A 55872-nucleotide genomic window follows, 5' to 3' on the forward strand; every position below is an offset into this window, starting at 1 on the left:
TGTCGCGGGTCTACGAGGCGATCCTGCGGCCGCTGGGCCCGCTGCTCTGACCCGTGCGGCCAGATGAGAACCCTCTCATCGGGCCCTCACCCGTGCCTCATGCTCGACCGCGAGTCTCGACTCATCAGCATCACCTGACCGAGGAGAGATCATGGACAAGTACGTACGCACCGGCATCGTGGCCCTGGCCGGAACGGTCGCCTTCGGCACCGTCGGCTTCGCCGTGGCCAGCGCCAACGCCGCACCCGCCGTCGACGACACCGTCGCCAAGCGCGAGGACACGTCGACGTCGTGGGTGCAGTCGACCAACCTGGACGACGACGACCGCAACGACGACGACTCGCTGGACGACTCGCGCGACGACTCGCGCGACGACTCGCCGACCGCCAACACGGTGAACACCGTCAACACGGCCAACACGGCGCCGACCAAGAACACGGCGCCGACCAAGAACACGGCGCCGACCAAGAACACGGCCGACACCAACACGAAGAACACGGTCAAGACGGTCAACACGGCGCCGACCAAGAACACCGCGCCGACCGCCAACACGGCGCCCACGGGCGACAGCCGCAGCTGATGTCCGACACCTGGGGCCTGGCCGGGGGCGACCTGATCGCCCCCGGCCTCACGGCCGTGAAGTCCGTCGGCGGCGGTGACGTCTTCGAGGCGTGGCTGGCGTTCGACGAGCGGCTCTACGCACCCGTCGTCGCCAAGGTCATGCGCCCCGGGCACGTCGAGGACGCCGGCTCCAGGGCCGGGCTGCTCCGCGAGGTCGAGATGCTCTCGCGCCTGAACCATCCTGGCATCGCCCGCCTGTTCTCCTACGACGACGAGGCCGCGCGGCCGTACCTCGTGCTGGAGAACGTCGACGGGCCCAACCTGTCGTCGCTGATCTCCACGCACGGCTACCTCCCGCTGCACCAGCTGCTGCCGCTGGGCCTCGAGCTCTGCTCGGCCCTGCACTACCTGCAGCAGCAGGACGTGTGCCACCTCGACCTCAAGCCGAGCAACGTCATCATGGGGGCGCCGGCCAAGCTCATCGACTTCAGCGTGGCGATGGACGTCAAGGAGGCCGCCGACCTCGATCATCCGGTCGGCAGCGACGAGTACATGGCGCCGGAGCAGTGCCGACCCGGCGAGCTGGGGAGGATGGGGCACGCGAGTGACATGTGGGCGTTCGGGGCCACGATGTTCCGCGCGGCGGCGGGATACCGGGCGTTCGAGCGGGAGCCCCGGTGGGCGCAGCTGAAGGAGTCGCCGTACGACCTGCCGCACTTCGTGCCGATCGCACTGGCCGATCTCATCCATGCCTGCCTCGCGCCGGCGGCGGACGATCGTCCTCGGCCGCACGAGGTCGCCGAGGCGCTCGAGCCCCTGCTGGAGCGGCTCCCGCAGGCCCGGCTCTCCGGCTTCAAGATCAGCCTCTGACGGCATCCCCGCGCCGGCCCGTCCGACTGATCTTGAGGCATTCGGGTTGCTGGGACGGTCGAATGTCTCAGGTTCCGTTCCAGCCGGCGCTGCGGAGGAGCCGGTCGAGCTGATCGGCGACCAGGGTCTGTTGGTGGCGGATCGCGTACGAGGTGAAGACCACGAGGCGAGGCCCGGAGATGACGACCTCGTTGGCACGCAGGACGTCGGCGCTCCACTGCTTGACCTCGATGTGCGGGAGGCCGTGCACCTCCGCGGCGACGTCCCACTGCTGCCAGGCGGCGTCGAGGTAGTAGCGACCGGTCGGGCTCCTGACCGGTCGCTGGTGCGTGGGGAGGGGGAGACGGTGGCGCCGGCAGATCTCGGTGAAGTCACGTTCGGGCAGCGAGTGCACGCCGCCCACGGCGTCCAGGACAGACTCGCGGATCAGTGCCCGGCGGCGGATCGGGCCGCGGCGGCTCACGGCACCGTGCATCGCGTCGGCGTTGACGAGCCGCTGCTGGAAGGCGGCGAGGACGATCGCCACGGCGTGCCGCTCGGTCGAGGCCCACGCCGCGGCGTCGACGGCACTGCGTGCAGGCCGGGTGCGGCGCGGCGCACGCAGCGGGTGGACGTCGAGGTCGGTGAGCTCGGTGCTCCAGTGGGGCACCAGGCCCGGGACGTCCGGCTGGGGTCGACGTGCTCCCTCGGGGAGGACGATGTCGGTGTGCTCGGTCGTGAACCCGTCGAGACCGTCGAGCCGGAGGGCCGACAGCCCCGCGAGCGCCGACCCGGGGGCGCAGAAGTGGAGCCGGACCAGGTCGGTCTCGTCCCGGGTGAGCGGTCCGTTGTGGTCGACGACCACTCCTCGCTGGGGACGCTGCCACCGCCCCGACGCGACGGCCTGGCGCACCCTGCCGCGCCCGTGGATCTCGATCGCGCTGGCGGTCCTCATGACGGTCATGCATCGACGGTGCTCCGCCGTTGCCATGGAGGACCACCTCGCGCCGCAGCATGGTGGACGCCGTGACGCCGCCGCCGGCCTGTGGACGGTCACGGATCCTGAGACATCTGGGGCGTCGGAGCGGCCGAATGTCTCAAGATCCGTGTCGGCACCGACGGATCTTGAGACATCTGGGGCGTCAGAGCGGCCGAATGTCTCAAGATCTGTGTCGGCGCGGGCCCCGGTCAGTCGACGCGGTAGCCGAGACCCCGCACGGTCGTGACGAGGTCGGCGCCGAGCTTCTTGCGCAGGTAGCCGACGTAGACGTCGACAACGTTGGACCCCGGGTCGAAGTCATAGCCCCACACCTGCGACAGCAGCTGCTCCCGCGACAGCACGAGCCCCCGGTTGCGGATCAGCACCTCCGCCAGGGTCAGCTCGCGCGCCGAGAGCTCGACCTCGCGCTGTCCGACGTACGCCCGGCGCCGTCGCAGGTCGAGCCTGACCTCGCCGGCCGACAGGTCCTCCTCCGGGGCGGGCTCGCCGGGGGAGCGGAGCCGCAGCCTCACCCGCGCCAGCAGCTCACCGAACCGGAACGGCTTCGACATGTAGTCGGCGGCGCCACCCTCCAGCGCCGAGATCGTGTCGGTGACCGAGTCGCGGGCCGTGAGGACGATGACCGGCAGCGCCGGACGGTCGACCTTGACCCGCTCGAGGATCGCGAACCCGTCCATCCCGGGCAGGCCGATGTCGAGCACCATCAGGTCGAACTCCCCGGTGAGGGCGTAGTCGAGCCCCGTGACGCCGTCGGCCACGACGGTCGGGGTGAACCCCTCGGCCTTGAGGCCTTTGGCGACGAACGAGGAGATCCGTTCCTCGTCCTCCACGATCAGGATCCGGTTCATGCCGGTGCCTTCGTCATCGGTGCTGTCCTTCCAGGGGCAGTCGGATCCGGAACGTGGCGCCCGGGCCCGTCCCGTCGGTCGATGGGTCGAGGACGACGTCGCCGCCGTGGGCCTCGGCGATCGCGCTGACGATCGACAGGCCGAGACCGAAGCCCTCGTGGGCATCCTCTCCCTGCGAGAACCGCTGGAAGATGGCGGGGGCGATCTCGGGGTCGACCCCGCTGCCCGTGTCGCGCACCCAGAGCTCGAGCCGTCCGTCGTGGGTCCGCGAGCCGATGCCGATCTCGTCGCCGACGCCGGTGTGCCGCGCCGCGTTGGACGACAGCTGGAGCAGCGCCTGGGTGATGCGCTGCCCGTCGACGGGGACGGTCGTCCGGGCGACGCCGTCGAGCAACCAGGTGCGATCGGCCAGCGCCCGCGCCCGGTCGACGGCGCCGTGGGTCAGGGACTCGACGTCGACGGGGTGCGGGTCGACGAAGTCGGGACGGCGGGCCTTGGCCAGCATGAGGAGGTCGTTGACCAGGCGCGACATCCGGTCGATCTCGTCGAGCAGCAACGTACGGGTCGCGGCGACGTCGGCCGGGTCGTTCAAGTCGAGCACCTCGAGGTGACCGCGCAGCACGGTCAGGGGGGTGCGGAGCTCGTGGCCGGCGTCGTCGAGCAGCTGGCGCTGGGTCACGAACGCCGCCTCGAGCCGGTCGAGCATGTCGTTGAACGTGCGCTGCAGGTCTGACAGGTCGTCGTGCCCGGTGACCTCGAGGCGTCCACCGAGGTCGCCGTCGGTGATGCCCTGTGCGGTCTCGCGCAGCCGCCGGACCGGGCTCAGCAGCCGCCCGGCGCTCCACGACGCGATGCCTGCGATGACGATGACCGACAGGGCGCCCAGCAGGGCATAGGTGACCATCAGCTCGCGCAGGTCCGACCGGCTGGCCGAGACGTCGTGGGTCACGACGAACGACGAGGTCGTGCTGCCGACCGTGATGGGCTGGACGGCGACCCGGTACGCATGGCCGTCGACGCTCAACGTCTCGGTGCCGCCCCCCTCGCTGAGCCTCTTGACCAGCGCCGGGAACACGGTCGACCGCTGCAGCCGGGCGTCGTACTCACCCTGGTAGGTCGGGCGGCCGGAGGCCGGGAACGCGAAGAGCTCCTCGTTGTCGTCGGGCAGGTTGCGCTCCAGGAACACCTCGAGGAGCCGCTCGGCGGACGTGAACGGCTTGCGCGTCGCCGGGTCGTTCTCGGTCTGCAGGGCGCGGAACTCGCCGATCTCCTGGCTGAGACCGTTCTCGATCGATCGGTCGATGCGGCGCGACTCCAGCGCGTACAGCGTGCCGCCGACCGCCAGCAGCGCGAGCGACGTGAGCAGGGCGATCGTCGCGGTGAGGCGTTGCCGCACCGTCAGGCGCGACCACGCGGGGAGTCGGGTCATCGAGGCTCAGTCGTCGTCAGCGTCGTCGTCAGCGTCGTCGTCACGGTCGTCGCCGCGGTCGTCATCATCGTCATCGTCGTCGTAGTCGCGGGGCTTGGAGTCGGACCTGTCGTAGTCGTCATCGTCGTCATCGTCGTCGGAGGAGGAGGGGGTCGTCGCGGACGGCGTCGGCGTCGGCGAGGGGGTCGTCGCGGAGGAGGGCGAGGGCGTGATCGTGATCGGCGTGGTGTCCTGCGGAGCCGGGTCGGCGCCCGCCGACACGCGGGCGGCGATCACGGTCGTCAGCGCGATCGCGACCACCGCGAGGATCAGGGCGGGGAGCCGGCGGGTCGAGGTCATGCACCAACCCTGCCGCATCGACGGGTGCCGGTCGATGAGGAGGCGATGAGAGAGTTCTTAGGGACGACTCGCCGCCGGCACGCGCGAGGCGTGTGGCAGAGTTTGGACGTGACGATCTGGCGCGACTCTCCCGGGGCATCGACCGCTCCCCGGACCGAACCCGCAGCCGTGACCGTGGGCAACTTCGACGGCGTGCACCGTGGTCACCAGCACGTCATCGCCCGCACTCGCGAGCTCGCCGACGGACTGCCCGTCATCGCGATCACCTTCGAGCCGCACCCGCTGGCTGTCGTGGCGCCCGACCACGCACCGAAGCGGCTGACGACGATGCAGCGCCGGGTCGAGCTGCTGATCGCCGCGGGCGTCGACGAGGTGCGCATCCTCGACTTCACCCGCGAGATGGCTGCCTGGACGCCGCAGGAGTTCGTCGACCGGGTCCTGGTCGACCAGCTGCAGACGTCGCTGGTCGCCGTCGGTGACAACTTCCGCTTCGGCCACAAGGCCAGCGGCGACACGACGTTCCTGCGCGAGGCCGGGGCGCGTGCAGGGTTCGCGGTCGACGGCCTCCACCTCGACGGGGGAGCCGAGCCGTTCTCGTCCACGCTCGTCCGGGGCCTGGTGGCCGAGGGACGTCTCCGTGAGGCCGCCGAGGTGCTGGGTCGTCCGCACGAGATCACCGGCGTCGTCCGCAAGGGTGACCAGCGGGGACGCGAGCTGGGATTCCCCACCGCCAACGTGCCGGTCGACGAGGCCTTCGCGGTGCCGCCCGACGGCGTCTACGCCGGCTGGCTGGTGCGCGCCGGCGGCGAGCGGCTGCCCGCAGCGATCTCCGTCGGCACCAACCCGACGTTCGACGGGGTCGAGCGGCGCGTCGAGTCGTACGTCCTGGACCGCACCGATCTCGACCTCTACGGCGAGGAGATCCGCGTCGAGCTCGTCGAGCGGCTGCGCGGCATGGTCAAGTACGAGGGCATCGACCCGCTGATCGTGCAGATGAACGACGACGTCGCCCGGACGCGCACCGAGCTCGGTCTCTAGCCCTGCCGGTCGGCCGCGACGGCCTTGGCCACTGCCCGCATGCCCGCCGCCCGCGGGTGGAACACGATGCCGTCGCCACCGGTGACCTGTCCGCCGTTGGTCCAGGCGGCGTCGCCCGCACAGGCGTCGTGCCCCAGCGAGGCCCGGCGCAGCGAGACGTAGTCGATGCCTGCCTGCTGCGCCGCCGAGGCCTGCGCGGCGTCGAGGGCCTCCTCGGCGCTGACGACGGACGCGACCTCTGCCGCGGGGATGCCCACGGACTCGCACGTGCCGGTCTGCGGCATGATCCGCAGGTAGCCGACCAGCACGATGCGCGCGTCGGGGGCCTTGGCCCGCACCGCGTCGACCAGCTCGACGATCGCCGGCTGCGTCGTGGCGAGGATCTTCGGGGCGCTGTCCCGGACGAACGACCCGCAGGCCTCGCTGCCGCCCGCGCACGCGCCGAGCAGCGACGAGAACAGCCCGCCGTCGTTGCCGCCCACGCTGATCGTGACGAGACGGGTGGCGGCACCGAGATCGGGGGAGGCGACCGTGCTGAGCAGGTCGGCCGTCGTGGCGCCGGAGCAGCTGAGGTCGCTGACGTCGTCGGTGCCGGTCGCGGCGGCCAGCAGGGTGGGCCAGTTGAGCGCCGACCGCTGGCAGAACCCCGCGCCAGGCTGCTGGTCGGGGAGCCCGGGTCCGGCGGTGAACGAGTCGCCGAGGGCGACGTAGGCCGCCGACGTGTCGGCCGGGGCGGCCGTCGTCCTCTGCGCCGACGTCTCGGACGTGGGCGTCGCGGCGTCCCCCGAGGAGCACGCGGTCAGCGCCAGGGCGCACGACACCGCTGCGACGAGGCGGACCGCCACACCTGCTCCCATGCTCGGAGGCTATCGTCCGGCCCAAGCCGCGATTGGCCCTGCAAGTGCCGCCGCTGATAGTCTGGACGCTGCCGTGTGATCGGCCACGGACTGATAGTGCCCCGGTGGATGTGCCCGGGCGCGCCGTGCAACGAAACCCTTAGAGGAGAAAAGTGTCGAAGAAGACTGCTGCGCCCACTGTTGCGGGCGTCGCCAAGGAAGACATCATCAAGCAGTACGCACTCAGCGACGGCGACACCGGATCCCCCGAGGTCCAGATCGCGCTGCTCACGGGTCGCATCTCGCACCTGACCAGCCACCTGCAGGAGCACAAGCACGACCACCACAGCCGTCGCGGTCTGCTGCTCCTGGTCGGACAGCGTCGTCGTCTGCTCAACTACCTGCAGAAGAACGACATCGAGCGCTACCGCTCGCTCATCGAGCGTCTCGGCCTGCGCCGCTAGTACGTTCGGGGCGGTCACTTCTTCACGAGGTGGCCGCCCCGCCCCGTACGGGGCACCTCCAGGACAACTCCATACCGACAGATCCAGACGAGAGTCCCGGGCACCCCAGCTGAACGACGAAGTGCTCGGTCCTCGGTAGTGGCCCTCGGGATGCGCACAGGCGCAGCCCCGCAGGCCTCGATCGAAGACCGGCACGGTTCCACCGCCCGCTCTCGTCCCAACATGCAGGGTCTTCGAACCCTGCGGAAGGGACTTCCATGTCCGAACTCCACTCCGTCGAGACAGTCATCGACAACGGTGCCTTCGGCACCCGCACCATCCGTTTCGAGACGGGCGTCCTCGCCCAGCAGGCGGCCGGCTCGGTCTCCGCGTTCCTCGACGACGACACGATGCTCCTGTCGGCCACCACGGCCGGCAAGCACCCCAAGGACCACTTCGACTTCTTCCCCCTGACGATCGACGTCGAGGAGCGGATGTACGCCGCCGGTCGCATCCCGGGGTCGTTCTTCCGTCGCGAGGGTCGCCCGTCCGAGGACGCGATCCTCACCTGCCGCCTGATCGACCGCCCGCTGCGCCCGACCTTCAAGAAGGGTCTGCGCAACGAGGTCCAGGTCGTCATCACGGTCCTGGCGCTCAACCCCGACACCCCGTACGACGTGCTCGCGATCAACGCGGCCTCCGCGTCGACGCAGATCTCGGGCCTGCCGTTCACCGGTCCCGTCGGCGCCACCCGCGTCGCCCTGATCGACGGCCAGTGGGTCGGTTTCCCGACGCACAGCCAGCTCGAGAACGCCGTCTTCGACATGGTCGTCGCTGGCCGCATCGCCGGTGACGACGTCGCGATCATGATGGTCGAGGCCGAGTCGACCGAGTCCACGTGGGACCTCGTCCAGAGCGGCGTCCAGGCGCCCACGGAGGAGATCGTCGCCGGTGGCCTCGACGCCGCCAAGGTCTTCATCAAGCAGCTGTGCGAGGCGCAGATCGAGCTCGCCTCGACCGCCGCCAAGCCGGTCCGCGACTTCCCGATCTTCCTCGACTACGAGGACGACGTCTACGCGGCCGTCGAGTCGGCCGCCAAGGCCGACCTCGCCCAGGCGCTGACGATCGTCAGCAAGGCCGACCGCGAGGAGCGCGAGTCAGGCATCAAGGCCGACGTCATCGACAAGCTCGGCGCTGACTTCGAGGGTCGCGAGAAGGAGATCGGTGCGGCTGTCCGCGCGGTCACCAAGGCCGTCGTCCGCGAGCGCGTCCTGCGCGACAAGGTCCGCATCGACGGCCGTGGCCTCGAGGACATCCGTGCCCTCAGCGCCGAGGTCGGCATCGTGCCCCGCGTCCACGGCTCCGCGCTGTTCCAGCGTGGCGAGACCCAGATCATGGGCATCACGACGCTCAACATGCTCGGCCTGGAGCAGAAGCTCGACACGCTCTCGCCCGAGACGTCGCGCCGCTACATGCACAACTACAACTTCCCGCCCTACTCGACCGGTGAGACCGGCCGGGTCGGTTCGCCGAAGCGTCGCGAGATCGGTCACGGCGCCCTCGCGGGCCGTGCGCTGCTGCCCGTGCTGCCGACGCGCGCGGAGTTCCCCTACGCGATCCGCCAGGTCTCCGAGGCGCTGAGCTCCAACGGCTCCACCTCGATGGGCTCGGTCTGCGCCTCGACGCTCGGTCTGCTCAACGCGGGTGTCCCGCTGCGCGCGCCGGTCGCCGGCATCGCGATGGGTCTCATCTCCGGTGAGGTCGACGGCGAGCAGAAGTTCGTCACGCTGACCGACATCCTCGGAGCCGAGGACGCCTTCGGCGACATGGACTTCAAGGTCGCCGGAACGCGTGAGTTCGTCACCGCCCTGCAGCTCGACACCAAGCTCGACGGCATCCCCGCCGACGTGCTGGCCGGAGCCCTGCAGCAGGCGTACGGCGCTCGCGTCGCGATCCTCGACGTCATGGCCGAGGCCATCGACGAGCCTGACGAGATGAGCCCCTACGCGCCGCGGATCATCACGATCAAGATCCCCGTCGACAAGATCGGTGAGGTCATCGGCCCCAAGGGCAAGATCATCAACCAGATCCAGGACGACACGGGCGCCAACATCTCGCTCGAGGACGACGGCACGGTCTACGTCGGTGCGGAGAACGGCGAAGCTGCCGAGGCCGCGCGTGACGCGATCAACGCCATCGCCAACCCGACGATGCCCGAGGTTGGCGAGCGCTACCTCGGCACCGTCGTCAAGACGGTCGACTTCGGCGCGTTCGTGTCGCTGTCCCCGGGTCGCGACGGCCTGCTGCACATCAGCAAGCTGCGTGACCTCAACGGCGGCCAGCGCGTCAACAACGTCGAGGACGTCGTCTCGGTCGGTCAGAAGATCCAGGTCGAGATCGCCGAGCTCGGTGACCGCGGCAAGCTCTCGCTGATCCCGGTCGTCGAGAAGTCGGACGAGCCCGAGGCCGCTGCGGCCGACGACTCGGCCACCGCCGACGCGTGATCCACGTCTGAGAAGGGCCCCGTTGCTGCGGCAGCGGGGCCCTTCTGCGTCTCCGGCGCCCGGGCGCGGTGACTTCTCCACCGTCCCAGCGCCGGACGGGTCTCAGACGGTGGAGGATCCACCGCGCCCGGGGTGTGGGGTCGCCGGAGCGGGGACGACGGGGAACGGGGGCGTCGTCGCGGTGGTGCGTCCGACGTAGGTGATCCGGTACGTCCCGGCGTCGTCGGCGGTCCACGTGACCTCGGCCGTCCAGTGCAGTCGACGGTCGCGGCGCCACGTGATCGTGGTGGTCAGCGAGCTGTCGTCGGCGACGACCTCCCAGCCGGTGGGCGCCTGTCGCTCGACGAGCAGGTAGGTCGGCCGGATCTCGGCGTTCGGGTGGTCGGCGACGAACGAGGCGCTCACGGTGTCGCCCACGGTCGACTGCGACGGAGCGTCCAGCACGTCGATGGTGCGCTGTCGCTCCAGCGCGGGATGACCCAGCGGGGTCGGGATCCGCACCCGGTGGGGAGCCGGCGGCGGTCCCGGGTCGACGGGGCGTCCGGCTGCCATGGCCTCGGCAAGCCCCGCGGCGGCACCGATGAGCGCGTCGAGCTCGTGGCGTCCGAAGATCGTGCTGCCGCCCTCGTAGTTCTGCACGTCGTACTCCTCCGGCGTCGTCACGTAGTGGCCGAACCCGTTGGCATATCCCTGGCAGAGCACGTGGTCGAGGTCGGCCCCGACGATCTCGGCGACCCGGCGACGGATCCGCAGCCCCGACACGATCGTGACCTCGAACGGCAGGCACACCAGGTAGAGGCCCCCGATCCGCACCAGCTGCACCGGGAATCGCTCCTGCGACCAGCGGAGCATCCCGACGGGGATCGCCATGTCCTTGGGCGCCTGGCTCGCCGCGAGGGCGGGGGAGCGCCGGTAGAGCGGTCGGCTGAGGCGCTCGAAGACGGGGTTGTTCCTGCCCTCGTCGAACAGCGGCGATCCGGGACCGTCGGTCAGCTTGCCGGCCGCGAAGCTGGCCCCGAGCACGCCGGGGCTGGTCGCGCCACGCGGCGTGACCTGACGGGCCATGTCGACGTGCACGAGCCGGCTGTCGACGAGGGCCTCGAGCCTCTCGCCGGGCTGCCCAGCGAGCGACTGCGCTGCTGCGAGCTGGCGTTCGCCGATGATGCGGGTGTTCTCGCGCTCGTCGTCGGTGGGACCCGTGCCGGGACGCAGGTCGAGGTTGGGCGAGATGTCTCCGGCGTTGGTCTGCGCGAACGCGGTCACGAGCTCGGCCGCCGCGGTGCGGGGCGCCCGGCCCGCGCTCTCCCAGGCGTACGCCGCCCAGCCCTTGTTGTCGGAGCTGATCAGCCGGTTGCGGTTGGTCATCGAGGTGTTGTGCACCGCGAACCAGCTGATCGCTCCGGCGAGCGCGCCGTCACGCTCGATCCGCAGCAGCGTCGTCATCGGGTCGACGGCCCCCGGGAAGTGCGCACGCTCGTCGTCGGGGTCGCGGTCGAACGCCGCCCGGCTGCGGTTGGCGCTGGCGTCGTGCAGCTCGCCCCGGTTGAGGACGAGCGTCGAGGGGTGCAGGTCGTCGACCGCGCGCGTGATCGCCTCGACGACGCCACCGACGATCCGGTCGTACGTGCGGCGGTGGAACCCGGCGGTCGTGATGTTGTAGAGCACGTGGTGCCCGTGCCCGCCGGGCCCGCAGTGCGTGTGGGTCGCGGTCAGGACGACGTTGTGGGCGCCGAAGCGGTCACCGTGCAGGGCGCGGAGGCGGGCGAGGACGCCGGCCGTCGTGGCCTGGAAGAACATCGCGATGTCGGCGACGACGTAGACGATGCGGCGCTCGCCGTCGTCCATCACGAACGCCCGAGCGTACTGGCGGGTCAGGATGCCGCACGTGCGCTGGTCCGGCATGCCGTAGCCCATCATTCCTGCGCCCCACGGCTCCCCGGTGATGTCCGCGATGCCGCGACCGACCAGCAGCTGCCCGTCCTCAGTGACCATGGCGTCACGCTATCGGCGGATCCGTGAGAGCATCAGCCGATGTCTGTCAGCGACCCCGCCCCCCTCGATGCCGCCGACCCGCTCGGACCCTTCCGCGAACGGTTCGTCATCGACCACGACCTCGTCGCCTACCTCGACGGCAACTCGCTCGGGCGGCTTCCGCGCGCGACCCTGGAGCGTCTCACGGCGTTCGTCCGCGAGGAGTGGGGCGGGCGCCTGATCCGCGGCTGGTCCGAGAGCTGGGTCGAGCTGCCGGTGACCGTCGGCGACGAGCTGGGAGCTGCCCTGCTGGGGGCGGCAGCCGGCCAGACCGTCATCGCCGACTCGACGTCGGTCAACATCTTCAAGCTCCTGCACGCCGCCGCCGGGGTGCGTCCTGACCGCGACGAGATCGTCATCGACGCGACGAACTTCCCGACCGATCGCTACCTCGTCGAGACGGTGGCCCGGGCCCGCGGGATGACGGTGCGCTGGCTCGAGCCCGACCTCGTCGACAACGTCACCACCGAGGTGCTGACCGCGGCGCTGGGGGACCGCACTGCGGTGGTGCTCCTCAGCCAGGTCGACTACCGCTCCGGCACGCTGCTCGACGTCCCGGCGCTGACCGAGGCCGTGCACGCCGCCGGCGCGGTCGTCATCTGGGACTTGTGCCACTCCGCGGGCGTCGTGCCGATCACGCTCGACGCCGACGAGGTCGACTTCGCCGTCGGGTGCACCTACAAGTACGTCAACGCCGGGCCCGGCGCACCGGCGTACGTCTACGTCGCCGCTCGGCACCTCGCCGCGGCGGAGCAGCCCATCACCGGGTGGTGGAGCGCCGCCGACCTGTTCGCGATGTCCGACACCTACGAGGCGTCGCCGACGATCCGCCGGATGCTGAGCGGCACCCCGTCCGTCGCCGGCATCCTCGCGGTGCAGGAGGGGGTGCGCCTGATCGCGGAGGCCGGAGTCGAGGCCATCCGCACCAAGTCGGAGCAGCTCACCGCTTTCACGATCGACCTGCTCGACGAGGCCGGGCTGGAGATCGTCACCCCGCGGGACGCGGCCCTGCGCGGCAGCCACGTCACGGTGCGGCATCCCGACGCGCGGGCGATCACCGAGCGCCTCGTCGCTCGGCGCGTGGTGCCCGACTTCCGCGAGCCCGACCTGATCCGGCTGGGGCTCTCGCCGCTGACGACGTCGTACGCCGAGGTGGTGGCGGCGACACGCATCCTGGTCGAGGAGGCTGCGCCGATAGGCTGAGCGGCATGACACGGGTCGCAGTGCTGGGCGCCAAGGGGCGCATGGGGTCGGAGTCGGTGCGGGCGATCAACGCCGCCGACGGCCTGGAGGTCGTGGCCGAGATCGACCTCGGCGACTCGCTCGACCTGATCACCGCTGCCGGGGCCGACGTCGCGCTCGACTTCACGCAGCCGCACGTGGCCCTCGACAACGTCCTGTGGTGCATCGAGCACGGCGTCGACGTCGTCGTCGGCACCTCGGGCTTCGACGACGACCGCATCGCCGCGGTGCGGTCGGCCCTCGGAGACGCACCGTCGACCGGCGTGCTGATCGTCCCCAACTTCTCGATCGGCGCGATCCTCATGATGCGGTTCGCCGAGACGGCGGCGCCGTTCTTCGAGTCGATCGAGGTCATCGAGATGCACCACCCCGACAAGATCGACGCCCCGTCGGGCACTGCGGTGCGCACGGCTGAGCTCATGGCGGCGGCGCGTGCCGCGGCCGGCTCGGCGCCGATCCCCGACGCGACGACGACCGACCCCGACGGCGCCCGCGGGGCCAGGGTCGGCGACATCCCGGTGCACTCGGTCCGGGCCCGCGGCTTCGTGGCGTCGCAGGAGGTGCTGTTCGGCGGTGCCGGCGAGGCGTTCACGATCCGCCACGACTCCCACGACCGCACGTCGTTCATGCCCGGCGTCGTCGCGGCCGTCCGCGGCGTGGGCGGGCGCTCCGGCGTCACGGTGGGGCTCGACTCCGTCCTCGGCCTCTGACGGTTTACCACGGTCCCTACGACAACTGCAGGGGGCGGACGATCGCCCCGAGGCAGACGTCATCTGCCCGAGGGAGATCTCCCTCGGGAGGATGACGCTTGCCGGGGGAGGACGCGCTCCCGGCGTCAGAGCTGGCGGACGAGCGCCGCGACCAGCGCCGCGGCGAACACCATGGGCAGGAACGGCACCCGCAGCATCAGCAGCACCGCCGCGACGCCGAGCGCCAGCAGCCGCGCGTCGACCTGCACCGTCGTCCCGTCGGCGAAGACCTGCACCGCGATGAGCGCCCCGAGGAGCCCCGCCGGGAGCAGCTCGACGGCGCGCACCGTCATCGGGTGGTGCAGGACGCTCTCGGGCACCGACAGGCCGGCGTACTTCAGCGCGAAGCAGCCCACGACCATGACGGCGATGCCGCCCCAGACGGCCGTCACGTCGTCGCCTTCGGGCGCCAGAGCATGCCGAGCAGGACGGCCGTGCCACCGCCGAGGATGATCGGCAGCCCCGCGCTGGTGACGGGCACGAGCCCGAGCGCCACCGCGGCCCCGACCAGCGCCACGAGCCGCCCGGTCGGGGTGGCCAGCCGCGGCCACAGCAGACCGAGGAAGGCCGCGCCCACGGCGGCGTCGAGGCCGTACGTGCGGGGATCGCCGATCGCGTTGCCGGCCAGGGCGCCGAGGAACGTCGTCAGGTTCCAGAGCACGAAGATCGAGATGCCCGTCCAGTAGAACCCCAGCCGGGCCTGACGGGTGGTCGTGCGGGTGACGCCCATGGCGGTCGACTCGTCGATCACGAAGTGCGCCGAGGCGAGGCGTCTGGCGGGATCGAGGTCGAGCTTGGGCGCCATGCTCACGCCGTAGAACAGGTTGCGGCTGCCCAGCAGCACCGCGGTCAGCGCGCCGGTGAGCGGGTTGCCGCCCGACGCGATGATGCCGACGAACGCGAACTGCGAGGCGCCGGTGAAGACGAGCAGCGAGATGAGGCAGGTCTGCAGCACGCTGAGCCCGGACGCCGTCGAGATCGCTCCGAACGAGACACCGTAGAGCCCGGTCGCGATCCCGACGCCGAGGGAGTCGACGATGATCGAGCGGTCGGTCGTCATGCCAAGGTGGTGTGGAGCCGGATCTGCTTGACCGTGGCCCCGGTGTCGGTCGCGAGCTCACGGTGGGCGCCGTCGGGGGCCCACCCCGACTCGGTCACGAAGGCGCGCAGCACGTCGTCGGTCGTCGCGACCCACCAGCGTCCGCGGGTGAACTTGTCGGCCGCGAGCGTGTCGACCGCGGCCTGCAGGAGTCGTGACCCGTGGCCGGCACGCTGGTGGTCGGGATGCACCACGAGCTCGCTGATCTCGCCGTCGGCGACCTGGTCGCTGTCGGGGTCGTACGACGGGTGCACCAGCGTGAAGCCCCGCACGTCGACGCGGTCGAGGGCCACGAGCACCCGGAGGCGGCCGTCCTTGGGCGAGGTGATCAGGGCCGTCCAGCGCTCGGTGAGCTCGGCCGGGTCGAGGGCGTCGAGCTCCTCGGCCGGGACGACGGCGTCGGCGCGCCACGCGGCCAGCTGCACGCGCACGATCGCGGCGGCGTCGTCGGGCCAGGCGAGCCGCGCGCTGACGTCGGGTCCGGCCTCGGTCATGCGGTCGGCCGCTCGATGATGACCTGGCCGCCGTGGGAGGCGGCGGTCTCCGCGAGCCGGAGCGTCGCGAGCAGCGGGTGGTCCTCGAGCACCTTCGCGCTGTTGGCCATGGCGCGCAGGACGGCGACCTCGCTGCGGGCGCGCTCGAGCGCGACCTGGGCCTGTCGCTGCGCGGTGACGAGCTCCTCGGTCGCGCGGCGGATCTCGGCCGGGACGACGACGTCACGCACCCCGAAGTCGGTGAGGGTGTAGCCGGCGGCGCTCGCGGCGGCGGCGATCGACAGCGGGGTCTCGTCGACCCTGATGCCGGCGACGACCTCGTCGAGGGTCAGGGCGTGGACGGTCTCACGGAGCCACGCCTTCACCGCGTCGTACAAGAACGCATGGGGGTCCGCGGTGTGCTCGAGGTGGGCGACCGGGTCGGCGACCTGCACCTGCGCGGCGGCGCTGACCTTGACCGTGACGCCGTCGGCGGTGGGGATCTCCTGCGGACGGACCTCGAACAGCCTGACGCGCGTGTCGATCGTCCGCAGGGTGTGGCCGCGACCGCGGATGCGGTGGCGTCCCGGCTCGAGGACGCCGACCAGCGCGCCGTGGCGGTAGTGGACCACCCGCTCGTGCCGCATCACCGTGATCGTCATCGTCGTCTTCTCTCTCGCGCTGGGGCCGGTCGCAGGTCGGTCCGTCGTCGGGGCGGGGGACCCGAAGTCCCGCAGAGCCCGTTCCACGGTGCCCCGAGGGGCCACCGACCTGCGACCGGCGTGATGGGGACTCGAACCCCGGCCGCCGAAGCGGCTTACCAGACAGAGCCGCCACAGGGACGGCGTTCCGCGGGTACAACACGTGGAAACCGTCCGGCTACCGCCTCTGGCCCACTGATCCGCGGACGGTCAGTCTGTCACGTGTCGAGGAAGCTCTCCACCAGCTGCGACTCGGCGCCCTGGGAGTCGAGCATCGCCGCTGTCATCGAGGTGTTGCGCAGGCTCGGCCAGACCTGCCACGTGAGGGCCAGCATGCCGGGGAAGCCCGCGATGACGAGGGGCCAGCCGCCGTGGCCGCTGACGAACGTCACCACGACCGCGAGCAGGAGCGGAGCCTCGCAGAAGATCAGCTTGCGGACCGTCTGGCCGGCGAAGATGCCGATCGCGCGGCGGCGCTGCTCGTCGGCGGTGAGGTCGGACGGCAGGGGAGCGGCCGACAGCCAGACGCGTTCGGACAGGAACGCGCCGACGCCGACGAGGACGACGAGGAGCACCGACAGCCACGCCGGCGGGTAGTCGGCGTCGGTGCCGCCCAGCATGAAGAACAGCAAGACCAGGAAGCCACCGGTCAGGACGATCTGCAGGAGAGCGAACCGGCGGACCTCCTCGGGGGTCGCCTCGAACTCTTCACTCGCCATGGACCGAGTTTCGCACACGATCTGTGGGGGGCCGTTGATAGTCTGCCGACATGCGGGCCTACCTCGATCTCGTCCAACGAATCCTCGACGACGGGGTCGCGAAGGGCGACCGCACCGGCACCGGCACACGCAGCGTGTTCGGTCACCAGATGCGCTTCGACCTGTCCGAGGGGTTCCCCCTGGTGACGACCAAGAAGATCCACCTCAAGTCGGTCGTGGCCGAGCTGTTGTGGTTCATCAAGGGCGACACCAACACGCAGTACCTCCGCGACAACGGGGTGTCGATCTGGGACGAGTGGGCCGACGACAACGGCGACCTCGGCCCGGTCTACGGCTACCAGTGGCGGTCGTGGCCCGCGCCCGACGGCCGGCACATCGACCAGCTCGCCCAGGTCATCGAGCAGATCCGGACCAACCCCGACTCGCGCCGTCACGTCGTCAGCGCGTGGAACGTCGCCGACCTCGACGCGATGGCGCTCATGCCGTGCCACGCGTTCTTCCAGTTCTACGTCGCCGACGGCAAGCTCTCCTGCCAGATGTACCAGCGGTCGGCCGACGTGTTCCTCGGCGTGCCGTTCAACATCGCCTCCTACGCGCTGCTGACCCACATGGTCGCGCAGGTGGTGGGCCTCGAGGTCGGCGACTTCGTCCACACGCTCGGCGACGCCCACCTCTACGTCAACCACCTCGACCAGGCCCGCGAGCAGCTCACGCGTGAGCCGCGGGCCCTGCCCGAGCTGTGGCTCGACCCGTCGGTCACCTCGATCGACGACTTCACGCTCGACTCGATTAAGGTCACGGGCTACGACCCCCACCCGCTGATCAAGGCTCCGATCGCGGTATGACCTGCACGATCGTGGTCGCGATCGGGCACAACGGCGTCATCGGGCGCGACGGCGACCTGCCGTGGCCGCCGACCGGTGACCTCGCCCACTTCAAGGCGCTCACGATGGGCCACCCCCTGGTGATGGGCCGCACGACGTTCGAGTCGATCGGACGTCCGTTGCCCGGGCGCACCTCGATCGTGCTGACCCGTGACCCCACGTGGAACGCCGACGGTGTCGAGGTCGCCGGCGATCTCGCGGCGGCCCTGGCCCGGGCCGCGGAGCTCGACGACGACGTCTTCCTGGTCGGCGGCGCCCAGGTCTATGCCGAGGCGCTGGGTGCCGGCTTGGTCGACCGCATGGTCGTCACCCACGTGCACCAGTCGCCCGACGGTGACGCCTGGTTCCCCGACGTCGACTGGAAGGCATGGACCGAGACGTCCCGCGAGGCGCACGACGGCTACGACATCGCCACCTACGACCGCCTTCCCCACGACCCCACCTGACCCAAAACTGTGCGATTCAGCACCGCGTCCCCGCAGAACTGTGCGTGAGTGCACCACCGCGAACGCGAGAACGGGGCAGACTCGCACACTTTGGCCGTGGTCACTCGAACAGGGCGCGCCACTCGTCGTCGAAGCGCGGGACCGGCGCCCACCCCTGACGTGACTCGAGCACCGCCCGCACCCGCAGGACGATGTCGCGCGGCCGGGCCAGCTGAGCGGCGGTGACGACGATGAAGACCCACCCGAGTCGCTCCATCTGCTCGCGCCGGCGCACGTCCCGCTCCCGCTGGGCGAGGCTGAGGCCGTGCTGGCGTCCGTCGTACTCGATCGCGATCTTCCAGCGGCTCCACGACAGGTCGATGCGAGCAATGACCCCGTCCTCGTCGCCGTACGAGACGTTGCACTCCAGCGGCGGCAGTCCCGCGAGCTCGAGCATGAGGCGCACGTACGTCTCGCGGGGTGACTCGGCCCGGTCACTGGCCAGGTGCAGCGCGCGGCGAGCCTTGCGAACGCCGGCGCCGTGGTGGTGGTGCAGGAAGTGGTCGAGGCGACCTGGCGTGACGAGCCTGCGCTGGTATGAGCTGTCGACCGCGATCACGAGATCGACCAGGGAGAGCTGCGTGGCCGCCGTCGAGAGGGCCAGCTCAGGCGACAGCGCACGCCAGCCGTCGACGTCCCTGCTCTTGACGGCGGCGAGCCGATGCGTCGTGACGCCCCGGATGCGCAACGGCTCCTGCCGTGCCGTCGACACGTGGGGCAGCAGGTCGTCGCCGACATCGATGCCGTAGAGCGCGAGGGCGCTCTGGTGGCTCGCGACGCAGTGGTCCGGAGTGGCCAGCAGGGCTGCCTCGATCATGAGCCTGCGCGTCAGCTCGAGGTCTGCCGAGGCATACACGGTGGGCAGCAGCATCTGGAAGCGTCTGCCCTGCAGCATGCGCCGGGTGTAGCCACGGCTCGCGGCCCACGCGAGCGTGAACGGGCGGTCGGACGGCAGCGGAGGTCGGGTCATGGCTCCACGACACGGGAGCAGGGACGCCCCGACCACCGCCGAGCAGCCGTCTGTGGACGACGATCAGTCCGTCAACCGCCTGTGGAGGCCGTCCCCCCAGCACGAAACTGTGCGCGTCTGCACCGATTTGTCACCGGGAGCGGGGCGATCTCGCACACTTTGGGGCAAGGGGCGGGCAGAATCGCACATTTTTGGGGGAGGGGGTCAGAGGAGGATGCCGAGCTGGCGGCTCTGGGCCAGCAGGTTGCCGTCCTCGTCCCACAGCTCGCAGTCCTCCTCGTGGAAGCCGTTGACGACGTGCCGGGTCGTCAGGCGGGTCGCGATCCAGCCGGGGCTGGGCAGGCGGTGCAGGTGCACCGTGAGCTGCACGGTCATGGAGTTGAAGCCGTCGCCGAGCTCGACGACCGGCGGCACGTAGGCGTCGCAGAGGAAGGCGAGCGCCGGGAAGTCGATCGCCCGGCCGTCGCGGAGCCGCTGCCACACCATGAGCGTCGGGTCGCCGCTCGGCGTGCCGAGGAAGAAGCCCGGCACCTGGTCGATGCGGTAGTCGACGCGGTCGAACAGGCCGCCCTCGGGCGTGCCCTTGCCGCGCGGGTCGATGCACTCGCCGGGCGGGCGCAGGTCGGGCGGCGTGCCCAGCTCGCGGCTGACGCCGTCGCCCCGGTCGCCGAAGCTCGCGGTCATCTCGGCGACGTGGCGCTCGCCCTCCCAGAGCGACGCCGTGCCGGTCTGCACCCGACGTCCCCTGCGCAGCGCCCTGGTGCGCAGCTCGGCGGCGCCGGTCTCGGGCGAGGCGAGATAGCTGATCGAGGCGACGAGGGGATCGCCGGCGCCGAGCTCGTCGCCGAGACCGCGCAGCATCGCAGCCAGGATGTAGCCGCCGTTGGGCTTGCCGAGCGGGGTGTTCCAGCGGTCGGTCAGGGTCAGGTCGCGGGTGCCGTCGCCGCGCGACACCGAGGCGGTGTCGATCTCGTAGATGTCCTCGTTCACGGCTCCATCCTGCCGGTCGTCGCCGACAGGTCGAGAAGCGGTAGCCTCGGGGGTATGACGTCGCCCCTCGCCTCCGAGGCTGCGCCCTTCGGGCGTGTGCTGACCGCCATGGTCACGCCGTTCACCCGTGAGGGTGAGCTCGACCTCGATGCTGCCCAGAAGGTCGCCTCCCACCTGGTCGACCAGGGCAACGACGGTCTCGTCGTCAGCGGCACCACGGGCGAGGCGCCCACGACGACCGTCGACGAGGACGGACGCCTGCTCGCCGCCGTGCTCGAGGCCGTCGGCGACCGCGCGTCGATCGTGGCCGGGGTCGGCACCAACGACACGCGTCACTCCGTCGAGCTCGCGCAGCAGGCCAAGAAGGCCGGCGCCCACGGCACGCTGATCGTGACCCCCTACTACAGCAAGCCCCCGCAGTCGGGCCTGCTCGCCCACTTCACCGAGGTCGCGCGGGCCGGAGACGACACCCCGGTCATGCTCTACGACATCCCGGGCCGCAGCGGCATCGCGATCGCCGACGAGACCTACGTCGCGCTGGCCGACACCCCGCAGATCGTCGCGATGAAGGACGCCACCGGCGACCTCGACCGCGGCGTCTGGCTCATGAACGAGACCGGCATCCGCATCTACTCCGGCGACGACACGCTCAACCTGCCGTGGCTCGCGATGGGCGCCAGCGGCATCGTCAGCGTCGTCGCCCACGCGGCGGGCCGTCCGTACGCCGAGATGGTCGCGGCGGTCGACGCCGGCGACCTCGCCACCGCACGAGCCATCAACACCAGACTTCAGCCCGCCGTTCGGGCGATGATGAACCACACGCAAGGCGCGATCACCTCCAAGGCTGCCCTGCAGCTGCTCGGCGTGCTCGACCACCGCACGATGCGTGCCCCTCTGCCTGCTGCGACCGAGGAAGAGGTCGCGATCGTTCGCGACGGCCTCGTCGCATCAGGCCTTCTCGAAAGCTAGGCACTGCCCACATGAGCCACATGCACCTGGAGCTCGACGCTCCTCCCGCCCTTCCCGACGGCGCCCTGCGAGTCATCCCGCTCGGCGGACTCGGCGAGATCGGTCGCAACATGACCTCGTTCGAGTACGGCGGCAAGATCGTCATCGTCGACTGCGGCGTCCTCTTCCCCGAGGAGACCCAGCCCGGCGTCGACCTGATCCTGCCCGACTTCGGACCCATCCGTGACCGCCTCAAGGACGTCGTCGGCATCGTCCTGACGCACGGCCACGAGGACCACATCGGTGGCGTGCCCTACCTGCTGCGCGAGCGTGGCAACATCCCCGTCATCGGGTCCAAGCTGACGCTGGCGTTCCTCGACCCCAAGCTCAAGGAGCACAAGCTCAAGGACGCCCCCAAGTACGAGGTCTCCGAGGGCGACATCATGGACCTCGGGCCGTTCGAGCTCGAGTTCGTGGCGGTCAACCACTCGATCCCCGACGCGCTGGCCGTCGCGATCAAGACCCCCGCGGGCGTCGCGCTGCACACCGGCGACTTCAAGATGGACCAGCTGCCGCTCGACGGCCGCATCACCGACCTGCGGGCGTTCGCCCGGCTCGGCGAGGAGGGGGTCGACCTCTTCCTGACCGACTCGACCAACGCCGAGGTCCCGGGCTTCACGACGTCCGAGCGCAACATCACGCCGGCGATCGACGCGGTCTTCGCCAGCAGCACCAAGCGCATCATCGTCGCCTCGTTCGCCTCGCACATCCACCGCGTGCAGCAGGTCATCGACGCCGCGGTCAAGCACGACCGCAAGGTCGCCTACGTCGGACGCTCGATGGTCCGCAACATGCAGATCGCCCGTGAGCTCGGCTACCTGCACGTCCCCGACGGCGTCGTCGTCGACAAGATCGACGCGGCCCCGCCGCACAAGATGGTGCTGATGTCGACGGGCTCGCAGGGCGAGCCGATGGCAGCCCTCTCGCGCATGGCCAACAACAGCCACCAGCAGGTCAGCCTCGAGCCGGGCGACACGGTGCTCATGGCCTCGTCGCTGATCCCCGGCAACGAGAACGCGATCTACCGCGTCATCGACGGGCTCACCAAGCTCGGCGCCAACGTCGTCCACAAGGGCAACGCCCTGGTGCACGTCTCGGGCCACGCGTCGGCCGGCGAGCTGCTCTACTGCTACAACATCGTCCAGCCCAGCAACGTGCTGCCGGTGCACGGCGAGATCAGGCACCTGCACGCCAACGCCAAGCTGGCCACGGCCACGGGCGTCCCCAACGTGCTGCTGGCCGAGGACGGCTACGTCATCGACCTGGTCGACGGACACGCCTCGATCACCGGTGCGGTCGACGTCGGCTACGTCTACGTCGACGGCTCGTCGGTCGGCGACCTGACCGACTCCGAGCTCAAGGACCGGCGCGTGCTGGCCGAGGAGGGCTTCGTCTCGGTCGTCGTCGTCATCGACTCGGCCACGGGCAAGATCCTCTCCGGCCCCGAGATCCACGCCCGCGGCATCGCCGAGGACGACTCGGCGTTCGACGAGATCGTGCCCAAGATCGTGGCCGCCCTCGAGGACGCCCTGTCCGACGGCACCCGCGACAACCGCCAGCTGCAGCAGGTCATCCGCCGCGTGCTGGGCTCGTTCGTCGGCCGTCGCCTGCGTCGCCGTCCGATGATCCTCCCGGTCGTCATCGAGGCCTGAGGCCCGTCCTGTCCAGCACGCCGGCCCTCCCCGCGCACGATGCGATCGTCCTCGCGGGCGGTCGGTCGCGGCGGATGGGTGGCGTCGACAAGATGACGCTCGTCGTCGACGGACGGCCGATCCTGGCCGCTGCGTGCGACGCCGTCGCATCGGCTCGGCGGCTGGTCGTGGTCGGCCCGGCCGGGGTCGCCGGCACCCCGGAGCGGGCAGTCGCGGTCCGCGAGGACCCGCCCTTCGCCGGACCCGCTGCGGCGATCGGCGCGGGCCTGGCCGCGCTCGGTGACGACGTCGCCGCGATCGTGGTCGTCCTCGCCGCCGACGTGCCCCGTGCCGCCGAGGCGGTGCCCGCCCTGCTGGTGCACGCGGCCGGCAGCGACGCCGACGGCGTCGTCGCGCGCTCGTCCGACGGGCGCCGGCAGCCGCTGCTCGCGGTCTATCGCTCGGCGTCGCTCCGCGCGGCGCTCGAGGAGCACGTGCCGCTGACCGACCTCGGCGTCGGCCAGGTGACCAGGTCGCTGCACCTCGACGAGCTCGACCTGCCCGACGACGTGCTGGCCGACATCGACTCGCCGGCCGACCTGGCACGCCTCACGGAGGAGACCAGCCGTGGATGAACGATCGCTGCCGCGCTGGGCGGCCGGCCTCGCACAGGATCTGGGCATCGAGCAGGTGCTCGACGTCGACGCCGTGCTCGACCTCGCCGCCGACGCGGCGCACGGGGTCATGCGTCCCGCCGCACCGTTGACGACCTATCTGGTCGGCGTCGCGGTCGGTCAGGCCGGTGGCGATCCCGAGCGGGTCGCCGAGGTGCTGGCCCGGGTGCACCGCGCGATCGAGCAGTGGGACGACGACGCGTGACGCTGGTCCGGGGGGAGTGGCACGACGTCCGTACGCTCGCGGCCTCGCTCGCCAAGCCTGTGCCGAGCGAGCTGGTCGCGATCGACCTGGCCGCCGGCCGGGTGCTCGCCGACGACCTGCGGTCGCTGGTCGACCTGCCGTCGGCCGACGTCTCGGCGATGGACGGCTGGGCGGTCTCGGGCGACGGTCCGTGGACGGTGCGCGGCCGGGTCGTCAACGGCCGGCCGCCCGCGACGGTGCTCACGCCGGGGGACGCCGTCGGCATCGGCACCGGCGGAGCGGTGCCTGCAGGGACCACCGCGATCGTCCGCTTCGAGCACGGGACGTCCGACGGCACGCAGCTGCGCTGGACCCCGCCTGACGGCAGGGAGCCCAGCCGGCACGACGTCCGCGCCCAGGGTGAGGAGCTGAGGGTCGGGGAGGTCGTCCTGCCCGGCGGCACCCGCCTCGACCCGGTATCGCTGGCCGTCAGTGCGGCGAGCGGCCACGACACGCTGCAGGTGCTCGGGGCTCCGACGGTCGACCTGATCGTGTCGGGCGACGAGATCGTGCGTCGTGGGCTGCCGGCGCCCGGAGCGGCCCGCGACTCGATCGGCCCGCTCCTGTCGGGGACGACCCGCGCCGCAGGAGGTGTCGCCGGTGAGGTGGGTCTGGTCGGTGACGACCTCGAGGCCCTGACCGGCGCGCTGAGGGCCTCGACCGCCGACGTCGTGGTGACGACCGGCGGCACCGCGGTGGGCGACGCCGACCACGTCCGTGACCTGCTGGGCCTGGTCGGCGCGACGGTCGTGGTCGACACGATCGCCGTCCGTCCGGGCGGGCCGACGCTGCTCGCCGTCCTGCCCGACGGACGCCTGGTGGCCTGCCTGCCCGGCAACCCGTTCGCGGCCCTCGTGGGGTTCATGGCAGTGGTGCACCCGGTGCTGCTCACGATGACGGGTGCCCGCGGCGTCGAGGAGCGCCGTGAGACGTCGGGCGTCGACGTCGAGGCTTTCGACCGCGCCACCCGCATCCTCCCGTTCTCCCGGCAGGACGGCGTGGCCGTGCCAACGGGCTGGACGGCGTCGTCGATGCTGCGAGGCCTCGCGGTGTCCGACGGACTGCTCGTGGTGCCGCGTCCGGGCGTCCGCGCAGGGGAGTCGCTCGAGGTGCTCGAGCCGCTCTGGCGAGCGACAACCTGACACCTCGGCGCTGCCGTCCGCCGATCTCACAGTCGGACCCACCGCACCGTGTAGAGAGTGTTACGCACCGCTGACGCGACGACACACACCGGCGAAACACGCGCTCCCTAGGTTCAGTCGCACGAGATCTGGCACCGTGCCGGGTCGCCGACCTCGGAGCGTCCCATGACCAGCGTCGTCACCAGCCCTCCCGACCACCCGTCGGCCACACCGCCACCCTCCCGTCGCCGCACCGGGCGATGGATCGAGGAGTGGGACCCCGAGAACCCCGCCTTCTGGGAGTCCACCGGCAAGCGGGTCGCCCGGCGCAACCTGATCTGGTCGATCTTCGGCGAGCACCTCGGCTTCTCGGTCTGGCTGCTCTGGAGCGTCAGCGCGGCGCTGCTCACCAAGGTCGGCTTCGCGTTCTCGCCCCAGCAGCTGTTCTGGCTCATCGCGGTGCCCAACCTGGTCGGCTCGCTGCTGCGGCTGCCCTACACGTTCGCGGTGCCCAAGTTCGGTGGGCGCAACTGGGCCGTCTTCAGCGCCTTGATGCTGGTGCTGCCGACCCTGCTGTTCGCCCACTTCGTGCAGCGGCCCGAGACGCCCTACTGGGTCTTCATCGTCATCGCCGCGACGGCCGGCGTGGGCGGCGGCAACTTCGCGTCGTCGATGGCGAGCATCAACTTCTTCTACCCGATGCGCCACAAGGGCACGGCGCTCGGCCTCAACGCCGCGGGCGGCAACCTCGGCGTCTCGGTCATCCAGTTCTTCCTGCCGATCATCGTCGGCGGCGCGGGAGCGTTCGGCCTGGTCAAGGCCAGCCAGAGCGGGATCGTCCTGCAGCGGGCCGGCTACCTCTACGCGGCGCTCGCGGTGGTGGCCGCCGTCGCGGCGTACTTCTTCATGAACAACCTCACCGCCGCCTACTCCAGGCCGCGTGAGCAGCTCGCGGTCGTGAAGTACAAGCACACGTGGGTCATGTCCTTCCTCTACATCGGCACGTTCGGCTCGTTCATCGGCTACTCCGCGGCGATGCCCCTGCTGATCAAGATCAACTTCTACAACCAGCCGCTGCCCGAGGTGCCCGGCATCGGCATCAACTTCGCCTACTACGCCTTCCTCGGCGCCCTGGTCGGCTCGTTCACCCGTCCGCTCGGCGGCTGGCTCGCCGACCGGTTCGGCGGTGCACGGGTCACGTTCGGCACGTTCGTCGCGATGATCCTCGGCACGATCGCGGTCATGGTCTCGCTGGCCCAGCTGGACGCCGTGCCGAAGCCGGCCGCCGGTGCGCCGGCTCCTGACCCGGCGACGTTCCAGTACGCAGACGCCGTCCGGGCCGCCGTCGACCACAACTCCGACATCTTCCCGTGGTTCCTCGCCGCGTTCCTGTTCGTCTTCGCTGCGACCGGCATCGGCAACGGCTCGACGTACCGGATGATCCCGCTGATCCAGAAGAGCTATGCGCTGACGAAGGGAGCCGAGGGCTCCCCGGAGCGCGAGGCGGCCGAGAAGAAGGCCCCCAAGGAGGCCTCCGCCGTCATCGGCATCGCCGGAGCAGTCGGTGCGCTGGGCGGGTTCCTCATCCCGATCACGTTCAGCGCCCCGTGGGTCGCCGACCCGGTCGACGCGGTCAAGGGCGCCTTCCTGGCCTTCACGGTGTTCTACGTCGTGTGCCTCACCGTGACGTGGGCCTTCTACCTGCGGCCGAAGTCGATCATGACCAAGGTCGGGGTCTGACCGGGTGACCGAGACCCACTGCCCGTACTGCGCCCTGCAGTGCGCCCAGACGCTCCGCGGCGAGCCCCTCGCCGCGGAGCCGCGGGCGTTCCCGACCAACGTCGGCGGGATGTGCCAGAAGGGCTGGACGAGCGCCGAGGTGCTGGGGGTCGCCGACCGCATCACCGCGCCGCTGCGCCGGGTCGGCGGAGGGTTCGAGGCGGTCTCGTGGGACGAGGCCCTCGACGACATCGCGTCGCGGGTGACGGCGATCAGCGGCGAGTCCGGCCCTGACGCGATCGCCGTGTTCGGTGGCGGCGGGCTGACCAACGAGAAGGCCTACCAGCTCGGCAAGTTCGCGCGGCTCGCCCTGCGCACCCGCAACATCGACTACAACGGACGCTTCTGCATGTCGTCGGCCGCGGCGGCCGCCAACCGGTCGCTGGGCGTCGACCGCGGGCTGCCGTTCCCGCTGACCGACCTCAACGACGCCGACGTCGTCGTCCTGCTGGGCAGCAACCTCGCCGACACGATGCCGCCGGCGGTGCAGCACCTCGGGCCGGTCCGCGAGCGGGGCGGCCTGATCGTCGTCGACCCGCGGCGCAGTGCCACCGCACGCCTGACCGACGGCGGTGCGGGGGAGCACGTGCAGCTGGTGCCCGGCACCGACCTGGTCCTGCTGCTCGGCCTGCTGCACATCGTCCTGGCCGAGGGGCTGGCCGACGTCGACTACCTCGCAGCCCGTGTCGACGGTGTCGAGGACGTCCGGCGCAGCGTGGCCGAGTGGTGGCCGGAGCGGGTCGCCGCGACGACCGGGGTGCCCGAGACGCAGCTGCGCCGGATCGCGCGCACCCTGGCCCACGCGAGCCCCCACGGCGGTGGTCGCGGAGCGTTCCTGCTCACGGGACGTGGCTCCGAGCAGCACGCCGACGGCACCGACACGGTCACGGCGGTCATCAACCTGGCTCTCGCGCTGGGCCTGGTCGGCGCCGAGCGCGGCGGGTACGGCGCGATCACCGGACAGGGCAACGGGCAGGGGGGACGCGAGCACGGCCAGAAGGCCGACCAGCTGCCGGGCTACCGGATGATCGCCGACCCCGCCGCGCGCGAGCACGTCGCCGCGGTGTGGGGCGTCGACCCGGACGTCATCCCGGGCCCCGGCGTGCCGGCGGTCGAGCTGCTGATGAGCCTGGCGCAGCCGGACGGTCCGCGCGCGCTGTTCGTGCACGGCAGCAACCTGCTCGTCAGCTCGCCCGACGCCCAGGTCGTGCGGCGCAGGGTCGAGGCCCTCGACCTCGTCGTGGTGTGCGACTTCGTCCCGTCGGAGACGGCGATGCTCGCCGACTACGTCCTGCCCGTGACGCAGTGGGCCGAGGAGGAGGGCACCATGACCGGTCTGGAGGGCCGCGTGCTGCGCCGCCGCAAGGCCGTCGACCCGCCGGCGGGAGTGTGGTCCGAGCTCGAGGTCTTCGCCGAGCTGGCTCGCCGGCTCGACGCACCCGGCACGTGGTCGACGAAGCCGCGCGAGGTCTACGACGAGCTTCGCCGGGCCAGCGCCGGGGGACGCGCCGACTACGCGGGCATCTCCTACGAGCGGCTCGACGCGGGGGAGGCGCTCTACTGGCCGTGCCCCGACGAGAGCCACCCCGGGACGCCGCGCCTGTTCGCCGACGCGTTCCCCACCGCCAACGGGCGGGCGCGGATGGTGCCGGTCCGCGAGGTCGGCCCCGACGACGGCCTGCGCGCCGAGGCACCCGTCTGGCTCGTGACCGGTCGCGTGCTGCAGCACTACCAGTCGGGAGCACAGACCCGCCGCGTCGCCAGGCTCAACGACTCGATGCCCCGGGCGTACGTCGAGATCCACCCGGTGCTGGCGGCGCGCATCGGCGTGGAGGGCGTCGACGACATCCGCATCACGTCCAAGCGCGGCTCGATGGTCGCGCAGGCGCGCGTGAGCCCCGACATCCGGCCCGACACCGTGTTCGTGCCGTTCCACTTCGCGGACGAGGGGATGGTCAACGCCGTCACCAACGCGGCGACTGACCCGATCTCGGGCATGCCGGAGTTCAAGGTGTGCGCCGTGCAGATTGCCAAGGAGGACGCATGAAGGTCGTGGTCGTCGGTGCCGGCATGGTCGGCAACCGCTTCGTGGACGAGCTGGGCCGGCTGGCCCCCCAGGTCGAGATCGACCTGCTCGGCGACGAGTCGTACGAGCCCTACAACCGGGTCATGCTGACCGAGCTGATCGCTGGCCGGGTCGACCTGGCCGGCCTGACCCTGCCGACGCCCGACCACGGTCGGGTCCGCGTGCGGGCCGGTGTCCGCGCGCTCGAGATCGATCGTGAGCGACGCACCGTCGTCACCGCTGACGGTGACTTCGCGTACGACGTGCTGGTGCTGGCGACCGGCGCGCAGGCCCGCGTGATCCCGGTGCCGGGTCTGCGGGACGGGCTGCCCCGCGGGGCCCACGTGGTCCGGCGGCTCGATGATGCCCGCGACATCACCGCTGCGACCCTCAACGCGTCCGACGCGGTCGTGATCGGGGCCGGCCCGCTGGGCGTCGAGGCGGCCTGCGCGCTCCGGCACCGGGGGATCGCCGTGACGCTCGTCGCGGCGTCCGACCTGCTCAACCGCGATCTCGACCCCGAGGTCGCCTCGGTCGCCGCCGACCAGGCCGCGTCCCTCGGGATCGAGGTCGTGACGGACGCCCAGGTCGCGTCGGTCGGCGTGCACGCCGGTCGGGTCGACGCGGTGCACCTGGCCGACGGTCGGACCTTCCCGGCCGGCATCGTCGTGCTGGCCTGCGGATCTGCACCCGACACGACCCTCGCAGCCGAGGCGGGGCTCGACACCAACGTGGGCATCGTCGTCGGCCACGACCTGCGGACGCCCGCGGACCTCGCCGTCTGCGCGATCGGTGACTGCGCCGAGACACCGGCCGGCGTGAGCGGCCTCGTCGCCCCGGGCTGGGCCCAGGCGCGGGCGCTCGCGCGCAGCATCGCCCACGCGTCGGAGCTCGAGCTGCCGACCGTCGCCGGATCGGCGATGCGGCTCAAGGCGGTCGGCATGAGCGTCGTGACGATGGGTGCCCGCACGTCCACCGCTCGCCCGGACGACCGCGTCGTCACCTTGTCGGACCGTCGCGAGCGTCGCCACGTCGAGCTCGTGGTCCGCGGCGACACGCTCGTGGGCGTCACCTGCGTCGGCGCGCCCGACCTCGCGGCCCACCTGTCGACCCAGTTCGACCGCCCGGGGATGCTCCCGGCCGATCCGATGCACCTGCTGATGGGCACGTCCGGGATCGGGGCCACCGAGAGCGCCTCGCCGACCGCGATGCCGGCGGCCACCACGGTGTGCCGCTGCAACGGCGTCACCAAGGGTGACCTCGTGCACGCGTGGGACGGGGGAGCGACGACGGTCGAGGCCCTGGCCGACGCGACGCTCGCCACCACCGGGTGCGGTGGCTGCACGCAGCTGGTGTGCGGCATCGTCGACTGGCTGCAGACCACCGATCCGCCGCCCGTGCCCACGACCTCACAGCCCGACGGCTCCGGCCGTGAGACAACTGTTCCCACCAGGTAACACGGAGACCTCTGCGATGACATCTGCCGTTCCTACTGTTCACGACATGACCACCGAACAGGCCTTGCCCGCCGAGCAGCCCGGCCCCGCGAAGAAGAAGCTCGCCGTCGTCGGCGCGGGCATGGTCGCCCACCGCCTCGTCGAGGCGCTCGTCGAGCGGGGCGCCGACCAGTCCTGGGACATCGAGGTGTTCGGTGACGAGACCCGTCCGCCGTACGACCGCGTGGCCCTGACGTCGTTCTTCTCCGACCGCGACCCCGAGGACCTCCTGCTAGGCGACGGCAGCCTCTGGAGGCGTCCCGGCGTCCGCCTCTACCGTGGCTCGGTCGTGAGCCGGATCGACCGCGAGGCCCGCCAGGTCCATGCGCGCAGCACGACGTTCGACTACGACAAGCTGGTCCTGGCCACGGGGTCGTACGCCACCGTGCCCCCGGTCTCCGGCTCCGACCTGCCCGGCTGCTTCGTCTACCGCACGGTCGACGACGTCGCCGAGCTGCGGCAGTGGGTGCTCGACCGCGAGGCGGCCCTCGGGCGCAAGGTCAAGGGCGCCGTCGTCGGCGGTGGCCTGCTGGGCCTCGAGGCCGCCGGAGCGCTGACGGCGCTCGGCGCCGACACGACCGTGGTCGAGTTCGCCGAGTGGCTCATGCCGCTGCAGGTCGACCGCGCCGGGGGCGGGGCGCTGCGCCGGATCATCGAGCAGATGGGCGTCTCGGTCCGCACCTCGACCGCGACCTCCAGGCTCAAGGCCGGCCGCGACGGCAAGGTGTCGCGCCTGCAGTTCGCCGACGGCGAGAAGATCGCCGCCGACGTCGTGGTCTTCGCGACGGGCGTGCGTCCCCGCGACGAGCTCGCCCGCGACAGCGGCCTCGAGGTCGGCGAGCGCGGCGGTGTCGTGGCCGACCCCGGGTGCCTGACGAGCGACGAGTCGATCTATGCGATCGGCGAGGTCGCCCAGATCGCCGGACGGGTCTGGGGCCTGGTCGGACCGGGCTACACGATGGCCGAGGTCGTCGCCGACCGGCTGCTCGGTGGCACGGCGACGTTCGAGGGCGCCGACCTGTCGACCAAGCTCAAGCTCCTGGGCGTCGACGTCGCGAGCTTCGGCGACGCGTTCGCCGCGACCAACGGCAGCCTCGAGGTCGTCTACGCCGACCCGACCGCCGGCGTCTACAAGAAGCTTGTCATGAGCGACGACGCCCAGACCCTGCTCGGCGGCATGCTCGTGGGCGACGCGAGCGCGTACACCAACCTGCGACCCATGGTCGGCCGGGCGCTCGGCAGCGACCCGACCGGCTGGCTCCTGCCGGAGGGCATGGAGCCGCCCAGCGGCAGCGCCCTGCCCGACGACGCCACCGTCTGCTCGTGCAACAACGTCACGGCCGGTCAGGTCCGGTGCGCCGTGACCGACGAGGGGTGCACCGACCTCGCCGGCGTGAAGGCCTGCACCAAGGCGGGCACGAGCTGCGGGTCGTGCGTGTCGCTGGTCAAGAAGCTCGTCGACGTGCAGCTGTCCGAGGCCGGCATCGAGGTCAGCAACGCGCTCTGCGAGCACTTCGCGTTCACCCGCGCCCAGCTGTTCGACATCGTCCGCGTCAGCGAGATCTCGACGTTCAGCGAGCTCGTCGCCCAGCACGGCACGGGTCACGGCTGCGACATCTGCCGTCCCGTCGCGGCCTCGATCCTGTCGTCGCTCGGCAAGGGACACGTCCTCGACGGCGAGAACGCGGCGCTGCAGGACACCAACGACCACGTCATGGCCAACCTGCAGAAGGACGGTACCTACTCCGTCGTCCCGCGCATCCCCGGCGGCGAGGTCACTCCCGAGGGACTCATCGTCATCGGTCAGGTCGCGGCCGACTACGGGCTCTACACCAAGATCACCGGCGGTCAGCGCATCGACCTGTTCGGCGCGCGCATCGAGCAGCTGCCCGGCATCTGGAAGCGGCTCGTCGACGCGGGGTTCGAGTCCGGGCACGCATACGGCAAGTCGCTGCGCACCGTGAAGTCGTGCGTGGGGCAGTCGTGGTGCCGCTACGGCGTGCAGGACTCCACGACGCTCGCGATCGACCTCGAGCTGCGCTACCGCGGCCTGCGGTCGCCCCACAAGCTCAAGCTGGGGGTGTCGGGCTGTGCCCGCGAGTGCGCCGAGGCCCGCGGCAAGGACGTCGGCATCATCGCGACCGACCAGGGCTGGAACATGTACGTCGGCGGCAACGGCGGCTTCACCCCCCGGCACGCCCAGCTGTTCGCCGAGGACCTCACCACCGAGGAGCTGGTCCGCGCGATCGACCGTTTCCTCATGTACTACGTCCGCACCGCCGACCGTCTGCAGCGCACGGCGCCGTGGCTCGAGTCGGTCGAGGGCGGCATCGACGCGGTGCGCGCGGTCGTCCTCGAGGACAGCCTGGGCATCGCCGCCGACCTCGACGCCGCGATGGAGGCGCACGTCGGCGCGTACGAGGACGAGTGGGCTGCCACACTGGCCGATGAGAAGAAGCTGCAACGGTTCGCCTCGTTCGTCAACGCCCCCGAGACACCGGATCCCGACCTCGTCTACGTCGAGGAGCGGGGTCAACGTCGACCGGCCGACGAGGCCGAGCGGGCCGTGCTGATCGCGGGAGCGAGCCTGCCCGTGCGACCGAAGGAGGTGCTGGCATGACGACCTGGACACGCGTGTGCGCGGTCGACGACCTCGTGCCGGACCGTGGGGCCGCAGCCCTGGTCGACGGGCACCAGGTCGCGATCTTCCGGCTCAGCGACTCCGGTGCGATCCACGCGGTCGACCACCTCGACCCGTTCAGCCACGCCAACGTCATGGCCCGCGGGCTCGTGGGCAGCCGGCTCGGCACGCCGACCGTCGCCTCGCCGATGCACAAGCAGTCGTTCGACCTGGTGACCGGCCAGTGCCTCGACGACCCCGCCGTCTCGCTGCAGGTCTGGCCGACCCGGGTCGCCGACGGCTGGGTCGAGGTCGGGAGCGCGGCGGCGTGACGACCCTCGGCCCGGTGCTCGCCGGCGCGCAGATCCTGGTGACCGCCCAGCGGCGGGCCGCCGATCTCGCGCTCGCGCTCGGGCGCCGCGGGGCCGAGGTCACGATCGCGGCGTCGCTCGGCGTCGAGTCGCACATCGACGAGGACACGCTGCTCGCGCAGACCCGCCAGATGATCGCCACCGGTGCCGACGTCGTCGTCGTGACGACCGGCATCGGCTTCCGCGGCTGGCTCGACACCGCCGAGGCGGCCGGCATCGGGGGTGAGCTGGTCGAGGCCCTGCAGTCGATGCGGCTCGTGGCGCGCGGGCCCAAGGCGCGCGGTGCGCTGCAGGCCGCCGGGCTCGTGCCCGACTGGGTGGCCGAGTCCGAGACGTCGGCGGAGATCGCCGACTTCCTGGTCACCGAGGGCGTCGAGGGCCTGTCGATCGCGGTGCAGCACCACGGCGCCGGCGATGACGGCCTCGAGCGACGCCTCGCGGCCGCGGGTGGACGTCCGTTCGGCCTCGTCGTCTACCGCTGGGGCCCGCCGCCCGACCCCGAGGCCGTCGAGCGCTCGGTGCGCGACGCGGCGGCGGGGGCCTACGACTCCGTGGTCTTCACGTCGGCGCCGGGCGCCTCGGCATGGCTCGGGTCGGTCGAGCGGCTCGGCGCGGCCGACGACCTGCGGCGCCTGGAGAAGGAGCGCCGCCTGACGCTCGCCGCCGTCGGCCACGTGACGGCCGACCCGCTCCGCAACGCCGGGTTCGACCCGCTGCTGCCCGATCGTGCGCGGCTCGGCGCGATGGTCCGCTCGCTCGTGATGTATCTCGGCGACGCGTCCGACAGCGTCCCGACCACCGGCGGCGACCTGCGCGTCCGGGCGACGGCCGCGACGCTCGACCACGTCGTCCTGCCGGTCTCGCCCAGCGGCCTCGCGATCCTGCGGGCCCTGGCTCGTGAGCCCGGGACCGTCCGCTCGCGCGAGGAGCTGCTGCAGGTGCTGCCCGGCGACTCCGACGACCCGCACTCCGCCGAGGTGGCCGTCGCCCGTCTGCGCGAGGCCGTCGGGCGCCCGATCGTCCAGACCGTCGTCAAGCGCGGCTACCGCCTCGCGGTGCAGGAGGGGGGGACCGCATGACGATCTCGCTCGTCGCCACCAGCCACGGCACCGACGTCCCGGCGGCCCGCACCGCGATCACCGCCCTGGTGTCGGCCGTCGCCGAGGCGTCCCCGCACCTCGACGTGCGCGAGGCGTTCGTCGACGTGCAGATGCCACGGGTCGACACGGCGGTCGACCTGGTCGACGGCCTCGCTGTCGTCGTGCCCCTGCTGCTAGCGCCGGGATTCCACGTGCGCGTCGACATCAACGACGCAGCCCGGCGCCCGTGGGCCGCGGCCGCCGGGACGCTCGGCGTCGACGACCGTCTGACCGACGTCATGATGCGACGGCTCGCCGAGGCCGGCGCCACACGGGACGACGTGGTCGTGCTCGCTGCGGCCGGGTCGAACGACCCCTGTGCGTGGTGCAGCGTCCGGCGGGCGGCGAGGCTCCTGGGTGAGGCATGGGGCGCACCGGTCCCCGTGGGCTTCGTCGGGGGCACGGGCGCGTCGATCGGCGACGTCGTCCGCGAGGCGACCGCGGCCGGTCGCCGGGTCGTGATCGCGTCCTACCTCATGGCGCCCGGGTTCTTCTTCGACCGGCTCCACGCCGCGGGTGCCGACGTCGTCACGCGGCCGCTGCTCGACGGCACGACGGTCGACCCGGCGATGGTCTCGCTGGTGCTCGACCGTTTCGCCGAGGCCGCGGAGGGCCTCGACTGGGCGGCCGTGACGCCCGTCGCGACACGCTGAGGGCCCATCCGGCGACTTGTAACCAAAACCAGCACCTGAGTTAACCGGTGCGAAACAGCCGTCACCGAGGCTGAAGGTGCTGATGGGGAGACCCTGATCCGACGATCGAAGGGGTGGCGTATGCACGACCGTGGCACCCGTGGATCGTCGGAACACTCCTCCCACGCCGCGTCCGCGGCCACCGTCACCGTTCACGCAACGGCAGCGGAGCCTGCAGGACACGGCGCCTTCGGGGAGGTGCGAGCTGTCGGCGGAGCCAACGGGGGTGTTCCGTCGACAGCTGCGCGCCCACCCCGGCTCACCGCGGACATCTCGGGTTCCTCGGTCGGTCGGTCCCGGAGGTCATCGTGAACCGCACCCTGATCCTGTGCGCCCACGGCTCGGACAGCCCGCGCGGACGTTCCGCGTTCGCCGGGCTGGTCAACGCCGTGCGGCGCGAGGCGCAGGACCTCGACGTCGTCGACGCCTTCGTCGACGTGCAGGTGCCCCGGATCGCCGAGGTCGTGGGGGAGACCGCCGGGCCCCGGGGGGTCGTGCCGCTCATGCTGGCGTACGACCGACCGGTCAGCGTCGACATCGTCCAGGCCTCGCACCTCGACCCCGCCGTGACGGTCACCGCGCCGCTCGGGCCCGACTGGGTGCTCGCGGAGGTCGGCGTACGACGCCTGTTCGAGGCCGGGGCCCGAGCTGGCGACACGATCGTCCTCGCCGCCGACGCCGCGATCGACGACCGGGCCGTCTCCGACGTCGGCAAGGCCGCACGGCTCCTCAGCGCCGTCTGGGGCGGGCGCGTGCACGTCGGCACCCTGGGTGGTCCTGACACGCCGCTGGCCGACGCGGTCGACGTCGCGCGGGCGTACGGCAAGCGGGTCGTGGTCTCGACCTACCTGCTGACGCCGGGGGCGACCCACGACGCGATCGTCGCCGCCGGGGCCGACGTCGTCACCGAGCCGCTGCTCGACGGGGGACCGCCCGACCAGCGGCTCGTCTCCCTGGTGCTTGCCCGGGCCCGGTCGCGCGGAGGCTGGACCTCCGTCGGCGGCGACCCCGGCCCCCACCTCGCCTCGCACTGACCCCCGGGGAGGTGGATCTGCAACCTCACACCCGCGGAGGAGGTGGATCTGCAACCTCACGCCCGTGGAGGAGGTGGATCGACAACCTCATGTGCGCGTATGAGGTTGTGGATCCACCTCCCAAAGTGTGGGGAGTTCGTATGAGGTGGTGAATCCACCTCCCCGGGGTGCGGGGATCGCGTATGAGGTTGAGGATCCACCTCCCCGGGGTGCGGGGATCGCGTATGAGGTTGAGGATCCACCTCCCACCGCCCCGGGACAGGGTGTCGGCTCCGCGGCGTGGTTCCCGGTCAACCTTCGACCTGTGCTTTACCCTTTGACCATGGCGACCCGAACGACTTCCCCGCCGCGCAAGCGGCCGTCCGGCAGCCAGGCCCGCAAGAAGCCCGCCGCGAACAAGCGCAAGCCCCAGGCCCGCAAGCCTGCCGCCCGCCGACCCGCGCCGAGCAAGAAGACCGGACCTGGCCCCCTTGCTGCTGTCCTCGGCGCGATCCTGCGCGCCTCGACGGCCTTCTGGCTCGGCATCGCCGGTGTCGTGGGCGCGATCGCCCGCAGCATCGGTCACAGTGCCCGCGACCTCGATCCCGAGCAGCGCCGTGACGGCGTCGGCTTCGGCATCCTCGCCCTGGGCATCGTCGTGGCCGGGTCGGTCTGGTCCGACATGCCCGGCGCCGTCGGCAACGCCGTCCGCGACGCGACCTCCAGCGCCGTCGGCCTGCTCGCCTGGGCCGTCCCGATCGTGCTGGTCGTCATCGCCTGGCGCACGCTGCGCCACCCCGACCGCAACGGTCCCGCCGGCCGCCAGGTCATCGGCTGGGCCGCGATCTGCGGCGGCATCCTGGGCCTGGTGCACATCGCCCACGACGTGCCGCGCCCCAGCGACCCCGATCCCGACGCGATGCGTGAGGCCGGGGGAGCCGTCGGCTTCCTGTTCTCCGCGATCCCGATGGACCTGCTCAACAGCGCGTACGTCGTCTCGCCGATCCTCGTGCTCGTCGTGGCGTTCGGCCTGCTCGTCGTGACCAACACGCCGGTCTATGCCGTCCCCGACCGCCTCCGCGATATCCGTGACATGGCCCTGGGTCGCAAGCCCGAGGTCGAGGAGCCGGTCGTCGAGGAGCCCAAGAAGCGCCGGCACCCCAAGACGCCGATCGTCGCCGACGACGAGCCCTACGAGAACCCCCTCATCGACGAGCCCGCCGACGCCCGCCCGGCGCCGGCCCGGGTCTTCGAGCCCGCGGCCGAGGCCGTCCCCGAGGACGACGTCGAGGCCGAGCTGCCTCCCATGGAGCCCATCCCGGCCCGTGCCGAGCAGCTCGCCCTCTCGGGCGACGTCGTCTACTCCCTGCCCGACAGCACGATGCTGCGTGAGGGGTCGCCCCACAAGGCACGCTCCAAGGCGTCCGACGAGGTCGTCGAGCGTCTCACCGAGGTGCTGGAGCAGTTCCAGATCGACGCGGCCGTCACCGGCTACACCCGTGGACCGACCGTCACCCGCTACGAGGTCGAGCTCGGCCCCGCGGTCAAGGTCGAGAAGGTCACGGCGCTGTCCAAGAACATCGCCTACGCCGTCGCCTCCAACGAGGTCCGCATCCTGAGCCCGATCCCCGGCAAGTCCGCGATCGGTGTCGAGATCCCCAACGTCGACAAGGAGATGGTGTCGCTCGGCGACGTCCTCCGCTCGGCCAAGGCGCGCAGCGACCACCACCCGATGGTCATCGGCCTCGGCAAGGACGTCGAGGGCGGCTACGTCGTCGCCAACCTCGCCAAGATGCCCCACCTGCTCGTGGCGGGCGCGACCGGCTCCGGCAAGTCCTCGTTCGTCAACTCGATGATCTCCTCGATCCTCATGCGCTCGACGCCCGAGGAGGTCCGCATGATCATGGTCGACCCCAAGCGGGTCGAGCTGACGGCCTACGAGGGCGTCCCGCACCTGATCACGCCGATCATCACCAACCCCAAGAAGGCGGCCGAGGCGCTGCAGTGGGTCGTGCGCGAGATGGACATGCGCTACGACGACCTGGCCAACTTCGGCTACCGCCACATCGACGACTTCAACAAGGCGGTCAAGGCCGGCCAGGTCAAGCTGCCCGCGGGCAGCGAGCGCGTGCTGGCGCCCTACCCCTACCTGCTGGTCGTGGTCGACGAGCTCGCCGACCTGATGATGGTCGCCCCGCGCGACGTCGAGGACTCGATCGTCCGCATCACCCAGCTCGCGCGCGCGGCGGGCATCCACCTGATCCTCGCGACGCAGCGGCCGTCGGTCGACGTCGTGACGGGTCTGATCAAGGCCAACGTGCCGAGCCGTCTGGCGTTCGCGACGTCGTCGCTCGCCGACAGCCGCGTCATCCTCGACCAGCCCGGCGCCGAGAAGCTCGTGGGCCAGGGTGACGGCCTCTTCCTGCCGATGGGCCAGAACAAGGCCATGCGCATGCAGGGGGCCTGGATCACCGAGGCCGAGATCCACACGATCGTCGAGCACTGCAAGACGCAGCTGCAGCCGATCTACCGCGAGGACGTCACCGCCGTGGCGGCCGCCAAGCGCGAGATCGACGACGACATCGGCGACGACATGGACCTGGTGCTGCAGGCCATCGAGCTGTGCGTCACGACCCAGTTCGGGTCGACGTCGATGCTGCAGCGCAAGCTGCGCGTGGGCTTCGCCAAGGCCGGGCGCCTCATGGACATCCTGGAGAGCCGCGGCATCGTCGGGCCGAGCGAGGGGTCGAAGGCTCGCGACGTGCTGGTCAAGCCCGACGAGCTCGAGCAGTGCCTGGCCACGATCCAGGCCGGCTAGCCATGACCGACGCGTTCGAGGTGCGACGGCGCACGGGGCTCTACGTCCTGCTCGCCGTCGTCTGCCTCGGCCTGGCGGGCGGCTTCGGCTGGCTGGCGTACGACCGCGACGACTACGTCTTGGTGGCACCTGCCGTGGTGCTCGCGGTGGTGGGTCTGAGCTACCTTCGCGGCGTGGGCGACCCGCGCACGCCGCTGTTCGTCGCGGACGACCACGGCATCCGGCTGCGCGCCGAGCAGGGCTGGGTCGGCCTGCTCTGGAGCGAGCTGGGCGAGATCAAGGTGGAGCGGCGCGAGGGGCTCGTCCACGACCCGCGCATCAAGGTGGTCAGCACCGACGGGCAGCGGTTCTTCACCTCGCCGCTCGGCGTGGCGACCAACGTCTCACCGGCCGAGGCCGAGGTGCAGTTGGCGCAGCGTCGACCCGCTGCCGCATACTGAGGAGTCGTTTCACCCCACCGAGAGGGACCCATGGACGCGGCAACCACGCCGAGCAACCTCAACATCGCGAACGTCCTCACGGTCGTGCGGATCGTGGGCGTCCCCTTCTTCGGGTGGCTCCTGCTCGCTGACGGCGGCGAGTCCGTCGGGCTCAGGGTCGCGGCCTGGGCCGCGTTCGTGGTGCTGATGATCACCGACCGCATCGACGGCGACCTCGCTCGCAAGTACGACCTGGTCACCAACTTCGGCAAGCTCGCCGACCCGATCGCCGACAAGGCGTTGACGGGCATGGCGTTCGTGGGCCTGGCGATCATCTTCTCCGACGCGGAGCTCGGCTGGCTGTTCTGGACCGTCACGATCGTGGTCCTGGTGCGCGAGTGGGGCATCACCCTCATGCGCTTCGTGGTCAAGAAGTACGGCGTCATGCCGGCCGGACAGGGCGGCAAGATCAAGACGACGCTGCAGGCCGTCGCGCTCGGCGGCTACCTGCTGCCCTTCGAGATCTGGGACAACGTCCCCAGCGACGTCCTGCGGTGGATCGCGCACATCCTGATGGCCGGCGCCGTCGCGATCACGCTGAGCACGGGCGTCCAGTACGTCCGTGACGCGATCGCCCTGCGCCGCGAGTCGAAGGCCGCCGCGTCCTCGTGACCATCGCGGCCGACGCGGCCGACGCGGTCGAGGCGCTCCGGTCGGCCGGGGCCACCGTCGCGACCGCTGAGTCGCTGACCGGCGGGCTGGTGTGCGCCACGCTCGTCGACGTGCCCGGAGCCTCCGACGTCGTGCGCGGCGGCGTGGTGGCGTACGCGCCGGTGCTCAAGACCGAGCTGCTGGGCGTCGACGCCGCCCTGATCGCCCGGGCCGGCACCGTCGACTCCGAGGTGGCCGCGCAGATGGCCGTCGGGGCCCGCGACCGTCTCGGCGCGACCTACGGCATCTCGACGACGGGAGTGGCCGGGCCCGACCCGAGCGAGGGCAAGCCCGCCGGCACCGTCCACGTCGCGATCGCAGGGCCCGACGGGGTCGAGACGACCCTGCTGGCGCTCGCGGGCGACCGTGACGAGATCCGGAGGGGGACGGTCGCCGCGCTGTTGTCGTGGCTGGTCGCTACGCTGGGGGAAGAAACCCGGTCCGATCAGGGTTGAGGTTCTCATGGCAGCAATGGACGGAGGTTCCCGATGACCGCGATGCGTCAGCTCGTCGGCGAGGTGCTCCGCGCGCGCCGGATCTCCCAGGGCCTCACGCTGCGTGACGTCTCGGGCAAGGCCCGGGTCAGCCTGGGCTACATCTCCGAGGTCGAACGAGGCCAGAAGGAGGCCAGCTCCGAGCTGCTCGCCGCCCTGGCCGCAGCCCTCGAGGTGCCCCTGTCCAAGGTGCTGCTCGACGTCAGCGCGATGCTCGAGATCGAAGAGGCCTCGGTCGACCAGATCGCCAGCATCTCCTCGATCGCGCCGGGCGACGTGTCCGCCTCGGCCGCCTGATCCTCCTGTCGATCGGGCGCGACGCATGAGGCACAGCGAGTTCTGGGACCGCATGGACCGGCACCTGGGTCGCGGCTACGCCCGCGTGTGGGCCGACAGCCACGTCATGGCTGTCCTCGGCGGACGCACCGCGACGGAGGCGCTCGAGGCGGGCGAGGACCCCAAGACCGTCTGGCGTGCCGTCCACACCACGCGCGGGCTCCCCGCGTCCGAGCGCTGACGTGGGCGACACGAGCGCTGGCGGACGCGGCTACTGGGCGAGCCAGATGATCGTCTGCCTGCTCTTCGGGATCGGGGGAGTCGTGTACGGGTCGATCGTGCTCGCGACCGACTTCGAGCCCGAGAAGGGCCGCGGCCTGATCGGCTTCCTGATCGGGGTGATGTTCCTGTGGACATTCCGGTGGCTCGTGAAGGCCTACCGCAAGGGCGGTCCGACGGGACGCGCCGTCTACGCCTGGGCGATCACCCAGCACGAGTACGTACCCGTTCGACGCGTCGACGGCGACCTGCACAAGATGGCGATCGCCGCCAGGGCCCGCGACGGGCTGCTCACGATCGACGAGCTGCGCGCGCTCCAGGCGCTGCGGCCGGACCGGCCCTATCCCGGTGAGTGGCCCACCGGCTGAGGCGACACGCCCGTGCGACACGCGGACGAACATGCTTCGCATCGAACATCTGTTCGTATAGGCTCGTGCACAGGTTGGACGTCTGAAGGACGACATCCACAGGCGGGTCGATGAGGCCCACTTATGTCTGAGGGTCCTTCTAACGTCGTCGATGACCGGCCACCCACGAGCAGAAACGGATCCACCATGGCACAGCCCAACAGCTCCATCGCGACGAGCAAGGACAAGGACAAGTCCCTCGAGAACGCGATGGCCCAGATCGACCGCGCCCATGGCAAGGGAGCCGTCATGCGACTGGGTGACCAGGCCCGTGCGCCGATCGAGGTCATCCCCACCGGCGCCACGACGCTCGACATCGCGCTGGGCATCGGCGGTCTGCCGCGCGGGCGCGTCGTCGAGATCTACGGCCCGGAGTCCTCCGGAAAGACCACGGTCGCCCTGCACGCGGTGGCCAACGCCCAGCGTGCCGGCGGCGTCGCGGCGTTCATCGACGCCGAGCACGCGCTCGACCCCGACTACGCTCGCAAGCTCGGCGTCGACACCGACGCGCTGCTGATCTCGCAGCCCGACAGCGGTGAGCAGGCCCTCGAGATCGCCGACATGCTCATCCGGTCCGGTGCGCTCGACATCATCGTCATCGACTCCGTCGCAGCCCTCGTGCCCCGCGCCGAGATCGACGGCGAGATGGGTGACAGCCACGTGGGTCTGCAGGCTCGTCTGATGAGCCAGGCGCTGCGCAAGATGACCGGTGCGATCAACGGCTCGGGCACCACGGCGATCTTCATCAACCAGCTGCGCGAGAAGATCGGCGTCATGTTCGGCTCGCCCGAGACCACGACGGGCGGCAAGGCGCTGAAGTTCTACGCCTCGGTCCGCCTCGACGTGCGCCGCATCGAGACGCTCAAGGACGGCACCGACATGGTCGGCAACCGCACCCGCGTCAAGGTCGTCAAGAACAAGCTCGCCCCGCCGTTCAAGCAGGCCGAGTTCGACATCATGTACGGCCAGGGCATCAGCCGCGAGGGCAGCCTGATCGACGTGGGCGTCGACATCGGCCTCGTCCGCAAGGCCGGCGCCTGGTACACCTACGAGGGCGACCAGCTGGGCCAGGGCAAGGAGAAGTCCCGCCAGTTCCTCAAGGACAACCCCGACCTGGCCGAGGAGCTCGAGAAGCGCATCATGGAGGCCAAGGGCATCGGCCCGCAGGCCGACAAGCCGGCGCTCGAGATCGCCCCGGAGCCCGACCTCCCGGCCACCGAGTTCTGATCGGATGCCACGCACTCCTGTCGAGGAGATGACTCCCGACGAGCTGGCGAGCTTCGCGAAGGAGATCGTGATCCGCAAGCTCAGCGAACGGGCGCACAGCCGCAGCGATCTTGCTTCGGCACTGGCCCGCAAGCAGGTGCCTGAGGGGGTCGTCGAGGCGACGCTCGCCAAGTTCGAGGCGGCGGGGCTGATCGACGACGAGGAGTTCGCGCGGTCGTGGGTGCAGTCGCGCCAGCGCAGCAAGGGGCTGTCCTCCCGGGCCCTGGCCAACGAGCTGCGCACCAAGGGGGTCGACGACGAGATCTCCAAGGAGGTCCTCGGCGAGCTCGACCCCCAGGTCGAGCGGGAGTCGGCGCACCGGCTGGTGCAGACCAAGCTCCGGTCGATGAGCCGGCTCGACGACACGACCAAGATCCGCCGCCTGACCGGCATGCTGGCCCGCAAGGGCTACGCGCCACAGGTTGCCTTCGACGTCGTGCGCACCGAGCTCGGTGCGGAGGCCGCTCCGCTCGAGAGCATGTGAGGGTGGTGCCGCCGGGCCTGTGGCGTCGGCAGGGGGCTGACCGGGCTTAGAGCTTGCGGCGCAGGTCTGCGACGATCGCGTCCTCGGAGTCGTAGTAGGCCAGGCCCCAGTCGGCCACGTGGGCGGGGAAGGCGACGGCGGGGTAGTCGCCGAGCATCTCGCGCACGGCCTCGAGCTCGGCACGCCGGTCGGCGAGCGCTGCCTCGTAGGCGTCGAGCATCGCGCTGACCTCGCCGGGACCCATCAGGCTGCCCATCATGAGGCGCAGCGCGATGGGGTGCTTGAGCACCGGGAAGTCCTGCTCCGACGTGTGGAGCCATGTCGTGAGCGCCGTGCGGCCGTCGTCGGTGATGCGGAAGCGACGGGTTGTCCGCTGCCCGGAGGTGTCATCGATCGCCTCGACGAACGACTCGCGGCGCAGCCGGTCGAGCTCGGTGTAGATCTGGCTCATGGCCGGCGACACCCAGTAGAACCGCAGCGTGCGGTCGGCGCGCTGCTTGAGCTCGTAGCCGGTGAGTCCGTCCTCGGAGGTGGCACGGTCGAACACGAGCAGGCCGAGCAGGGCGTACGACGTCGTTAACAGGGAAGTGGTCACGCACCTAGCGTACTGTTCCAGTTAGGAACATACCCGGAGGCGATGACGATGGCCGAGACGATCCTGCTGGCGGGCACCCGCAAGGGCCTGTTCATCGGCCGCTCCGACGAGGCGCGTGAGCAGTGGTCCTGGGACCCGCCCGCCTTCGCGATGGAGGAGGTCTACGCCGTCGCTGCCTCGTCTCGCGACGCCGGACCCCTCGTGCTGGTCGGGTCGACCCACGTGCACTTCGGCCCGGCGGTCTATCGCTCGGACGACGGCGGGCGGACGTTCGGGCGGTCCGACCCGGCGCCGGTGCGGTTCCCCGAGGGCCTCGGGGCCAGTGTCGAGCGCATCTGGCAGCTGTGTCCGTCGCCCTGCGAGCCCGACGTCGTCTGGGCCGGCACGCAGCCCTCGGCGCTGTTCCGCTCGGTCGACGGTGGACGCTCCTTCGAGCTCGTCCGCAGCCTCTGGGACCACCCGCACCGCCCCGAGTGGGGCGAGGGGTTCGGTGGCCAGGCCATCCACACGATCGTGCCGCACCCCACCGACCCCGCCGTCGTGACGGTCGCGATGTCCACGGGCGGTGTCTATCGCTCCGAGGACGGCGGCGAGAGCTGGACGCCACACAACCACGGCATCCGCACCGACTTCCTGCCCGGCGACCCGCCGGAGTTCGGCCAGTGCGTCCACAAGGTCGCGGTCGACGCGGGCGACCCTGACCGGCTCTACGCCCAGAACCACGGCGGCGTCTATCGCAGCGACGATGCCGGCGAGTCGTGGTCGCCGATCGCCGAGGGCCTGCCGTCCGACTTCGGCTTCCCGATCGTGGCGCACCCGCACCGTCCCGGCACGATCTACGTCTTCCCGCTCGTGGGCGGCGACGAGCGCTTCCCGCCGCAGGGCAAGCCGGCGATCTGGCGGTCCGACGACGCCGGCGAGACGTGGCGCGAGACCGGACCGGGGCTTCCCGCCGAGGCGTGGACCGTCGTCCTGCGCGATGCGTTCGCCACCGATGCCGCCGACCCGGTGGGGCTCTACGTCGGCACGCGCCACGGGGCGCTGTGGGTCAGCAACGACGAGGGCGGCACCTGGGCCGAGGTGCGGACCGGCCTGCCCGACGTCTGCACGGTGCGCGCCGCGGTCGTGTGACGGCTTGGTGTGACGGCTCGGTGTGACAGCCTGGTGTGACGCAACAGGCCGCTGACCTGCAGACATCTGTGGTTACCTGTGGGTAACATGTGGGCATGTCATCGACCCTGGACCTCTACAAGCGCGTCACGGCTCTCCCGCAGGGCAAGCGCCTCTTCTCCGTCCTCTACGGCCAGAAGGCGCCCTACTTCGCCTCGATCCACATGATGGTCGAGGAGATGAAGCCGCACCTCGGCCAGATCGTCATCCCCAAGCGTCGGTCGGTCAAGAACCACATCGGCACGGTGCACGCCATCGCCGCGTGCAACGGGCTCGAGGCCGCGATGGGGCTGCTGGCCGAGGCCACGTGCCCCGACGACATGCGGTGGCTGCCCAAGGGCATGGACGTGAAGTACCTCGCGAAGTCGACGACCGCGCTCACCTGCACGGCCGAGACGACGGCGGCCGACTGGGCGGGCGCGCCGGACGTGCCGGTCAAGGTCAAGGCCGTGACGACGGACGGCACGGTGACCGTCGAGGGCATCATCCACCTCTGGGTCGTGCCCAAGAAGGGCTGAGACCACGGGCCGGGTGCCGGACATCCTCGGTCATGAGACGTCATCGGATCCTGGTCGCCCTCAGCATCGTCGCTGCAGGGGTGGTGGGTGCCGGTCCGGCACAGGCCCTGAGCTGCGCACCGATCGGCCAGTGGCGCTCTGACGCCCTCGTGCTGGGAACCGTGGCTGCGCAGCGCGACGTGAGTGATCGCGGCGTCGAGGTCCGGCTCCGGGTCGACGAGGTGTGGTCGGGCGATGTGCCGGCCGCGGTGTGGCTGACCTACCAGTCCCTCTATCCCGATCCTTTCCCGCAGGTGGGGCGGGCCTACGTCGTGGCGTTCGACGACGACCGTGCGGTGAGCAACTGCTCGATCGTGTCGATCACGTCCCCGGCGGCGCAGGAGGCTCGGCCCGACGTCGTACGTCCGCCGACAGGTCTGGGCTGGGCGTCCCTGATGTGGTGGCAGGTCGGCCAGGCGCTGACGCCGACGTAACGCGGGTCACACCGGGTCGTTGAACCTCCAGACCCACGAGAGGACCACGGCATGGGGCATCACCGGATCGCAGCGACCCTGATCAGTGCGACGGCGGTGGTGCTGACGTTCCTCGTCGGTGCGACGCCGGCTGAGGCGGCGAGTCCCTACGCGCCCCTTGATCGTCCCGGTCCGCGACTCTCGGTGAAGACGGCGACGCTCGACGCGGCGCTGGAGTGCCACGGTGACCTCAAGGGCTCGCGGCTCCAGCCGGTGCTGCTCAACCCGGCGACGGGCGTGACCGTCGACCAGAACTACTCGTGGAACTACGAGCGCGCGTTCACGGCGCAGAAGCGTCCGTGGTGCGCGATCCACATGCCGTCGCGCACGCTCGAGGACATCCAGGTGTCGGGGGAGTACCTCGTCCGCGCGATCCGGACGATGCACGCGAAGGCGGGCCGTCGCATCGCGGTGATGGGCCACAGCCAGGGCGGCATGTCGATGCGGTGGGCCCTGCGGTTCTGGCCCGACACCCGCAGAATGGTCGACGACGTCATAGGGATGGCCGGGTCCAACCACGGGTCGACCGCCCTCCCGTCCTGCATCCCGAGGCTGACGACGTGCATGCCGGCGGTGTGGCAGCAGCAGTCCACGGCGAAGTTCATCGCCGCCCTCAACAGCCGTGCCGAGACCTTCAAGGGCATTTCCTACACGCAGATCTACACCCGCACCGACGAGGTCGTGACCCCGAGCACCAACAACGCCACCGCATCGTCCGCGCTGCGCACCGGGCAGGGGCGCATCACCAACGTCGCGACGCAGGACGTCTGCCCGCTCGAGGTCTACGAGCACCTGACGGTCGGGACGATCTCGCCGACGGCGTACGCGCTGGCGATCGACGCGCTCGACCACGACGGCCCCGCGAAGCCGTCCCGCATCGCGCGGTCGACCTGCCTGAAGCTCTACCACCCGGGTGTGGACCTGCTGAACCTGCAGAACTACCTGCAGGTGCTCGCCGGTGCCCCGGGTCTGCTCAGCGTGCCGCTGCCGAGCGTCAACCTGGTGGGCGTGCGCCAGCTGCCCGCCGAGCCTCCGCTGCGGTGCTACACGTCGGCGAAGGGCTGCTGAGCGGCTCCTCGGCAGGCGGACCGCGACGACCCGTGCGAACGTGGGAGGACCCGACCAAGGAGCCTCATGCCCGTCACCGTGACCGACTACAGCCACGTCCGCCTCACCGTCTCCGACATCGCGACCTCGCGAGCATTCTACGACTCGGTGTTCGGCTTCGACGTGGCCTACGAGCTGCCCGACGGCGCTGACCAGGCGACCCTCGACCAGCTGTGGTTCCTGTTCGGGGGAGTCATCTACAGCTTCCCCGGCGGTCTGCTGGGCCTGCGTCCCGTCGCGGACGACGGCGACACGTTCCACGAGGACCGCACCGGTCTCGACCACCTCAGTTTCTCGGTGCCCGACGTCGCTGCTCTCGAGCACGCCGTCTCGGTGCTCGACGGTCTCGGCGTGCCCCACGAGGGCATCAAGGACCTCGGTGCGATGGCGATCCTGGAGTTCCGCGACCCCGACAACATCGCGCTGGAGCTCACCGCCCCGAAGGCCTAGGGCGCGGCCCCACGCCGAAAGTGTGCGCGTCTGCACCGGCAGGGCGTCCGGAACGGTGCAGAGTCGCACAGTTCCGGAGAGGGGCCGTGCAGGATCGCACACTTTCGGGGATGGGCGGGCGGCCCACGTACCATTGACCAGTCATGACGAAGACCTACGAAGTGCGCACCTACGGCTGCCAGATGAACGTGCACGACTCCGAGCGCCTCGGCGGACTGCTCGAGACGGACGGCTATGTCCGCGCCGAGGACGGAACGACCCCTGACCTCGTGGTGTTCAACACCTGCGCCGTGCGCGAGAACGCCGACAACAAGCTCTACGGCAACCTCGGCCACATCGCCTCGGTCAAGGAGAAGAACCCCGGCATGCAGATCGCCGTCGGCGGCTGCCTGGCGCAGAAGGACCGTGACACGATCACGAAGAAGGCGCCCTACGTTGACGTCGTCTTCGGCACCCACAACATTGGCTCGCTGCCGGTGCTGCTGGAGCGAGCCCGCATCGCCGAGGAGTCGCAGGTCGAGATCCTCGAGTCGCTCGAGGTCTTCCCCTCGACGCTGCCGACCAAGCGCGACTCGGTCTTCGCCGCGTGGGTCTCGATCAGCGTCGGGTGCAACAACACCTGCACGTTCTGCATCGTCCCGGCGCTGCGCGGCAAGGAGAAGGACCGTCGCCCCGGCGACATCCTCGCCGAGGTGCAGGCGCTGGTCGACGACGGCGTGGTCGAGGTGACCCTGCTGGGCCAGAACGTCAACGCGTACGGCGTCGAGTTCGGCGACAAGCAGGCGTTCGCCAAGCTGCTGCGGGCCTGCGGCGAGATCGAGGGCCTCGAGCGGGTCCGGTTCACCAGCCCGCACCCCAAGGACTTCACCGACGACGTCATCGCCGCGATGGCCGAGACGCCCAACGTCATGCCGCAGCTGCACATGCCGCTGCAGTCGGGCTCTGACCGCGTGCTCAAGGCGATGCGGCGCTCCTACCGGCAGGAGAAGTTCCTCGGCATCATCGACCGTGTTCGCGAGGCCATGCCCGACGCGGCGATCACGACCGACATCATCGTGGGCTTCCCGGGCGAGACCGAGGAAGACTTCGTCCAGACCATGGAGGTCGTCCGCAAGGCGCGGTTCACGAGCGCCTTCACGTTCCAGTACTCCAAGCGACCCGGCACGCCCGCCGCCGACCTGCCCGACCAGCTGCCCAAGGAGGTCGTGCAGGAGCGCTACATGCGCCTGGTTCAGGTCGTCGACGAGGTCGCGTGGGCCGAGGCCCAGAAGCAGGAGGGGCGGGTCGTCGAGCTGCTCGTCGCCGACCACGAGGGCAAGAAGGACGGCGAGACGCATCGCCTGACCGGTCGCGCGCGCGACAACCGCCTCGTCCACTTCGTGCCCGGCGACCACGACGTGCGTCCCGGCGACATGGTCGAGGTCCGCATCACGTACGCGGCGCCGCACCACCTGGTCAGCGACGATGCGCCCATCTCGTTCCGGCGCACCACGGCCGGTGACGCGTGGGAGTCGCGGCAGGGCAAGACGGAGGTACGGTCGGTGGGCCTCGGCATGCCGTCGCTCGGCGTCCCGGCCCCGCTGCCACCGGCACCGTCGTGCGCCGTGTGACACCCTGAGGCCCAGCCGCTCGTTCCAGCGGCCGCAGCACCAGGGGGGAACCGCATGAGCTCGACACGCCATCGTCTGTTCGCGGGCGCGACCATGACCGCCGTGCTCACCGTCGCGGCGTGCGGCACCGGCGGTGGCTCCGGCACGTCCAGTGACGTCCCCATCACCCAGCGGGCGATCGCCGCCGTCGCGCTGGAGCAGCTGCCGGACGGTCCCAGCACGACAGAGGCGACGTTCACCGACGACGAGGATCCTCAGGGCGCCCTCGGCGCCGACATCCGTTACGGCGGCGACGCCGAGACGAAGATGCAGGGCGATCTCCTGCGGGTCTACATCTCGCCGCAGGTGGCCAAGGACCCGTGCGACGACGACTACCTCGCCGGCTGCGAGGAGCGGGAGGTCGACGGCGGCACGCTCGTCCTGAGCTGGCAGGAGGAGGAGCCGGAGGAGGACCCCGGCTACGTCGCGGTCAGCCTGCAGAAGGACGACCAGGAGATCTCGGTCAGCTGGTCGGGAGACACCATCACCGGCGACCCGCGGGAGCAGGACCTGCGCATCTCGGTCGAGACCATGGAGAAGATCGCCCAGGACGGACGACTGGGCCTCACCACCTCGCAGGCGACGATCGACGAAGGTGCGGCGCTGAAGGACTGGGACGGCGGCGAGCCCGACCCGGCGGCCTTCGACCGCGTCCCGTCGACCGACGAGTCGCTGATCAACAGCTTCTGGTCGGCGCACGGAGGCTACGGCGCCTACAGTGCCCGCAGCTCGTCACCGCTCAAGGAAGACTTCGGACCCGGCGCCGTGGGCGGACGCTTCGAGGCCGAGAAGAACCCTGATCAGCCAGCCCAGACCATCGACGTCCTGGCCTCGCCCCAGGGACCGGCCTGGCTGGCCGCGGACCCCTGCGACACCAAGAGGTTCGCCGGCCACTGCGTCGAGCACCGGGGCGGTCGCTACTTCGCGTGGGTGCCCGGACCGGCTGCTGACGGAGGTGAGGTCTGGATGTTCGGGCTGCGCGACGACGAGGTCGTGGCCATCCGCTCGTCCGGCTACACCGTGCCCGAGGATGAGGAGAAGGCCCGGATCTGGTCCGACTGGTACTTCCTCGACTCCTATCTCGACCACGAGACCTTCGGTCTGGAGACCGACCAGGAGATGCTCGACCTCGACCTCGGCTGAGGGCCGGATCGCCGGAGTCATCGTTTCGACACCATTTGCCTGTTGCCACCTGCAACCAACGGTGGCAGCGTGATCGCGTCGGTCCTGCACAGGGCGGGACCCTCCTACGGGGGGATTCATGCGCAAGAAACTCATCGGGACGGTCATGGCAACAGCCGTGGCCGCTCTCACGCTGAGCGGTCCGGGCATCACCACGGCCCAGGCCACCACGGCCAAGCCCGCGAAGATCACGCCGATCTCGTGGCACACCTGCACCAACGCGACGCTGAAGTCTGCGGGCGCCCAGTGCGCCAAGGTCCAGGTGCCGCTCGACTGGTCCAAGCCGCAGGGCAAGCAGATCAAGATCGCGATCTCGCGGGTCAAGCACACGGTCTCCAAGAGCAAGTACCAGGGCGTCATGCTGGTCAACCCGGGCGGTCCCGGCGGATCGGGCCTGATCTACTCGGTGCTCCAGGGCGCCATCCCCGACTACAAGGGCAAGACGGTCGGCGGCGCGTACGACTGGATCGGCTTCGACCCTCGCGGCGTCGGTGACAGCGAGCCGAAGGTCTCCTGCAACGACGACTACGCGGGCTACAACCGGCCCCAGTACGACCCGTCAGCCCAGTTCCCCTACACGACCTACAAGGTCACCGATCCGTGGCCGGCGCGCACCAACGCCTACACCGACGCCTGCAAGGCCAAGAACACGTCGGGCATCCTCAAGCACCTGACGACCAAGGACGTCGCGAAGGACATGGACCTGATCCGCAAGCGCCTCGGCGCGAGCAAGATCAACTACTACGGGTTCTCCTACGGCACCTACCTCGGCCAGGTCTATGCCTCGCTGTTCCCCGAGCGCACCCGTCGCCTCGTGTTCGACGGCACCGTCGACCCGCGGGACGTCTGGTACGACGCCAACCTCAACCAGGACGTCGCGTTCGACCGCAACATCAACATCTGGTTCGGCTGGCTCGCCAAGTACGACAGCACCTACCACCTGGGCAACACCAAGGCCGAGGTCCGCAAGCTCTTCTACGACACCCGTGACGCGCTCTACGCCAACCCGGTGACGGCGCCCGGCGGCGATCACGGTGGCAGCGACAAGCTCGGTGGCAGCGAGTGGACCGACGCGTTCCTCTACGCCGGCTACTACGAGTCGACGTGGACCGACCTCGCGTCGACGTTCTCGGCGTACGTCAACGACGACGACGTCGCGGCCTTCGAGTCGTCCTATCTCGACGCCTCCGGTTTCGGCGACGACAACGGGTACGCGGTCTACACGGGCGTCCAGTGCACCGACACCTCGTGGCCGAAGTCGTGGACGACGTGGAAGAAGGACAACGACGCGATCGCCAAGATCGCACCGTTCGAGACGTGGAGCAACGCCTGGTACAACGAGCCGTGCCGTCACTGGCCGGCACCGTCGCGCACCCCGAAGAAGATCAACGGCTCGAAGGTCAAGAGCCTGTTGATGCTCAACGAGACGCTCGACGCAGCCACGCCGTACCCGGGCAGCATCCAGGTCAGGAAGCTGTTCCCCAACGCGAGCCTCGTCGCGACGAAGGGTGGCACGACTCACTCGAACTCGCTGGCCGGCTACCCGTGCGTCGACGACAAGATCGCGCGCTACCTCTACAACGGGGGAGTGCCGACGCGGACGCGGGGCAACCACGCCGACGCCTACTGCAAGGCGATCCCGCAGCCGGTGCCCGAGAGTGCCTCGGCGAAGTCGCAGCGCAAGTCGGTGACCGAGCAGCTGAAGCTCGAGCAGCAGAAGCTGGCGGCGCCGCGCTGAGTGGACGGTGGTGACGGCGCGGGCCGGACGAGCATCACGCTCGTCCGGCCCGTGGCCTTTTGTCCCCCGGCGGGGGCAGGATGGGGACATGGGTGACGTCAAGGACGATCTGCACGCCAAGCTCGTCGAGGTTCGTGGCGCGCTGATGTCGGCTGTCGAAGGCGTCAGCGAGCACGACCTGCGTCGTCCGCTCACGCCGACCGGCACCAACCTCATCGGCCTGGTCAAGCACCTCGTCGGGGTGGAGCACGTCTATCTCGGCGACTCGTTCGGGCGGCCCGCCCCCGATGTCCTGTCGTGGGTGGCGGACGGCTCGGTGTGGGACGGCGCCGACATGTGGGCGACGGCCGACGAGTCGAGCGACGAGATCCTCGCGCTCTACCGCCGTGCGTGTGCTCACGGCGACGAGACCGTCGCGCTGCTCGATCTCGATGCCCCGGGACGGGTGCCGCACTGGAACCCCGCGACCGCCGACACGACCTTGGGGTACCTGCTGGTCCGGATGGTCGGCGAGACGGCCCAGCACGCCGGGCACGCGGAGATCGTCCGCGAGCTGGTCGACGGTCGCACGGGCTCCGACACCGGCACGTCCGGCACGGACTGGCCGGCCTACGTCGCCACGATCGAGGCCGCCGCACGCCCCTTCGCTCCGTGAGGCCGCCCCGCCCATTGAAAAGCCCCACCCCGCCCCTTGAGCCCGTCGAAAGGACCATCCCATGACGAAGTACCTGATCTCGTTCCCCAGCGAGGCGATGGTGGTGCCAGACGACGAGCTCGATGCGGTGGTCGAGTCGTCCCATGCCGTCATCGAGGAGGCCAAGGCGGCCGGCGTGTACGTCTTCGGCGGGGGCATCGACGAGGGCGTCGCCCCGGTGCGGGTGTCCGCTGACGGCACCGTGACGGACGGCGCCTACCCGGGACGCACGGTGCTCAACGGAGGATTCACCGTGCTCGAGCTGCCGTCGCGGGAGGCGGCGCTCGAGTGGGCGGCCAGGATCGCCGCTGCCTGCCGCTGCGAGCAGGAGCTCCGGGAGTTCGGCTACGACCCGGCCAGCTGACACAGACGGTCGTCACTGGACCAGTCTTGCAGGCAGTCCGACGGTCGAAATGCATCATCATTGCAGTGCTTTGTGGACCCAAGATCTTGTGATCGAACACCTGTTCGAGTATTCTGGGGGTATGAATCCGCAGCCGACGATCGAGGCGATGCGCACTGCTGCGCTCGCGCTCTCGTCGGGTGACGTGCGGGAGTCGTTGCATGCGGTGCAGGCTGCCCAGGACGCGTTGGATGCGGCGAAGTCGATGTTGCTGGCGGAGCTGCAGGCGTCGAAGGAGTTCGAGCTCGATGGTGCGTCGACCCTGAATGCGTGGGTCCGCAACCAGCTGAGGTTGAAGCCGGGTCAGGCGTCGATCCTCGTTCGCAACGTTCAGGCGTTGGCCGATCTTCCGGGAGTTGCTGAGGCTGCTCTGGCCGGGAAGATGTCGGCGTCTCATGTGGCGGTGTTCGCCTACGGGTTGCGGCACATCGGGTTGGAGTCGATGCGCGAGTTCGAGGCGGAGTTCGTCGAGGTCGCGTTGGCGCGAGCACCGGGGGACTTGTTCGAGGCGGTGAAGCATCTGCAGGACGTGCTTCATCCCGAGGATCTGGATGAGAAGTACTTGGACGGGATGGAGAAGGAAGACTTCTCCATCGACGCCCTGCCCGATGGTTTCCATGTGACCGGTTTCCTGAACACCGTCACCGGGTCGAAGCTGAAGAAGGCCATCGACGCGTTGTCGGCTCCGAAGGACGCTGACGACAAGCGCACGGGTGCGCAGCGGCGGGTCCAGGCGGTCGACGATCTCGCCTCTGCGTTCCTCGGTTCGGGTCTTCCGGCCGACAAGGGCGTGAAGCCCCACATGTCGGTCTTCGTCGACGCGGAAACGCTCGCTGCTGCGGCCGAGCACGTGGAGCGGGCCACGAAGAAGCCTTACCTGAACCCGCCTCCGATGCCGGCAACCGAGCCGGCTGTGTTGGCCGGTCACGGTGCGATCGGTCCGCAGCTGTTGATGATGTTGACGTGCATGGCGGCTGTGACGCCGATCGTGCACACGGTGCAGGCCAACCCGTCGGACGTCACCACAGGCCGAGCGAAGCGAGGCAGGTGCCCGGGCGAAGCCCGGCAGCGACGTAGTCGCTGATGCGGCGAGGGACGAGCCGCGCACTCCACCTGGTGCACCGCAACCTGCTGCAGATCAGCGGGGACGCTGTGTCCGGGTTCGTGTTCACGACCCGCGACGGACGGCGGCTGCGCCGCCGACGACGAACCGGCTACCGCCGAGCCGCCTGACCAGCCTGGTCCGGTGGCCCACCGGCACGCCCGGACACAGATCGGGGACTCCGGTCTCGGAATTCAGACCTGCAGGGTCGGGTGGAGCCGGGCGATCGTGACCGTCTGGCGACGCCGCGCGGCGATCACCGTGACGCCCAGCGCCAGCACCGTGAACAGCCCGAGCACGAGGAAGTCGCGCAGCACGCCGTCCGTGCCACCGGCGAGGGCGGCTCGCAGGCCGTGCACCGTGTAGGTCATCGGCAGCAGGTCGTGCAGCACGTTGAAGAACGGTGGCGCCGTCTCGATCGGATAGGTCCCGCCGGCCGACGTCAGCTGCAGGCTGACGAACACGAGCGCCGCGAAGCGTCCCGCCCCGCCGAACAGCGCCACGAACATCTGGTTGATGGCTGTGAAGACCGCCGCCGTGGCGAGGGACATGCCGATCAGCAGCCACTGGTTGGCCGGCGTGATGCCGAGGACCCCTTGGAGCACGACGAGCAGCAGGGCGACCTGGACGACCGAGACCGCGACGCCGGGCGCATACCCGGCGAGCGCCGTGCGGACGCTGCCGGTCGTCGAGGCGATCGCCCGGGCCGAGAGCGGCCGGAGCAACAGGTAGATCGCCATCGCGCCGACCCAGAGCGCCAGCGACATGAAGTAGGGCGCCAGCGCCTCGCCGTAGTTCTTGACCTCGTTGACCCGGTCGGCGGCCTCCTCGATCGGAGTGGCCGCGGTCTTCGAGAGGGTCTCGCGCTCGGACTTGTCGTAGTCGGGCACCTCGCCGCTGCCGTCGCGGAGCCCGTTGGTGAGCTTGAGGGCTCCGGCCGAGAGCTCGTTGGCCCCGTCGGCGAGCTGGCCCGCACCGTCGGACAGCTGGCCGGCGCCGGCGCTGACCTGGCCGGTGGCTGCGGCAAGGCGGCTTGCTCCGCTGGACGCCTGACCGATCGCGTCGACGAGCTGCGGCACGCTGGCGGCGAGCCGGGCGTTGCCGTCAGCCACCTGCTTCGAGCCGTCGGCGAGCTTCTGGGTGCCTGCCCCGAGGTCACGGGCCTGGCCACGCACCCCGCCGACGAAGTCCTTCAGGTCGCCCGAGCCGTCAGCGGCCTGACGAAGCAGGCTGCAGTCGAGGCCTTCGGGCTGGGCCGCCTCGCACTGGTCGGCCAGGGCGTCGAGGTTGCCGGCGAGCTCGTCGATGTCGGCGTCGGCGGTGTCGGTGGCCCCGAGGATGGCCCGGGTGACGCCCTGCACGGTGTCGTTGAGCTCGGCGTTGCCGTCGGCGACCTGGCGCGCACCGTCCGCGAGCTTCTGGGTCTGGCCGGGCAGGGGAGCGGTCCGGTCGTCCAGCTCGTCGAGGCCGCTGGAGAGCTGCTGGGCTCCGTCGTCGAGCTGCCCGGCACCGTCAGCGAGCTGGTCGGCGCCGTCGGCGAGATCGGACGCACCTC

The 55872-nt window shown here is 70.8% G+C and carries 58 protein-coding genes (2 of these 58 cut by a window edge); 43 read left to right on the forward strand and 15 right to left on the reverse strand.

What is annotated here, in order from left to right:
- The 3 genes from HQK15_RS10655 to HQK15_RS10665 all read left to right on the forward strand — a co-directional run.
- Positions 1-50: the 3' portion of a phospholipase D-like domain-containing protein gene (locus HQK15_RS10655; protein WP_173491439.1), read on the forward strand. It extends 1195 nt beyond the left edge of the window; only the last 50 of its 1245 coding nucleotides appear in the window; the start codon falls outside the window, past its left edge; the stop codon is at positions 48-50.
- Between the two features lie 101 nt (positions 51-151).
- On the forward strand, positions 152-580 hold the full coding sequence (locus HQK15_RS10660) for a hypothetical protein (RefSeq protein WP_173491440.1): 429 nt from the start codon (positions 152-154) through the stop codon (positions 578-580).
- Entirely contained in the window at positions 580-1431 is an 852-nt protein-coding gene (locus tag HQK15_RS10665) for a serine/threonine-protein kinase (protein ID WP_173491441.1), read from the forward strand. The genes HQK15_RS10660 and HQK15_RS10665 overlap by 1 nt, the downstream gene beginning before the upstream one ends.
- A gap of 67 nt (positions 1432-1498) precedes the next feature.
- On the opposite strand, the gene HQK15_RS10670 is transcribed toward HQK15_RS10665, so the two are convergent.
- The 4 genes from HQK15_RS10670 to HQK15_RS10685 form a co-directional block, all read right to left on the reverse strand.
- Entirely contained in the window at positions 1499-2374 is an 876-nt protein-coding gene (locus tag HQK15_RS10670; RefSeq protein WP_173491442.1) for a hypothetical protein, read from the reverse strand.
- A 224-nt stretch (positions 2375-2598) separates the two neighbouring features.
- Positions 2599-3258: a response regulator transcription factor gene (locus tag HQK15_RS10675; RefSeq protein WP_173491443.1), complete on the reverse strand. Its 660-nt coding sequence runs from the start codon at positions 3256-3258 to the stop codon at positions 2599-2601.
- 13 nt (positions 3259-3271) lie between these two features.
- On the reverse strand, positions 3272-4687 hold the full coding sequence (locus HQK15_RS10680) for a sensor histidine kinase (RefSeq protein WP_173491444.1): 1416 nt from the start codon (positions 4685-4687) through the stop codon (positions 3272-3274).
- Positions 4688-4693: 6 nt separating this feature from the next.
- Positions 4694-5026 carry a hypothetical protein gene (locus tag HQK15_RS10685; protein WP_173491445.1) on the reverse strand — a complete coding sequence of 111 codons (333 nt, stop codon included), beginning with the start codon at positions 5024-5026 and terminating at the stop codon, positions 4694-4696.
- 108 nt (positions 5027-5134) lie between these two features.
- Between HQK15_RS10685 and HQK15_RS10690 the strand changes: the two genes are divergently transcribed.
- Positions 5135-6064, forward strand: a complete 930-nt coding sequence (locus tag HQK15_RS10690; protein ID WP_367649140.1) for a bifunctional riboflavin kinase/FAD synthetase — start codon at positions 5135-5137, stop codon at positions 6062-6064.
- Here HQK15_RS10690 and HQK15_RS10695 read toward each other — a convergent pair.
- Positions 6061-6921 carry an SGNH/GDSL hydrolase family protein gene (locus HQK15_RS10695; RefSeq protein ID WP_173491447.1) on the reverse strand — a complete coding sequence of 287 codons (861 nt, stop codon included), beginning with the start codon at positions 6919-6921 and terminating at the stop codon, positions 6061-6063. The two genes, HQK15_RS10690 and HQK15_RS10695, sit on opposite strands and share 4 nt — an antisense overlap.
- 203 nt (positions 6922-7124) lie before the next feature.
- On the opposite strand from HQK15_RS10695, the gene rpsO reads away from it, so the two are divergent.
- Positions 7125-7364 carry a 30S ribosomal protein S15 gene (gene rpsO, locus HQK15_RS10700; RefSeq protein WP_437340249.1) on the forward strand — a complete coding sequence of 80 codons (240 nt, stop codon included), beginning with the start codon at positions 7125-7127 and terminating at the stop codon, positions 7362-7364.
- A 257-nt stretch (positions 7365-7621) separates the two neighbouring features.
- Entirely contained in the window at positions 7622-9847 is a 2226-nt protein-coding gene (locus tag HQK15_RS10705) for a polyribonucleotide nucleotidyltransferase (RefSeq protein WP_173491449.1), read from the forward strand.
- A 102-nt stretch (positions 9848-9949) separates the two neighbouring features.
- On the opposite strand, the gene HQK15_RS10710 is transcribed toward HQK15_RS10705, so the two are convergent.
- Entirely contained in the window at positions 9950-11839 is a 1890-nt protein-coding gene (locus HQK15_RS10710) for a neutral/alkaline non-lysosomal ceramidase N-terminal domain-containing protein (RefSeq protein ID WP_173491450.1), read from the reverse strand.
- Between the two features lie 39 nt (positions 11840-11878).
- Between HQK15_RS10710 and kynU the strand changes: the two genes are divergently transcribed.
- Complete coding sequence (gene kynU / locus HQK15_RS10715) at positions 11879-13081, forward strand: kynureninase (protein ID WP_173491451.1); 1203 nt, start codon at positions 11879-11881, stop codon at positions 13079-13081.
- Between the two features lie 5 nt (positions 13082-13086).
- Complete coding sequence (gene dapB, locus HQK15_RS10720) at positions 13087-13830, forward strand: 4-hydroxy-tetrahydrodipicolinate reductase (RefSeq protein WP_173491452.1); 744 nt, start codon at positions 13087-13089, stop codon at positions 13828-13830.
- 125 nt (positions 13831-13955) lie between these two features.
- On the opposite strand, the gene HQK15_RS10725 is transcribed toward dapB, so the two are convergent.
- The 5 genes from HQK15_RS10725 to HQK15_RS10745 form a co-directional block, all read right to left on the reverse strand.
- Positions 13956-14261: an AzlD domain-containing protein gene (locus HQK15_RS10725; protein WP_173491453.1), complete on the reverse strand. Its 306-nt coding sequence runs from the start codon at positions 14259-14261 to the stop codon at positions 13956-13958.
- Entirely contained in the window at positions 14258-14929 is a 672-nt protein-coding gene (locus HQK15_RS10730; protein WP_173491454.1) for an AzlC family ABC transporter permease, read from the reverse strand. The genes HQK15_RS10725 and HQK15_RS10730 overlap by 4 nt, the downstream gene beginning before the upstream one ends.
- Positions 14926-15462: a GNAT family N-acetyltransferase gene (locus HQK15_RS10735; protein ID WP_173491455.1), complete on the reverse strand. Its 537-nt coding sequence runs from the start codon at positions 15460-15462 to the stop codon at positions 14926-14928. The genes HQK15_RS10730 and HQK15_RS10735 overlap by 4 nt, the downstream gene beginning before the upstream one ends.
- A complete protein-coding gene (locus tag HQK15_RS10740; protein WP_173491456.1) occupies positions 15459-16103 on the reverse strand; it encodes an SPFH domain-containing protein in 645 nt (214 codons plus the stop codon). The genes HQK15_RS10735 and HQK15_RS10740 overlap by 4 nt, the downstream gene beginning before the upstream one ends.
- 257 nt (positions 16104-16360) lie before the next feature.
- Positions 16361-16861 (reverse strand): hypothetical protein, encoded by a 501-nt coding sequence (locus tag HQK15_RS10745; RefSeq protein WP_173491457.1) that lies wholly within the window; start codon positions 16859-16861, stop codon positions 16361-16363.
- 50 nt (positions 16862-16911) lie between these two features.
- Here HQK15_RS10745 and HQK15_RS10750 point away from each other — a divergent pair, with 50 nt between their 5' ends.
- Complete coding sequence (locus HQK15_RS10750; protein ID WP_173491458.1) at positions 16912-17706, forward strand: thymidylate synthase; 795 nt, start codon at positions 16912-16914, stop codon at positions 17704-17706.
- Positions 17703-18191, forward strand: coding sequence for a dihydrofolate reductase (locus tag HQK15_RS10755; RefSeq protein ID WP_173491459.1), 489 nt, complete (start codon positions 17703-17705; stop codon positions 18189-18191). The genes HQK15_RS10750 and HQK15_RS10755 overlap by 4 nt, the downstream gene beginning before the upstream one ends.
- 100 nt (positions 18192-18291) lie before the next feature.
- Here the strand turns inward: HQK15_RS10755 and HQK15_RS10760 are convergent, their stop codons facing one another.
- Positions 18292-19200 carry an endonuclease domain-containing protein gene (locus tag HQK15_RS10760; RefSeq protein ID WP_173491460.1) on the reverse strand — a complete coding sequence of 303 codons (909 nt, stop codon included), beginning with the start codon at positions 19198-19200 and terminating at the stop codon, positions 18292-18294.
- 204 nt (positions 19201-19404) lie between these two features.
- Complete coding sequence (locus HQK15_RS10765) at positions 19405-20190, reverse strand: thioesterase family protein (RefSeq protein WP_173491461.1); 786 nt, start codon at positions 20188-20190, stop codon at positions 19405-19407.
- A 54-nt stretch (positions 20191-20244) separates the two neighbouring features.
- Between HQK15_RS10765 and dapA the strand changes: the two genes are divergently transcribed.
- The 22 genes from dapA (at position 20245) to HQK15_RS10875 (ending at position 43197) form a co-directional block, all read left to right on the forward strand.
- Positions 20245-21159: a 4-hydroxy-tetrahydrodipicolinate synthase gene (dapA, locus tag HQK15_RS10770; RefSeq protein WP_173491462.1), complete on the forward strand. Its 915-nt coding sequence runs from the start codon at positions 20245-20247 to the stop codon at positions 21157-21159.
- Positions 21160-21170: 11 nt separating this feature from the next.
- Positions 21171-22850, forward strand: a complete 1680-nt coding sequence (locus HQK15_RS10775) for a ribonuclease J (protein ID WP_302477579.1) — start codon at positions 21171-21173, stop codon at positions 22848-22850.
- Between the two features lie 44 nt (positions 22851-22894).
- On the forward strand, positions 22895-23464 hold the full coding sequence (gene mobA / locus HQK15_RS10780) for a molybdenum cofactor guanylyltransferase (protein ID WP_367649154.1): 570 nt from the start codon (positions 22895-22897) through the stop codon (positions 23462-23464).
- On the forward strand, positions 23457-23708 hold the full coding sequence (locus HQK15_RS10785) for a DUF6457 domain-containing protein (RefSeq protein ID WP_173491464.1): 252 nt from the start codon (positions 23457-23459) through the stop codon (positions 23706-23708). Before mobA ends, HQK15_RS10785 begins: the two co-directional genes overlap by 8 nt.
- Positions 23705-24889 carry a molybdopterin molybdotransferase MoeA gene (locus tag HQK15_RS10790; RefSeq protein WP_173491465.1) on the forward strand — a complete coding sequence of 395 codons (1185 nt, stop codon included), beginning with the start codon at positions 23705-23707 and terminating at the stop codon, positions 24887-24889. The genes HQK15_RS10785 and HQK15_RS10790 overlap by 4 nt, the downstream gene beginning before the upstream one ends.
- Before the next feature lie 165 nt (positions 24890-25054).
- Complete coding sequence (locus HQK15_RS10795) at positions 25055-26608, forward strand: MFS transporter (protein ID WP_173491466.1); 1554 nt, start codon at positions 25055-25057, stop codon at positions 26606-26608.
- Positions 26609-26612: 4 nt separating this feature from the next.
- A complete protein-coding gene (locus tag HQK15_RS10800; protein WP_173491467.1) occupies positions 26613-28694 on the forward strand; it encodes a molybdopterin oxidoreductase family protein in 2082 nt (693 codons plus the stop codon).
- On the forward strand, positions 28691-30169 hold the full coding sequence (locus HQK15_RS10805; RefSeq protein ID WP_173491468.1) for an FAD-dependent oxidoreductase: 1479 nt from the start codon (positions 28691-28693) through the stop codon (positions 30167-30169). Before HQK15_RS10800 ends, HQK15_RS10805 begins: the two co-directional genes overlap by 4 nt.
- Before the next feature lie 46 nt (positions 30170-30215).
- The gene (nirB, locus tag HQK15_RS10810; RefSeq protein WP_173491469.1) at positions 30216-32828 is read left to right on the forward strand and encodes a nitrite reductase large subunit NirB; all 2613 of its coding nucleotides are present in this window, start codon (positions 30216-30218) and stop codon (positions 32826-32828) included.
- Positions 32825-33160, forward strand: coding sequence for a nitrite reductase small subunit NirD (nirD, locus tag HQK15_RS10815; RefSeq protein ID WP_173491470.1), 336 nt, complete (start codon positions 32825-32827; stop codon positions 33158-33160). The genes nirB and nirD overlap by 4 nt, the downstream gene beginning before the upstream one ends.
- The gene (locus HQK15_RS10820) at positions 33157-34278 is read left to right on the forward strand and encodes a uroporphyrinogen-III synthase (protein ID WP_367649141.1); all 1122 of its coding nucleotides are present in this window, start codon (positions 33157-33159) and stop codon (positions 34276-34278) included. The genes nirD and HQK15_RS10820 overlap by 4 nt, the downstream gene beginning before the upstream one ends.
- Complete coding sequence (locus HQK15_RS10825) at positions 34275-34991, forward strand: sirohydrochlorin chelatase (protein WP_173491471.1); 717 nt, start codon at positions 34275-34277, stop codon at positions 34989-34991. Before HQK15_RS10820 ends, HQK15_RS10825 begins: the two co-directional genes overlap by 4 nt.
- A gap of 347 nt (positions 34992-35338) precedes the next feature.
- On the forward strand, positions 35339-36064 hold the full coding sequence (locus tag HQK15_RS10830; protein WP_173491472.1) for a sirohydrochlorin chelatase: 726 nt from the start codon (positions 35339-35341) through the stop codon (positions 36062-36064).
- A 322-nt stretch (positions 36065-36386) separates the two neighbouring features.
- Complete coding sequence (locus HQK15_RS10835) at positions 36387-38861, forward strand: FtsK/SpoIIIE family DNA translocase (RefSeq protein ID WP_173491473.1); 2475 nt, start codon at positions 36387-36389, stop codon at positions 38859-38861.
- Positions 38862-38863: 2 nt separating this feature from the next.
- A complete protein-coding gene (locus tag HQK15_RS10840; protein WP_173491474.1) occupies positions 38864-39301 on the forward strand; it encodes a hypothetical protein in 438 nt (145 codons plus the stop codon).
- A 30-nt stretch (positions 39302-39331) separates the two neighbouring features.
- Positions 39332-39952 (forward strand): CDP-diacylglycerol--glycerol-3-phosphate 3-phosphatidyltransferase, encoded by a 621-nt coding sequence (gene pgsA, locus HQK15_RS10845; RefSeq protein ID WP_173491475.1) that lies wholly within the window; start codon positions 39332-39334, stop codon positions 39950-39952.
- The gene (locus HQK15_RS10850) at positions 39949-40446 is read left to right on the forward strand and encodes a CinA family protein (protein WP_173491476.1); all 498 of its coding nucleotides are present in this window, start codon (positions 39949-39951) and stop codon (positions 40444-40446) included. Before pgsA ends, HQK15_RS10850 begins: the two co-directional genes overlap by 4 nt.
- A gap of 33 nt (positions 40447-40479) precedes the next feature.
- Complete coding sequence (locus HQK15_RS10855; RefSeq protein WP_173491477.1) at positions 40480-40782, forward strand: helix-turn-helix domain-containing protein; 303 nt, start codon at positions 40480-40482, stop codon at positions 40780-40782.
- A gap of 25 nt (positions 40783-40807) precedes the next feature.
- A complete protein-coding gene (locus HQK15_RS10860) occupies positions 40808-41002 on the forward strand; it encodes a DUF3046 domain-containing protein (RefSeq protein WP_173491478.1) in 195 nt (64 codons plus the stop codon).
- Between the two features lies 1 nt (position 41003).
- Positions 41004-41408: a hypothetical protein gene (locus tag HQK15_RS10865; RefSeq protein ID WP_173491479.1), complete on the forward strand. Its 405-nt coding sequence runs from the start codon at positions 41004-41006 to the stop codon at positions 41406-41408.
- Positions 41409-41594: 186 nt separating this feature from the next.
- Positions 41595-42674, forward strand: a complete 1080-nt coding sequence (gene recA / locus HQK15_RS10870) for a recombinase RecA (RefSeq protein ID WP_217361590.1) — start codon at positions 41595-41597, stop codon at positions 42672-42674.
- A gap of 4 nt (positions 42675-42678) precedes the next feature.
- Positions 42679-43197 carry a regulatory protein RecX gene (locus HQK15_RS10875; RefSeq protein ID WP_254450919.1) on the forward strand — a complete coding sequence of 173 codons (519 nt, stop codon included), beginning with the start codon at positions 42679-42681 and terminating at the stop codon, positions 43195-43197.
- Positions 43198-43243: 46 nt separating this feature from the next.
- On the opposite strand, the gene HQK15_RS10880 is transcribed toward HQK15_RS10875, so the two are convergent.
- The gene (locus HQK15_RS10880) at positions 43244-43792 is read right to left on the reverse strand and encodes a PadR family transcriptional regulator (protein ID WP_173491480.1); all 549 of its coding nucleotides are present in this window, start codon (positions 43790-43792) and stop codon (positions 43244-43246) included.
- Between the two features lie 48 nt (positions 43793-43840).
- On the opposite strand from HQK15_RS10880, the gene HQK15_RS10885 reads away from it, so the two are divergent.
- The 11 genes from HQK15_RS10885 (at position 43841) to HQK15_RS10935 (ending at position 54299) form a co-directional block, all read left to right on the forward strand.
- The gene (locus HQK15_RS10885; protein ID WP_173491481.1) at positions 43841-44923 is read left to right on the forward strand and encodes a WD40/YVTN/BNR-like repeat-containing protein; all 1083 of its coding nucleotides are present in this window, start codon (positions 43841-43843) and stop codon (positions 44921-44923) included.
- A 95-nt stretch (positions 44924-45018) separates the two neighbouring features.
- Positions 45019-45480, forward strand: coding sequence for a hotdog fold domain-containing protein (locus HQK15_RS10890; RefSeq protein WP_173491482.1), 462 nt, complete (start codon positions 45019-45021; stop codon positions 45478-45480).
- A gap of 32 nt (positions 45481-45512) precedes the next feature.
- Positions 45513-45953 carry a hypothetical protein gene (locus HQK15_RS10895; RefSeq protein ID WP_173491483.1) on the forward strand — a complete coding sequence of 147 codons (441 nt, stop codon included), beginning with the start codon at positions 45513-45515 and terminating at the stop codon, positions 45951-45953.
- Positions 45954-46004: 51 nt separating this feature from the next.
- Positions 46005-47060, forward strand: a complete 1056-nt coding sequence (locus tag HQK15_RS10900) for a lipase family alpha/beta hydrolase (RefSeq protein WP_173491484.1) — start codon at positions 46005-46007, stop codon at positions 47058-47060.
- Between the two features lie 66 nt (positions 47061-47126).
- A complete protein-coding gene (locus HQK15_RS10905; protein WP_173491485.1) occupies positions 47127-47549 on the forward strand; it encodes a VOC family protein in 423 nt (140 codons plus the stop codon).
- 143 nt (positions 47550-47692) lie between these two features.
- A complete protein-coding gene (gene miaB, locus HQK15_RS10910; protein ID WP_173491486.1) occupies positions 47693-49159 on the forward strand; it encodes a tRNA (N6-isopentenyl adenosine(37)-C2)-methylthiotransferase MiaB in 1467 nt (488 codons plus the stop codon).
- A 54-nt stretch (positions 49160-49213) separates the two neighbouring features.
- On the forward strand, positions 49214-50341 hold the full coding sequence (locus tag HQK15_RS10915; protein ID WP_173491487.1) for a hypothetical protein: 1128 nt from the start codon (positions 49214-49216) through the stop codon (positions 50339-50341).
- Between the two features lie 118 nt (positions 50342-50459).
- Entirely contained in the window at positions 50460-52118 is a 1659-nt protein-coding gene (locus HQK15_RS10920; RefSeq protein ID WP_173491488.1) for an alpha/beta hydrolase, read from the forward strand.
- A gap of 88 nt (positions 52119-52206) precedes the next feature.
- Entirely contained in the window at positions 52207-52773 is a 567-nt protein-coding gene (locus tag HQK15_RS10925) for a DinB family protein (protein WP_173491489.1), read from the forward strand.
- Positions 52774-52834: 61 nt separating this feature from the next.
- Positions 52835-53176: a YciI family protein gene (locus HQK15_RS10930; protein WP_173491490.1), complete on the forward strand. Its 342-nt coding sequence runs from the start codon at positions 52835-52837 to the stop codon at positions 53174-53176.
- A gap of 121 nt (positions 53177-53297) precedes the next feature.
- A complete protein-coding gene (locus HQK15_RS10935) occupies positions 53298-54299 on the forward strand; it encodes a DUF222 domain-containing protein (protein WP_173491491.1) in 1002 nt (333 codons plus the stop codon).
- Positions 54300-54511: 212 nt separating this feature from the next.
- On the opposite strand, the gene HQK15_RS10940 is transcribed toward HQK15_RS10935, so the two are convergent.
- On the reverse strand, positions 54512-55872 hold the 3' portion of the coding sequence (locus HQK15_RS10940) for a YhgE/Pip domain-containing protein (protein WP_173491492.1). Its footprint extends 649 nt past the window's final position; the window shows 1361 of its 2010 coding nt (coding positions 650-2010); the start codon falls outside the window, past its right edge — the gene reads right to left on this strand; its stop codon occupies positions 54512-54514.

The organism is Aeromicrobium stalagmiti (assembly GCF_013283745.1).
GTDB classification, from domain to species: domain Bacteria; phylum Actinomycetota; class Actinomycetes; order Propionibacteriales; family Nocardioidaceae; genus Aeromicrobium; species Aeromicrobium stalagmiti.

Bases quoted from the DNA above. Each gene is read 5' to 3' on its own strand.
- HQK15_RS10660 (WP_173491440.1), top strand. From the start codon at position 152: ATGGACAAGTACGTACGCACCGGCATCGTGGCCCTGGCCGGAACGGTC.
- HQK15_RS10665 (WP_173491441.1), top strand. From the start codon at position 580: ATGTCCGACACCTGGGGCCTGGCCGGGGGCGACCTGATCGCCCCCGGC.
- HQK15_RS10670 (WP_173491442.1), bottom strand. From the start codon at position 2,374: ATGACCGTCATGAGGACCGCCAGCGCGATCGAGATCCACGGGCGCGGC.
- HQK15_RS10675 (WP_173491443.1), bottom strand. From the start codon at position 3,258: ATGAACCGGATCCTGATCGTGGAGGACGAGGAACGGATCTCCTCGTTC.
- HQK15_RS10680 (WP_173491444.1), bottom strand. From the start codon at position 4,687: ATGACCCGACTCCCCGCGTGGTCGCGCCTGACGGTGCGGCAACGCCTC.
- HQK15_RS10685 (WP_173491445.1), bottom strand. From the start codon at position 5,026: ATGACCTCGACCCGCCGGCTCCCCGCCCTGATCCTCGCGGTGGTCGCG.
- HQK15_RS10695 (WP_173491447.1), bottom strand. From the start codon at position 6,921: ATGGGAGCAGGTGTGGCGGTCCGCCTCGTCGCAGCGGTGTCGTGCGCC.
- HQK15_RS10705 (WP_173491449.1), top strand. From the start codon at position 7,622: ATGTCCGAACTCCACTCCGTCGAGACAGTCATCGACAACGGTGCCTTC.
- HQK15_RS10710 (WP_173491450.1), bottom strand. From the start codon at position 11,839: ATGGTCACTGAGGACGGGCAGCTGCTGGTCGGTCGCGGCATCGCGGAC.
- kynU (WP_173491451.1), top strand. From the start codon at position 11,879: ATGTCTGTCAGCGACCCCGCCCCCCTCGATGCCGCCGACCCGCTCGGA.
- dapB (WP_173491452.1), top strand. From the start codon at position 13,087: ATGACACGGGTCGCAGTGCTGGGCGCCAAGGGGCGCATGGGGTCGGAG.
- HQK15_RS10730 (WP_173491454.1), bottom strand. From the start codon at position 14,929: ATGACGACCGACCGCTCGATCATCGTCGACTCCCTCGGCGTCGGGATC.
- HQK15_RS10735 (WP_173491455.1), bottom strand. From the start codon at position 15,462: ATGACCGAGGCCGGACCCGACGTCAGCGCGCGGCTCGCCTGGCCCGAC.
- HQK15_RS10740 (WP_173491456.1), bottom strand. From the start codon at position 16,103: ATGACGATCACGGTGATGCGGCACGAGCGGGTGGTCCACTACCGCCAC.
- HQK15_RS10745 (WP_173491457.1), bottom strand. From the start codon at position 16,861: ATGGCGAGTGAAGAGTTCGAGGCGACCCCCGAGGAGGTCCGCCGGTTC.
- HQK15_RS10750 (WP_173491458.1), top strand. From the start codon at position 16,912: ATGCGGGCCTACCTCGATCTCGTCCAACGAATCCTCGACGACGGGGTC.
- HQK15_RS10755 (WP_173491459.1), top strand. From the start codon at position 17,703: ATGACCTGCACGATCGTGGTCGCGATCGGGCACAACGGCGTCATCGGG.
- HQK15_RS10760 (WP_173491460.1), bottom strand. From the start codon at position 19,200: ATGACCCGACCTCCGCTGCCGTCCGACCGCCCGTTCACGCTCGCGTGG.
- dapA (WP_173491462.1), top strand. From the start codon at position 20,245: ATGACGTCGCCCCTCGCCTCCGAGGCTGCGCCCTTCGGGCGTGTGCTG.
- HQK15_RS10775 (WP_302477579.1), top strand. From the start codon at position 21,171: ATGAGCCACATGCACCTGGAGCTCGACGCTCCTCCCGCCCTTCCCGAC.
- HQK15_RS10795 (WP_173491466.1), top strand. From the start codon at position 25,055: ATGACCAGCGTCGTCACCAGCCCTCCCGACCACCCGTCGGCCACACCG.
- HQK15_RS10805 (WP_173491468.1), top strand. From the start codon at position 28,691: ATGAAGGTCGTGGTCGTCGGTGCCGGCATGGTCGGCAACCGCTTCGTG.
- nirB (WP_173491469.1), top strand. From the start codon at position 30,216: ATGACCACCGAACAGGCCTTGCCCGCCGAGCAGCCCGGCCCCGCGAAG.
- nirD (WP_173491470.1), top strand. From the start codon at position 32,825: ATGACGACCTGGACACGCGTGTGCGCGGTCGACGACCTCGTGCCGGAC.
- HQK15_RS10825 (WP_173491471.1), top strand. From the start codon at position 34,275: ATGACGATCTCGCTCGTCGCCACCAGCCACGGCACCGACGTCCCGGCG.
- HQK15_RS10835 (WP_173491473.1), top strand. From the start codon at position 36,387: ATGGCGACCCGAACGACTTCCCCGCCGCGCAAGCGGCCGTCCGGCAGC.
- HQK15_RS10840 (WP_173491474.1), top strand. From the start codon at position 38,864: ATGACCGACGCGTTCGAGGTGCGACGGCGCACGGGGCTCTACGTCCTG.
- pgsA (WP_173491475.1), top strand. From the start codon at position 39,332: ATGGACGCGGCAACCACGCCGAGCAACCTCAACATCGCGAACGTCCTC.
- HQK15_RS10855 (WP_173491477.1), top strand. From the start codon at position 40,480: ATGACCGCGATGCGTCAGCTCGTCGGCGAGGTGCTCCGCGCGCGCCGG.
- HQK15_RS10860 (WP_173491478.1), top strand. From the start codon at position 40,808: ATGAGGCACAGCGAGTTCTGGGACCGCATGGACCGGCACCTGGGTCGC.
- recA (WP_217361590.1), top strand. From the start codon at position 41,595: ATGGCACAGCCCAACAGCTCCATCGCGACGAGCAAGGACAAGGACAAG.
- HQK15_RS10875 (WP_254450919.1), top strand. From the start codon at position 42,679: ATGCCACGCACTCCTGTCGAGGAGATGACTCCCGACGAGCTGGCGAGC.
- HQK15_RS10885 (WP_173491481.1), top strand. From the start codon at position 43,841: ATGGCCGAGACGATCCTGCTGGCGGGCACCCGCAAGGGCCTGTTCATC.
- HQK15_RS10890 (WP_173491482.1), top strand. From the start codon at position 45,019: ATGTCATCGACCCTGGACCTCTACAAGCGCGTCACGGCTCTCCCGCAG.
- HQK15_RS10895 (WP_173491483.1), top strand. From the start codon at position 45,513: ATGAGACGTCATCGGATCCTGGTCGCCCTCAGCATCGTCGCTGCAGGG.
- HQK15_RS10900 (WP_173491484.1), top strand. From the start codon at position 46,005: ATGGGGCATCACCGGATCGCAGCGACCCTGATCAGTGCGACGGCGGTG.
- HQK15_RS10905 (WP_173491485.1), top strand. From the start codon at position 47,127: ATGCCCGTCACCGTGACCGACTACAGCCACGTCCGCCTCACCGTCTCC.
- miaB (WP_173491486.1), top strand. From the start codon at position 47,693: ATGACGAAGACCTACGAAGTGCGCACCTACGGCTGCCAGATGAACGTG.
- HQK15_RS10915 (WP_173491487.1), top strand. From the start codon at position 49,214: ATGAGCTCGACACGCCATCGTCTGTTCGCGGGCGCGACCATGACCGCC.
- HQK15_RS10920 (WP_173491488.1), top strand. From the start codon at position 50,460: ATGCGCAAGAAACTCATCGGGACGGTCATGGCAACAGCCGTGGCCGCT.
- HQK15_RS10925 (WP_173491489.1), top strand. From the start codon at position 52,207: ATGGGTGACGTCAAGGACGATCTGCACGCCAAGCTCGTCGAGGTTCGT.
- HQK15_RS10930 (WP_173491490.1), top strand. From the start codon at position 52,835: ATGACGAAGTACCTGATCTCGTTCCCCAGCGAGGCGATGGTGGTGCCA.
- HQK15_RS10935 (WP_173491491.1), top strand. From the start codon at position 53,298: ATGAATCCGCAGCCGACGATCGAGGCGATGCGCACTGCTGCGCTCGCG.